This window comes from Pseudarthrobacter sp. J1738 (assembly GCF_050490315.1).
Classification (GTDB): domain Bacteria; phylum Actinomycetota; class Actinomycetes; order Actinomycetales; family Micrococcaceae; genus JBNPEO01.
In genome coordinates this window covers 401,016-441,706 of sequence record NZ_JBNPEO010000003.1, presented here as the reverse complement: position 1 = coordinate 441,706, position 40,691 = coordinate 401,016, and the positions used below count along the sequence as shown (strand labels likewise).

Here is a 40,691-nt window from a genome sequence, read left to right as displayed (position 1 = left end):
TAGGGCCCGGATCGTCGTGTTGACGGTCCGGGCCCTACGCCCACTGTGGAACTTAGTGGGAAGCTTGCTCCTGCTCGGAAGCGTTCTTGGTTGCCTTCTGGCCAGCTTCACGCAGAGCCTCGGCTACCTTAGCCAAAGACGGTACGTGGTGTGAGGACCATTCGTTACGGAAACGGTCAGCGTCCGGGCCCTTCCAGTCGGTGGAACCAAGGATCTTAGTCAACGTGGTCTTCTGCTCAGTGATCGCCGTCGAGCCAGCCTGCAGCTTCGTACCGAGAGTCTTGAGCTGAGCAATATCTGCACCCCAAATAGCCATAACATTTACTCCTTCATCATCTGCGGAACCGAACTTTTTCTGCCGGTATCCCCCACATACGGTTCCCGGCGATTTCCGGAAGAACCATTACCTAAAACCTACCCACAGCCCCACACACTGTCGATGGGAACCACTACCCATACACAACAACCCATCACCCAACTGACCCGAAATTGTGGTCCCACCCAGCTCTGGGAACAGCCAAAATTGCAAGTCAGTTGGATGAGTTAGCCGCGGTTTTCTGGTGGCAGCGCCACTTGGATCTTGCGTACCTTTCCGCGGCCAACAATGTAGCCTCGGCCCGGAATGAAGTCGGAGCTGACCTTCCCTAGGGACGTGTTGACCAGGCTGTCGCCTTCGATGTCGCCAGGGTTCAGCAGCAAACCACGTCGGCCGGACTTGAAGGGTTGAGCCAAGGACCATGCCTGCGACCAGGTTGAGGTCTCCGATTCACCCACCACCCATTGCTCGGATTTGAGCGAGGTGGAAATCAACCGCTCAAGGCCCGGCTCGGCCACAGAATCGGTGAACTCGGTGAGGCCCTCGATGAAGATCGCCAGCTTGCCCGGGTTTTCCGAGGAGTAATCGATGAGCTCCTCAATAGCCTCATCGAGCTGATCTGGCCCCACATAGACCTTGTTCCACACCTTGAGCCCGGCCACGGACGAGCGGCGAGATCCAATGTAAATGAGCTCGGTTGCCGGGTTGGACCGGTGCAGCGCATACGCCATGGTCACGAGGGCCACGGTACGTCCAGCAGCCGGTGGACCGGCCACTAGCAGCGGCCCCTTGGCCAAAATCTCGGCGGGCAGCAGCGTCTCGTTGTCCACACCAATAACTGGCTGGTCCAGCGCGCCTATGGGCAAAATGTCCAAGTCCACAGACTCAGGCAAGCGCTCAATACTCGGGGCATGATCTACGCCTTGACGCAGCATTGCCTCGCTAAGCTTGTGTACTTCGCGTGCCTGAAGCGCCAAGTTGGAGTTACCTCCCAGCACCGCAAGCTGCACTTCCATCCCGGCCAAAATTCCTCGCCCGGGCGGCGAAGCCGAGGACAGCACATCTTTGGCCACATCCATGGTCAGGTAGTCGTCCTCGGAGGACAGCCGCAACACCAGTCGGCGTTGGATAGATGCCAAGAGCGACGCCGGCACAGAGTTGGGCCGGTCACCGGAAACAATGAGGTGAATACCTAAGGGACGGCCATCCGTGGCGATCTGCAAGAACATGTCCCACAGCGTGGACAACCGGCTGTATTCATAGGTTTCGCGGAATGCTGACATACCGTCAACCAAGAGGAAGATGCGCTTTTCCTCGGGTCGCTGAGCCAGTTTGCGGTATTCAACAATGGTGGACGCGCGGACTTCAGAGAAACGATCGGAACGGTCGTCAACAATGTCCCGCAGCATTCGCAAGAGACGCCCCACTCGCTCTTCATCGTCACCATTCAAGATCTCACCAACGTGTGGGAGCTCTTCGAGCATTTTTAGACCCGAAGATCCATAGTCGATGCCATAGACCTGTGCCGGGCCACCACGCGGGGTAATCGCCGCGGCAATGGCGATCCCCCGCAAAGCGGCAGACTTTCCAGAGCCTCCAGTACCATAGATGGCCATATTGCCGTCCCGGTCAGGTTCATAAAATACAGTGGGCTGATCCTGATGGGCGGGGTCATCCGCAACACCTAAAAGAAGACGTTCATCAGTACGTGGGTTTGGCAACTTGGAGAAGTCGTAGGTGGTGGCAAGTTCATTAAGCCACGGCTTACGTGGCGGCTCAATGGCCAAAAAATCTGCCGCCTTAACGATGTTCTCAGTCATCCGAGCGATGTCGTTGGGGCCAGCAGGTTCTTCCTTGACTGGCGTTTCCGGTAGTTCCGCTTCCCACGTGGGTCCAGAACCAAAGGCCATCTCAACGATGTCAATGCGGGGCCGTTGTGGCTTCTCTGTAGTCCAGCCACCGGCGTAACCAGTCTGGAATCCTTGCACCCTGCCTGGCCCTGTCTTGGCCGCACCACGGCCTGGGATGGAGGGATCGAAGTATGCAGCGATCGGGGTTCCCAGAATGTCAGTGGCGTCGTCTTCGTCAGCCATACGCAAGGCCACTCGAAGGTTGGTGTTGGCGCGCAAGCTGTCCTTGATCACACCGTTGGGCCGCTGAGTAGCCAAGATCAGGTGTAGTCCCAATGAACGGCCACGTGCAGCAACGTCCACCACGCCATCCACAAATTCAGGGACTTCCGTGGCCAGGGCAGCGAACTCATCAACAATGATGATGAGGTACGGAGGAGCATCTGGGTCAGCTTCTCGCTGCATGGCCAGAAGATCTTTAGCCTTTTTACGGTTGAGCAAGTGCTCGCGGTAGTGCAATTCAGCGCGCAATGAAGTCAGTGCACGGCGAACTAGGTGCGGGGACAAATCGGTGACAAGGCCCACTGTGTGTGGCAAGTGAAGGCAGTCGGCGAAGGCAGCACCACCCTTGTAATCTACAAAGAGGAAGCTCACTCGGTCTGGGCTGTAAGCGGCAGCCATACCCATCACCCAAGACTGCAAGAACTCGGACTTACCCGCACCGGTGGTTCCACCTACCAAGGCGTGCGGGCCCTCATTTTTGAGGTCCAAGTACATCGGTTCCACACCTTTGGAACCAACCAATGCACGCAGGCTTCCGTTGTCCTTACGGTTGGGCCGGGCCGTGGCATGAACCGAGTTGTTTTCCGTCCAGCGTTCGGCAACCGCTTCAGGGTTGTCGAGGAAGTCCTTACCAATCAAGGTCGCGTAGGACACTGCCCGTGGTAGGTCCGAATCATCGGCCACAGGCTTTCCAACGTCTACTACTGGGGAGAGCATCCTGGCCAGTTGTCCAGCCAATTCCGTGTCCAAGGTTTCACAGCTCACCGGGTAGGTGTGCCGGCCCAGACGGACTTGCCCGGTGGTGGTGCCGTTATCGCCGTCGACCACCATAAAGTCACGGCAAGCGGCGGGAAGTTGTTGGACGTTGGAGGCGATCCAGAGGACGTGAACGCCTGAGTCCGCGCCCCGTTCTACAACGCGGGTGAGGCGACCACGGTCTACTGGGGCATCATCCTCAACGATCAGTAGCACGGTGGGCAAAACGGCAGGCGGTTGATCGCCGTTCTCGTTCGCTAGCTCCCCACGCATCAGCGGGCGAGGTTCTTTAGCACCGGCTTCGCGCTGGTCCAACAGGTCTTCAATCCGGGCGATCAAACTTGAGCCGGCGGCCGAACCGGCGGCCAAGTGATCACCGCTGAGAGGGCTGTGGCCCGAACCAACGTGAGGCAACCATTGGAGCCAGTTCCACCGTTCCCTGGATTGTGCGGAGGTCAAAGCCGTCACCACCACTTCGGCCGGCGAGTGTAGACCGACTGCTTGGAGCACAATGCCGCGGGCAACGCCGTCCACCAGTCCGCGAGCACCAGCAATGCCAATTGCACCGGCCGTGCGCAGCTGCGAAACCACCGGCACACCTTCGATCATGGAGAACTGTTTGATGCAGTCCTGCACTTCTTTCATGTAAATCGGTTCGGTCTCATTACCTTGAGCCTCGTCAAAAACCACACGCGAGGGAACAGTTCCCAATCCAAAGCGGAAACCAAGGAAACCGCGGTGTTCAGGACGGTGTGTCCACAAGAGCGGTCCAAGTTTGTAGATCGAGTCCACAGTGTCCGACACGGCTGGCGCCTCTTGCAAACGCACGGAACGCTCAATGTGTTGCTGCTCGGTGAGGTCTTCCCGGAATGCCGTCATGGCTTCCCGGAACGTTTTGAGCTGGTGCTTGTGCTCGCGTTTGGTTTGCATCTTGTGGTCAACGTAGTGGCCCACAATAAACAGCGGCATCATGGCCATAAACACCACGGTGAGCAGGTTTTGTGTCACGGAGAACAGCACGGCGCCCATAATGAGCGGCACCACCAACATGATAAAAGGAAAGGGTTGGTTCTCTTGGCGCTTGGGGCCCTGAGGCGGGACTCGTTTGCGGACCGGGAATCGAGGGACCACGCGCGGGGAACGGTTAAAATCCACGAGCGGTGAGTTCGGTGCCGCGGCGGGGTTGCTGCCGAGCGTGACCACGGAAATAGTCGAATCTCCAATGGTCACAGTGTCTGAGGAGTTGAGGGTGGCTCGTGTGACGGGCAAGCCGTCCATCAACAATCCGTTGGCGGAGTTGGTGTCCACAATTTCGACTGTGTCGCCCACGGTAATGCGCGCGTGCCGTTTGGAACTGAGTGGGTCAGTGAGTAGGACGTCTACGTCCCGGTCGCGGCCGATGTAACTGGTACCGCTGGGCAAGGAAAACTCCTTGCCGGCGTCTGGCCCGGTCAAAACTCGCAAGGTGGCGGCTGCGGGGCCGCGGTTGCGGCCGGGGAGGGCGAACTTGTCACTGACTTGGGTGAGTGACACCACCGAACCTGGCCGCAGCCCGGATTCAAGTAGGTTGACCTTCGGATCCAATACGAGTCCGCGCATTCCCCCGGCCACGAAGGCCTCGTCAATGGTGAGGGATAAGTTCGACGGCGCCGGGGTACCTCTGCGGCTTGGGTCAGCCGCCCATAGTTCTCTGGCGATGTCCGCGACAGTAGCCAGACCGTCAACCGTGACGGCCAGGTCCTTGGTTTCCTCGGCTCCGCGCCGAAGTGTCAACCGGATTTTCATTCGGCGTCGATTCCCCTCATTTTATCGATCAAGTAAAGGTCATCGCTGGTCACCAAGTGCGATGTCACTGAATGTTCCACGAGCCGTGCACGACGGTTGGTGGCCAGTTTTCCGCCACCACCACGCAGCCCCACCACACCAACCCGGTCAAGTTTGTCGCAGACATTGTCCAGTTTTCGGTTGAACCGTGTCAGGGCCCAGCCGAGGCGTTTGGCCGCCTCGGCCGAGGACGGAATGGCGCTAAACCCTGTGCCTTCACGGCGCAGCATTGGCTCGGCGAGGGCAACAATGAGTGCCTTTTGAGAATCGGTAAACACCACGGGACCAATGGTGGTGTCCCCCGCACTGTCGTCGTCTCGAGCTTCCTGCCGGAAGGACGGTGTTTTGACGTGAACCGCGAATTCATAGGTGGTGGGTCCAGCGGTGAAGATGACGTTGGTGTGGCTGAAAACGAGAGGAATGCGCGCACCCGGCGAGAGCCAGGCCTGCATTCCACCGGAGCCATCGGCTACGGTGGCGGAAATCATGCTGCCAACGTTGCTGAGCCACCAAATGCCGTCGTAGCGGGCGATCTGCAGAAAACGCCGGTGCAGGTATGGGTTGTCGTCAACCTCTAGATCGCCTTCACGGCCAATCTCAAAAACGTCCTCGTCAGATGGTTCGTACCACTCGCCGCAAAAATCTATTGCTAGATCCCCCATTTTTACTGCCTCCTCAAAAGCCGGTGCTGCGATTCGTCAATTGTTGTAGCGGCGGATTGTGCTGGCCCTACTGTGGGTAGCATTTTTTTGAGTCATCCCCCTCTGGCGAACCTTGGCCATCGGTGCGGACAATGATCACCTGGATGCAGGTTGGCGCGCCGGGATTGGCTTTAACGGTGATGGATGGCGTTTTGACGTTCGCGTATTCGCCAGCGCCGGTTGCCGTGAGTGTGCGCCATTTGAAGACGTCACCGTTTTTTGGGGCCGGGTTCTTCCAAGTGAACAGCACTTTTCCGCCGGCTGCTGGCGCACCCTTAAGCCCAGCAACGTCAGGAACTGTGGCATTGTCCAGCGGGTCCGCCGGTGGTTTGGACACGGTTTCATTTGGCTGAGCCTTTGGTGCTGGAGCCGTGGAACCGAGCACTATCCCTACCACCACAGCGATGACCAACACGGCTGCGCTAATGATCGCTAACCAACGGTTGCGCTTGCGGGTTCGTAAGAGCTGAGCTTCGTCAATTTCGGTGACTTCAGCTGGCTGAGTTGTGGGCGCTGGCCGGGCCATGGTGGCCTCGACCTCGGGTCCCAGGTCTTCGCGGCTGCCCGGTGGAGTCTGGTTGAAGGCCGAGCTACGGAAACTTGTTGCCGGTGCAGTCGCGTCGGGAGACGCCGCTTGCCCCGGCTGTCCTTGGAGCTCGTAGCTCGATTGCGATGGTGGAGTCTGAGCGCCCACGCTCCCCCGGAGCATGGTGCGCTGGGACCAGTCATCGCTTTCTTTGCCCGGCGCAGTGTTGGACTCGGTGGGCGCTTGCGGTCCTTGAATGCGGGCAGGAAAGGTCCGTGAACTGTTCCCAGCATCCGGATCGATCGAAGCGATAGAACGGACCCGAGTTTCCTCAAAGCCGTCGTCCGGGTGCTGCTCCTCTTGGGAAGCTTCTTCCAAAACCTCAAAAGGGGTCACGGAGAGATTCAGCTCGGCCTGAATGCGCTGCAACGCCAATGCAAAAGCGTGAGCCGAGCTGTACCGCGACGCCGGGTTTTTGGCCATGGCAGTGGCAAGCGCAAGCTCGAGGGACTCGGGAACGTCAGCTCGGCCCAAGCGTGGCACCGGCGCGGTGCTAATCCGGGAAATCAACTGCCCCTGGGAGTTATCGGCGCCAGGCAAAACGAACGGAGAACGCCCAGCCAAAAGTGTGTAAAGGGTGGCACCCAAAGCCCACACATCCACCTGAACGCCATCAACCGGGCCATCCACAAACTGTTCTGGAGGCGACCATGGAATGGACATGCCGGCGTCGTCATCCTGATCAGCACCGAGAGTTCCGGAAATTCCAAAGTCCGTCAGCGCTGGCCGGTTGTAATCGGTGACCAGAATGTTGGCTGGTTTGATGTCGCGGTGCGCAATGCCAGCACGGTGAGCAGTTTCCACCGCAGAGGACACCTGAATTCCGACTGCCAAAACCTCATCCACGCTAAAGCGCTGACGCCGGTAGCGGACATCCAGACTTGGCCGCGAGCAGTACTCCATCGCCAAATAGGAATGACCCTCATCAGTGACTTCAGCTTCGTAAATGGTCACGATGTAAGGGTGCGAGGACAATTGCGCCATCAGGTTCGCCTCAAACTCAAAACGGCGCCGAGCACCCTCAGTTTTGAGGTCTGAGAGCAGAACCTTGACGGCTACTTTTCTACGCGGGCGGTCCTGTTGGTAGAGGTACACATCGGAGAACCCGCCGGATCCCAGCACTGAAATGAACTGGTATCCGGCAATTGCTGGGGGTGGTGCTGCCGGACGTTTTAAACTCACAGAATTTCCTCGAAACGCAGTGAAACATTGTCGCCTAGTTCAGCAATATCGCCGTCAAGCACAATGGCCATTTCGCCTTGGCCCAACCTGCGCGGTGGCTGCCCTTCACGGATCAATACGGTGCCGTTGGTGGCTTTGAGGTCACACAGCATCACGTGCCAGCCTTCTAGGCGAACCTCTGCGTGTGAACGGGAGATATCACCGCTGGGGCTGGCCACCTGAATCAGCCGTGGCATGGTACCGCTCTGAACCCGGGAGACGGACGGTTGGCGGCCAATCACCAAGGACTGGTCCAATTCAATGAGTTCACCAGTGGACACCCGCACCTTGCCCAGGGACGGGCGGCTCACCTGTACAGCGTCAGCAGCCAAAGTTGCAGAGCAGATGGCGCAACGTGAGTTCGTGGGCGGGTTCGCATGCCCGTTGGTGCACACTCGTGCCAGAACCAAGGGGCCATTCGATGTTGCGGCTTGGCTAGGTGCTGGGTGGCTCGGCTGGGGCTCGGGAGCGTCTTTTTGGAGATCGCTTTTCATAATCGTCTGACCGTCATGGTCAGGGTCAGCAGAATCTTCCGGTGCAGGGCCGCCAAATGCCGGAAAGGATTCGTGAGACGGTGCAGGGTATGCCGGTAATTGAGGAGCCAGATTTTGAGGCGCCAGATTTTGAGGAGCCTGGGCCGGGTTCTGCGCGCTGGAGCGGAGCCATGGAACGGAATCTATCAACCCCGAGCTTGGCGCCGAAGCCACCGGAGGGGCCGCAGGCGGTGCAGGTACTGGGTGCGCTGACGCAGGCGGCACCTGAACCGCGGCTTCCTGCGGCGCTGCTTCCTGCGGCGCTGCTTCCTGGGCCGGTGCTTCCTGGTCCGGTGCTTGCCGGTCAGGCGAACCCGTCGGCTTTAGATTCTCTTCGGCCTGACCCTCAACACTTTCGGTGGCGATGGCTTCCTCGGCCTCGGGATCAAGCCGAACGGCGGCTTCTTCAACACTTCGAACCACAGTTTTTTCCCACAAGTGATCATAGGAACTGGTGAGTTCATAGCTCGGAGTGCTTGGGATCTGGGTTTCCCCCGTAGTTTCAGACTCCCCTGCGACATCGTCAATGCCCTGGTCCTGATCGTGAACCCCGACGGCTACTTCGGGTTCACCTTCCTCCCGTCCAGCCTCGTTAGGCCCGGCTTCCTCGAGCTCAGCGTCGTCCTCATCGAGACCTGTAGGGACAACTGTGAGGCCAAGCTTTGCAGACTCATCAGTTTCGGCAGTTTGGGAAGATGCCGTTGTGGCAGCATCATCAACGCGTACCGTGACGCTCAGCCCGGCAAGCCGAACTACACCTTCTATCAGTGGCAAGGTCAGTGGCAGGTAGCCAAGCTGAGACGCCGAACCGGGCACCTGAGAATCCGCTTGAGGCTTGAGCTCAAAGGAAATCGGCTGAGCTAGCCACCGTTCGCTCCACGTAGTAACTTCCCGCCCGGAGAGCTCAACACTGCCGGATTCGAGCCTGACACTGAGGTCAATCTCCCCGCGCAGAAAAACCCTCAAGGAGTCACGGAAATCAACTATCGCGAAGGACGGGATGCTGGTGAGTTCGCGGCCAAAACTACTCGTGACGCCATTAAGAATCTGATGAACCTCGGGGGCCGTGCCCAGCAGCTCCCAAATCTGGCCAATGATGTTCGGCTCAGTGTTCGGACCAAGCAGCACTACGTGGCCCTCGCGCACCATCGCAAACCACTGACCCGTGGTGTAGCTACTGCTGACCATTATTCTCATCCTTCGGCTCAGCTGCTGCTTCCGTCGTCGAGCTTTCGGTCATAGTTGGATCGTTTTCCAATGGACCGGTCTCGAACTCGCGGTCGCCGCCCATTAAGGCGTGTAGATCCACCACCTCGTTGCGCGGAAGTGTATCTTCGTCGTCATCATTGGGGCGGTGACGCGGGGCGGTGGTGCTGACGTTTGACTCGTTGAGCACATCCTTGGCGTCAACTACCACCACCGTCACGTTATCGCGTCCACCATTGCGCAGCGCCGCTTGAATCAGGGCATCCACAGCGTCTTGGGGGTGGCCAATAGTGCTCAGAATGCGGAACATGTGATCATCCGAAACCTCGCCATTAAGCCCGTCTGAACAGACCATAATCCGATCGCCCTCATCGATGGGCAGCAGCCAGAAATCAGCTTCAGTTTCGTCGCCTGTCCCCACCGCGCGGGTCACCACGTGCCGACGAGGGTGCACCGACGCTTGTTGCGCCGTAATGTCGCCGGCATCAACGAGTTCCTGAACCTCAGAGTGGTCAACACTGATTTGGGCGAATTCGCCTTGGCTCAACCGGTACGTCCGAGAATCACCGATGTTCATCACAAGCCAGTAAGGGATGCCCATTTGTTCTACTACCACCACACCGGTGAGGGTAGTTCCGGCTCGGGCCCCCGTGGCTTCGCGAATTTCGGCGTCGGCCTGCAGGATTACTTCCTGGAGCTCTGCGGCGGTGGCGTTTCGGTGGCCCGCCGTCAACATGTCGGAGCTAGCAAGAGCGCGCACACACATACCGCTAGCCACCTCGCCGGCCTCATGGCCACCCATTCCGTCGGCTACAGCGAAGAGTGGATCTGCGGCAACAAACGAATCCTCGTTGAGTTCCCGACGCAACCCTCGGTCCGTGCCATAACCACAGGTCAGACGGAGTTGTGGATGGCGCTGTTCCGTGGTGGGCGAGGGTGTTGCCGCGTCTGGCTGTGAAGTCATGATTGTCCTAGCTGAAAACTGCGGTCCCCGAACGTCACGGTCGAACCTGCAACAACAAAAAATGGTTGACCAGCCGTGAGCTCGATGTTGGAGCCGTCAGCCTGCTGGACGCCACTACCGTTGGTTGAGTTTCGGTCCGTCACCCATAGCCCGTTGGCTTCGACCCGCAAGTGCAGATGAGTTTTTGAAATAGAGCGCCCCGGATCCGGTACCGCCACAAGCTGGTCCACTGTCTCGCCGTCGTAGCTTGCCGGGTTTCGACCCATCAGGGCCGAACCGTTGAGGCTCAGCTCCCTACCGTCGTCGAGCCGAATATAAACGACGCCGCCTGCCACGGGTGCTGGCGCGCTCTTCATCCGGGTTCGGTCAAGGTCATCGTCCGGGTGGGCTGGTGCAATTGGGGCGAAGCCTGGCTGAGGTGAAGCCTGCTGCTGGAAACCTTGAGGAGCGAAATCCTGTTGGGCTGCTGGTTGTTGAGCAGTCTGCGGCGGGGCAGGCGGCATAAACGCCGGTGGTTGCCATTGGTTGGGGTTGTGGACACTTTGTTGTTGCGCGTCAATGACCCGTGCTGCGCTCTGGACTCCTGAATCTTGGGCGCCAGAGATCTGTACGCCGGAGTTATGCGCGCCCTGATTCTGGGCCATTGGTACCGGTGAGTTAACCTCGCGCACGGCAGGCAGGTCCAAGGGAGCAAAGCTGTAATGGCCTGCGATCCCACCACTGTTTACCGGGTTACGGCCGGCTTTAACATCAAAAACCAAGGATTTCGCGGCCTTGTCATGCCAGCCTTGGCGTTTTCCGTTGCTATCCCACGCGTTCGAGACTGCTGTCAGGATTCCCCACGCCGCTGCAATAACTGCAGTACCGATTACCACCCACAACACGATGGAGAACCATTGAAAAACTATGCTCAAGACCACTGCAATAACACCAAGAATCGCACCGGCACCCATAATGACGCCGCGCACAAACACCGGCCCGCCGCCCGGGGCATAGCCCTCAAATTCAGTGGTGCGCAAGCCCAAAATGGAATTGCCCACGGTCTTGCCAGTACCAGATTCCCAGATGCATTGGAACACGATGTATGCCAGCGTCAGGCCGATCCCGATGGACCCAAGTAGCACCAATAAGGAGGTGTCGTAGGTGATAAACCCACCAGCTGAGGTACTGGTGATCGAGTTGATACCAATGCCAAAGGCCAAGCCAAGCACTATTACGGGGCCAGCCCAATCCAAGGCTTTAGCACCAAGCCGCTTGGAGGCTGCGGCATTTGCCAGGTCCTGTTCAGCCATCGCGCCGGAAGCTCCCCCTTGTCCATGGTCATTGACTCCAGCAGCAGCCGAAGACATTACCGGGATACTACCGGGATTCTGTGTGCTCTGTGCAGAACCCCGGCCCATCAAGCCGCGCTGATCCGAGTCTACGTTCCGTTGAATCCTGGCGGATCGGTTAGCCAGAGCAGCACCGCAGGATAAACAAAATGACGCACCTGGCCGCAGCTCCTGCTGGCAGCTTTGGCATCGTTCCGTCATTGCGCTCATCGTCGGTCACGATCCCTTCTGAGTTCGCTTCGCACAATCGTTTCTTCGCTGACATCTTGTCCGGATAGATTTCCGGCGCTCTCGCCACCGGTAGAAGCGGGCGAGGCGTTGGAGTTGGCATGGCCGCTGGCACTTGTGTTCTCGCTGGCGTTCGTATTGCCGCTGCCGCTAGGAGCAGTCCTGGCGCGAGCCGAACCTGCGGCACCAGATCCGGCGTCACCTACAACAGCCGAACCTTTGGAACGCCCTGAGCGCGAGCCCATTGCTGCCCGAGCGTCGGCCAGCAGCGAGCGCGGCGAGAACTTGGCCCGCTGACGCTGCCAGAAACCCAACTCGCCAGTCATTTCTTTGATCGACTGATCCACATGTGACCAGTACCCGCTAACCTCCTGCTCATCCGGTTGCCCTGCCCCGAAAATTGCGGCATCTGCACGGTTGGCGAGCATCGTGGTGGTTCCTTGGCTCTTGGGGAATGACTCCCCCACCACCATGGCGGCTTCACGCCGAGTTGCGCGTGGATTCAATGTGGCACCAAGGTCAGTTGCGAGGCTGAGGATTTCGCTCCAGCCTCCACCCACACGCTGGGCAGGATCACCGGTGGCAAAGCGACGCTTACGCCGGCGCGATTTGAGCAGCGCGATCAGGATCAGTGGGATAGCCAGGATGGCGATCGGGATTGCTGCGATACCAATCGCTGACAACAAAGCTCCCCAGAACAACCATGGATCGTTCTTCTTCTGATCTGCGTCGAGCGCATCGGGTGAAGAGTCTGCTGGAAGTTCGGCCGGCTCCTGTGGCGGAGGTGGCGGTTGCAGCACTTGTGGCTTGGGCTTTGACTTGTTTTCGGGGTCCGGCGGGATCGGCACGTTGTCCTTGGGCGGTGTGGGATCAAAAGCCACCCATCCCACCTTGTCAAAGGCAACTTCAACCCATGAGTGGACGTCTTTCCCCTTGAGGGAGACCGTGTGTGCACCGTTTTCAGGTGTTTTGGGGTCCGGGTAGAAACCCATCACCACACGGGCCGGGATACCTAGCTGGCGGGCCATCAGGGCCATGGCCACTGCGTATTGTTCGTCATCACCCAGCATTTGTTTTCCGCTGAGCAAGCTCTTGATGCGGGCCGCGCCGTGGCCGGACAGGCTGGGTAGTTGCCCTTCAGAAACCAGCCCGTTGCTGAACGCTCCCTTGGTCCGGAAGTGGGCTTCGAGCTGGCGGACACGTTCAATTGCTGTTGGTGCATCTGCCGCGATGTCGTTGGCTAGCTGACCGACCACAGGAGGCACTTCAGCTATTTCAGGCATGGTGATGGACGCGAAACCGTATTGCGTCATCTGACCGTGTTCGAGCGCAACCGGCTGGGAGACCTGGACTTTATATTCGTCGCCTTTGGACAAGCCAGTTTTACTCAGCGTTGTGTCAGTCCCGGAGTTAAAGAACAAGCTCTCGCCGGCCCCGGATGCATCGCTGGGGAATTCGATTCCAGTGGTTTTGGTGCCACCGGGAACAAAGTACCCCTGGTAGTCCTGAACTTTTACATCCAGACTGTAGTCGGTTGTGGGGAGCGCCGAAGAGTCACCGGCCAGGGTGTTGATTGAACGCGAGTCCCCCACCTTGGCGAAGTTGCCCGAGCCGTTGGGGTCCATGTTGTAAACACTGCCGTTGAAAGCGTCCAAAGCTGCGAGGCGCAAACGGCCATCCTTGGGCAGGCCTGTGACTTCAAAAAGGGTGTCGTCTTTGTGGTCTTTAACGTAATTCCGGAATGAGGCGAGTGGGGTGATGTAGTCGCGCGGGTCAAAGGGTGGCACCACAGTGTCGCGCAGTACTTCGCGGTTGTCCGCTGCTGTAAGCACCGGTGCTGTCACAGTGGTGATCAGTACCGCCCCGGCGAGCACTGCTGCGCCCATCCCCATGCGGCGAAGCTTGCCGCGGCGCTGGGCTCCGGCGTCGGCCTCTGGCCGGTTGGCTGACACCGCACGGGTGTCATTACTTCGCAGTGTGTCCCGGCGGAACGTCGCCCACGTAATGCCCACCAAGGCAAGTCCCAGCCCACGTTCAACGTTCAGGAAACTGGCGCTGGTGCTAAACGCAATGCCTGTAACAAATAGCACCAATACCGGCAGCAAGAGCCAGAACGGGCTCCGTAACCGCCACGTCAATAGCCCCGCGGCCAGCGAACAAAGCATCGCCGAGAGGAACGGAACAACCAACATGCCACCAGCTGTCCCTACTGGAACACCAACGGTGAGCATGTCCTTCCATGAGAAGACCACACCGAGTAACAGGGTCCGCAAGGACTCAAACGAGGGTACGACGCCGGCAATCGCCGCATCCGGCACAGCCAGTGCGGTGCCAAAGAGCAAGTACGCACCCAAGGTGATGGCTGCCGTAATCAGCGCGCCGAGCCGGAAGTGGACACTAGCCAAGGCGATGCCTAGGCCGAGAACCACCCCGCCAAAACCGGCTACAAGGTAGCGAGGGTCGCCACCGAAGCTCAAGCTAAATCCGAGCAGGCCAATTCCCAGCAGGGCCACGAGTGCTGCAATGTCCACGCCGAGATGCCACGCCGGACGGCCGTCTTTAAAGGGTGATGGTGTCACAGCCAGGCTCATGCTGCTGCCTTTCTGAGAACAATGGCCAAGTCATCCAGGCTGCCCAATGTCACCACGGTTAGATCCGCAATGTTGGCTCGAGCGGGGGCCGCCCCGCTTTGAATACGGACGGCCAAAGCACGCACTCCCGGCGCCACCGATGCTGCGCAGGATCGCAATTGGGAAGGTGTGACGTGGCTGCCAACCACAAAAAACGTCACCGAGGCGTTGGGGACTGAATCGGCCATTGTTCGGGCCAAGTCAACGGCTGTCTTGCGTGAGGGGGCACCCATGATCTTGGTGGCATCATCAAGAAGGTTTCGGCCGGTCTCACAGCGCAGTGGTCCCTTTTGGGTCAAAACGTCCAACTCGCGTTGTTCAACGATGGCCTGGCGACCAATAGATGCCGCTGCGGAGATGGCGAGTTCAAATTCGGCCTCTGACTCGTATTCGTCAGTGTTGATAGACAAGGCAATGGCGAGGTGCGCGCGGCGAGTTTCCTCGAACTGGCGAACCATCAGTTTGTTGGTTCGTGCAGTTGTTTTCCAGTGAATATGGCGTCTGTCATCCCCGGGCACGTACTCGCGCAGCGCGTGGAAAGACACGTCCGCGCTAGAAAGATCCGTGGTGGGCATTCCTTCAAGGTCGCGAATGAAGCCAGCTGCTGAACTTCCCAGAGCCACCGTTTTGGGGTGAACAAAAAGGTCCTGAGGTTCGGTCCACAAGACTTGACGGCGCAAGAGGTTAAACGGGTCAGCTCGTACCGAACGCACGGGCCCCACCACAATCACAGCACGGCGTGCTGTGGGGATAGTAAAGAGGTCTTCGTGGATCTGGCCGGGGCGCATCCGCGGCAGATGGAAGATCGCGGTGGCGCGTCCCACTGGCAGTTCAAGCGCTGCCGGCAGGAGCGGACGTTGGGAGGTGTTGGAGACTTGAATGCTTCCAACTGCGTTGTCGCCAACGGCTACGCGAGTGCGAGCCAGATCCAACAACACTCCGTAGGAGGAACGGCCCACAATAAAAGCGATCGCAATGAGCAAAAGAACGACGGCGAGAACGGCTGCGGTTTTGGCTTCCTGCCAGCCAAAAATGCTGCCAAAAACGCCCAAGAGAACAGCTGCTCCTAAGACTAGCCAGCCCAGCGGGCTAATCACGCCGAACACCGGTGCTAGGTACCTCTTTGAGAAGTCAGTGGTAGCTTTGACAGCTGGTTCCATAGCCTCCCCGGCGGCGCCGCCAGCGACCTTCCACAGCGACTTTGGGTGAAGCTTTGTCCTGCGTCTGTCGCGGTGGAAGGGCTTTTTAATCCATTCCCCCGCCACGGCGAGCACATTATTCTTGCTGGGCATTTCAGAGACCTTTTCTAGGGCGCGAAGAATGGCGCCGCCGAACCGTGCGAGTTGTCTAGACGTTGCTGCGCTGTTGCGGTGCTGCAACGTCGTTTAGCACTCGGTTCAGGACTGCTTCTGGCGTGGCTCCGGAGAATTCTGCCTCCGGGTCCATCACAAAACGGTGGGTCCACACCACACCTGCAAGTTCCTTGATGTCATCCGGCAGAACAAAGTTTCGGCCTTGGGCAGCGGCCCACACTTTAGCTGCACGAACCATTGCCAAGGCGCCACGTACAGAAACGCCCAAGCGGGTTTCCGGTGCGCTGCGGGTTTCTTCGCACAAGCGTGAAATGTACTCAAGAACTGCGTTGTCCACGTGGTTGGTCGCGGCCAGATCAGCCATGTCCGCGATGGCGGCGGTGGTGATAACCGGCGAGAGTTCTTTGGAACGGTCCTTCACGGTGGCGCCGCCCAAGAGCTGAACGGTAGAAGCGTGGTCCGGGTAGCCGATGGAGGTTTTGATCAAAAAGCGGTCCAGTTGGGCTTCCGGAAGACGGTAGGTACCGGCCTGCTCAATGGGGTTCTGGGTAGCGAGCACAGTGAAAGGCCGCCCAGCCTCATAGGTGACACCATCCACCGTCACGCGAGACTCTTCCATCACTTCAAGCAGCGCCGACTGTGTCTTCGGCGATGCACGGTTAATCTCATCGGCCAGAACAATGTTGTTGAAGATCGGGCCCTTGTGGAACTCAAACTTCTGGGTCTTCTGATCGTAGATAGTGACACCAGTGACATCCGAGGGCAAGAGGTCCGGGGTGAACTGGATACGGTTATGCGAGCCCTGCACCGTGGCGGCCATGGCTCGAGCCAGCATGGTTTTACCTGTGCCAGGTGCGTCTTCAAAAAGCACGTGCCCTTCGGCAAGCATGGCCATAAAGGTGAGACGAACTACATGGGATTTGCCCAGCACGGCCTGACCAACGTTGCCAACCAGCTTGTCAAAAGTTCCGGCAAACCAGGTGGCCTGCTCAGTGGTCATTGTCATTTGGAATGCCCTTCATTGTTGGTGCGAGAGATCATATTCAATTCAGGTCAAAAACGTCAGGTCAACAGCGCACGTTGCCGCTTACCACGTGCACAGTGTCGGCACGTGCCCAACGACCGCCAAGACCCTTGCCGCTGTCAGCTGGTCCAGTGATGTGGTACCAAGGCCTTCCGTTAAACGATTGGCATCGGTCCACTGGTGCAGAGCCGTCACTGGTGCTGAACCACGGGTAGGGTGCTCCTGGTCCACCTGGGCTGGCGACACCATAGCAACGTTTTGGCGGTCCAGCGCTCCAGCCAGATGCAGTTCCATCCTTGGGCTCTGTACAGGTGTTGTAGGTGTCACCGTTGACAGCAATCTTGTTGCTCGGTGGCGGTGGTGGCGGCGTCGGATCGGAACCGGACGTCGACGTCGCGCTACCCGCTGGCCCGGTAACAACAGTTACGGCCCGAACCCTCAGCGTGTGCGACTTGGACCAACCGCCGCCAGAGTACGACTTGCTGTTGGCCGTACCCACGTTTGTCCAGTCTCCCGCGTCGAAGCTGACTTCATAGTGGTTGAGCGGACGGCCGTTCGTCGCCGGGTTGTTCCATGAGAAGTCAACTTGGTCAACGCCTTCCCGGGACGTAGAACCAGAGACGTTGGGTGCGTTCGGTGGTGCGTAAGGGTTGCCCGTACCGATGTTTTTCCCGTCTCCAGAGAGGCTGCTCCGGGAAGAAACCGCAATGATGTTCACTGCGACATCTGTACCGTTAGGCTGCCCGCCGATCGTACCGCCACCTACCGGAATAGGCCCTGAACCGTAGTTAGTGTTCCAGCGGTATGAAATCTCACCGGCCGTAGAGCCGTTGCGCTGCGCCGCAGTAAGCGGCGTGAAGGTGATTGCAAGTTGCCCGCTGGATCCTGTTGCTTTAACCGTGCCGCCGCTAACTTGGCCAGGCTTTCCTGCAGCACGCACCTGGTTGGAGGCACCACTGACTTCACTGGTGCCCGCCTTGTTGGTGGCGGACACGGTGAAGCTGTAGTCACTTTCCGAGTTAGAAACCCGCACGTTTTGGCTTGTTGCAGCGGTTTTGACGGTGTTAACAACTTTCCCGCCTTGGAGCGTATTCAGCGTGTAGCTAGATACTGCGTCACCGTTGTTGTTGGGCGCCTTCCAGCTCACGGTCAATTGGCTCTCGTTGCCCACCGGTCCGGCAGATTGCGCAGTCGGCGGTTCCGGGCGCATTGGAGGTCCGGCTGGAGTTTCGGCTGCAGAATATGAGCTCCATTCCGAAGGTTCCGGTGCCAGGTTTGATGCGCGGACCCGGAACTTGTAAGCAACCCCGTTTTTTAGCCCCTTCCATACAAAGCTGGTGCCAGTGAGTTTCGGCTGTGTTGAGATGCCGTTTGGCGCTGCCGGAGAGATTTCCAGCTCGTAACTCGATACAGGAGAGCCCTTAGAAACAGGGGCCGTCCATGCAACGGAAATCTGTTTGTCACCGTATTTTGCCGTGGGTGCCGCGGGCTGCTCAGGACGACGGTCTGGGCGAACTTCCGCAGAGGGTGCGGAAGGTTCAGAATCGCCCAAATCGTTGGTAGCGATCACCGTGAAGTGGTACTTGACGTTATTGGTGAGCCCTTTGAGGGTGCAGGAGTTAGCCGGGCAGGATTGTGAGTATCCGCCCTCACCCTTGACCGTGTAGTTTTTCACCGGTGATCCCCGGTCAGCAGATGCCTTCCAAGTCAACAATGCCGTCTGGTCACCGATATTGCTGGCCAGTGGCGTGCCCGGTGCGGTGGGCTTGTCCTTGACGGTAAGGCGAATCCGCGCCGTGGCTTGCCGCGACGGATCACGCTTTTCGTCCTGAATCGTGTAGGAAACAATCATGGTCCCGGTAAAACTTTGAGCCGGGGTCACCACCACACCATCGCCCTCAGCAACAGCCCCACCGCTACCGGTCTCGACTTTCGCGGAGATGATCTTCAAGCTCGGGTCCGGCAAGAAACTCTTGTCGTTGGCAAGGACCATCACTTTTACGGGTTTACCGGCGGCGGCGTTGGCTTCAACGTCGTCGTTAGCTACCGGAAGCGGCTTGGCGGAAACCTTCGCCGTCATTGCGTAACTAGCCGTAGCGGTTCCGCCCCGCCCATCGCTGACCTTCACCTGAACGGTGCCGGAAGTCCCATTTTCAACGTCGCCGTCAAGGCTCGCTTTTAGAGTTCGGCCATCCAAGCTGACCTTGAAGCCCTTTGCGTCGTTCGGCAGTAATTCGTACTTGAGTTTGTCGCCGTCGTCTTTGTCCGGGTCGGTGGCCAGTTTGGACAAGTCCACACTCGCTTCGCCGTCTTCAGGGACGTCAAGTGCACTCCCCAGCAAGCGGGGAGGATGGTTTACCTCCGGCGCCCCGATGACCTTGGTCATGATGGTGAGAGTTGACTTCAGCCCATTAGGATCATCCGGGCCGAAGCCATCGGTGACTTCGAAACTAATGGAACCTGGGCCGGCGTAGTCTTTCGCGGCCGTGTACTTGATGGCAGTGCCGTTACCCGCGATCGGATCGCCTCCAGCAGCTCCAATCAGCTTGACGCGATCGGCCTGAGTGATGCGCGGGCTCTTGCCGTCACGGACTTTGACCCACTCTTTGAGGTTAACAGTGACCGAATCGCCAGCTTTGAGCTCAATAACATCATTTTTGGCAAGAACCGGAAGCTGCTGGCCAACGCCTGGGACCCAAATAATGGCTGTGGCCTTTTGGCCATCAACGTCTTCTACCGTGTACGGGATCAACTGGGGTCCTTGTTCCAAAGTGACCACCATGTTGCCGTTCGAGCCGACTTTGGCGTTTTTGTTCTCGCTACCCAGTTTGAGGTTCTCCCCCACGCCGTCAGGGTCTTCGTCATTTTTCAGCACAGGAACGTCCACGGCTGTTTTGCCCAAAGTCTGTGCCTGGGTCACTCGGTCGTCACGGGCGATCGGTGCTTTAAGCGGGACGTTGTTTTTGACGTTGAGTCGAATAGCCGCGTCAGAGGTGGCGCCACGTGAATCGGCCACCGTGTATCTCAGTGAGACAGCTCCCTCTTTCGACGGTGCCGTAACAATGACGCGGCCGCTGACGTCACTAACTTTTGCTTGAAGCGCAGGATGAGCGTCCACACCATTCTTCGGGACACCGATCGGGTCCCCATCGGGGTCAGCATCGTTAGCTAAAGCATCAACGGCAATCTGGCGTCCCGGGCGGACGTCAACAGTATCGTCCGCTGCAGATGGTTTTTGGTTGTTGTCCGGTTGCGGTGCAATACCTACCGTGACAGTGCCTGTGTTGGTGGCTCCTTGACGATCCACCACTTTGTATTGGAAAACGTCAGTTCCGGCACCGTTGCCTGCAGCCACGAAGTCTATAAAGTTGCTTCCGAGTGTGGCTGTGCCCATGCTCGGAGCCGATTCAATGCCACTGAGCTGCACCGAGTCGCCGTCAGGATCGATGCCATCCAGGGGTACCGGAATCTTGATCTTTCCGCCTGCCATCACACGAGCCGTAAGGCTCTGCGGTTGAGGGCGCGTGTTTTCACGCCCTTCTAGCGGAAGGATGTGAATGGTCACTGGAGCAGCGCTCTTTTGCCCCTGGGTATCAACCGCGTTGTAAATGACGCGGACTGTTTTCGGTGTTGAGCCTGCAATGAACCTGACCGTGTCTTCAGAGACAAAAGCCTTGCCGTCTTCTTCGGGGACCGTCTGGGTGAGCGTTGGAGCCACCGTCAGCTTGTCACCCTGAGGGTGGGTGTCGTTGTTGAGGACAGGAATGGTAACCACGTCATTGACTCTGACGTTAACTTCGTCCGGACGAGGTTCAGGCGCTTCGAGCACACTCGGTGCGGGAACCGGAACAACTGAGACTGTTCCGTCCGCGGATTCATGTCCATTTGAAATCTTGTAACTAAAAGTGAAGGGCTGCGTGTCTCCTCGAATATCGGTGACACGCAAAACATCATGGTTGATCACGCTCACCGAAGCTCCGGCGGCTGGATCTACCGTAATGGATTGCACCACCAAAACACTGCCGGCAGGGTCATCATCATTCGCCAGCGGATCTACCAGCACGCTCCCGCCCGCCGGCAAGAGCGCAACATCATGAACGGCTACGGGTTTACCCGGGTCTTTACCTGATTCCACATCAATGCGGATCAGGCCCGCGTTGCTCTGCGGACCATTGCTGGCGATATACGTCAAATAGATCGGACCGGCATTACGCGCCTTAAAAGTGAATGTTCCACCGTCAGTGATGGGCCCAATTTCGGCTTGCGAGTTGGCTTCAACACTGGCCAAGCGCAAGGTTCCACCATTCGGATCAGTGTCATTCTTGAGCGGCGAGACCACTAACTCTTGCCCAGCCACGGCCGTCAAGTGGTCAGCATTGACCAGTGGGACTAGAGCGCCAGGAGGACGCACGTCCACCACCACACGAGCCGTTGTGGTTTCCCGCCCATCCCAAATCTGGACTGTTACGTTCTTTTTGCCTGCTGTAGCACCCGAGTCTTGGTAACTCAGCAAACCGTCCCTGCGGACTTTTACTTGATCTTGGGGGTTGTCCATCTTCGCGTCGAGCAGGACAAGGTCGTCGCCGTCGGGGTCTGTCCAGTCAGTCAAGATGTTTTGGCTGACTTGCTTACCTTGCTCCACCACAAGGGTGGTGGGACCGTCGCGCTTGAACTTTGGTGGTTTGTTTTCATTCGGGCCCACAATCGTCAGCGAAACGCGTCCCGTTGCTGATCCGTTCCGCCCGTCGGCGGCTGTGTAATCAAAAGTTTCGGTGCCGGGGCGAGCGTCGCTGGGGACGGCAATTTGAAACCCTGTTCCGCCATAAATGCTCTCCACCTTTCCTACCTTGGGGCCGTCACCAGCAACCGAGGCGGTGAGAATATCGCCGTCTGGATCAGTGTCATTATCCAAAATGGGCATCAATACCGTTTTGCCGGGGCGCACACCATAAGAGTCTGGCTTCGTCTGGGGCGGGCGGTTCGGTTTGGTGCGGTCGGGAAGGACATTTTTGGCGGTAGTATCCGCAGAGTCGTTGTCCTCTTCGTTGGACTGGTCCTTGGGCGGCAGAACTTCATCCCAGTTGTTGACCAAAAGCATGTTCTGGTTCACGAGCCATACGTTGCCTGAGTTCACGTCATTGAGGACTACAAGGCTGCGGTTAACTCGGAACTCATACTTGGGCGAGGCGCTGGCCTTTGGTACATCCACGGTGCGGTCATCGGCGTCGTTAGGGCAGTCTCGGACGTATTTGTTGGCGCCGGCCCAAGCGGAGTGGGTGCAACCGTCAACATGGACCGGTGCCGTGGGGATTCCCTGCCCGCCGAATTCGATCGTTTTGGAATCTCCCCCGCCCAAAGGAACTTCAATCAGGGCCTTGGGTGTGGCAACGGAAGCGTATTCGCCTGCAATGCTGCTCTGCTGCAGACGAGCGTCTTTGGCATCCGGAATCTGGACCTTTTTGCCGCCTGGAAGAATGAGGTTCCCACTGTTCGGGTCCAAAACCACAGGTTTGTCCCCCACTACGGCCAGCTGAATATCACCGGCACCCTTGAGCGCTTCTACCGAGGAAGTCTCTGTTTTGCTCGCCCGCCCGTCTGCGTCAACGGTGACGGCGGTGATCTCGCCCTTTCGTGGGTCAGCGGTGTAGATACGGTCGTCGCCACCCACGGCTGTCACAAGTCCTTCGGATCCAGTGAAGGCTGGTTCAGAAGACTCTTCGTCAAATCCATTGATTGAAGCGGGGCTAGCAGCCCAGACCTTCCCTTTGGCTTGGTCTGTAACAGCGAGTACTTGTTGGCCGAAGCTCACGGTGGATGAGCCGGGAAGTTTCCTGTCTCCGCCAAGGCGCACGTTGGCGGCACTAATTTGGTTGATCGTGGCGCCTGCAGCATCGTCAACAAAAACGTTTGAAGCGTTTTGAACTACATCGAACTCGGTGCTCGCCGGAGTAACCGCGCCGTCGAGAGCTTTCGAGGGGTAGTTCAGACGAGCCACGGCGTTTTTGCTTTTGCTCGTCACCCACACGCCACCATCGTTTAGATCGACTTCGGTGGTTTTAAATCCGGGGTAGATGATGGCACCGGCCACCAGTACCGCAGCAATGCCGGTGAAAGCGGTACCGGTGATGATTCGGTTCCGCCTAGTTTTAGCACCTTGTTTGCCGAACGCTTGTGTCACAGCAATTTCCCCTGTTTCGCGGCCACCTGCGCAACCTTATGTCATTGTCTAGCCGTTGATTCCTGTAACGTAGGGCCTTAGTCGAGGGCTTTCCTTGTGGAATTGGCTACACACGCCTCACTGACTATGCCACGAAGTTTGGGTCTCCATCAAGAAAATCCATTCAATGGTGGAAGCTTAAACTAAGCGTAAATCCGCTGTTTTTAGCCTATTTGAGGGCTCTCGAATGCGCCATGGGCCGAGCACCCCATACGGCGCTGATGGTGATCCTGCCGTTAGGCTTGAACGCGTTCCTCGGCTTACGGGTTCCTTCCTTTTGGAACGACGAAATTGCCGCAGCCTTGGTCAAAGCCGACGCCGGTACAACAGCGAGCGCCGAGGATGGCTGTAAAGGGCCCCGAGGTTTGTGAAGTTATGAGGAACGTACCGTCCCTCATTCCGCGTTGAACCAGATTCCACCCGACACCACTCAGCCCACAACGCCATACTTGGCCGTCGCTACCTTAGAACTATGTCGCGAGTAGGGGGGCGTGCAATAAAGCTCAAACGTCATAAATTCAAGCAAAGGGACTAATCCAGCACCAGCCCGTGCCCGGTGCCGCGCGAGAGCACCACGGGTTGGATTTCACCGAAGCCACGAACGTTCTGTGGTTCTTGAGGATCCAGCACAAATCGGTCATCTTGGCTCAGCGAGGCTGCCGTCATACTGTCCACCAGCACGGTGCCGCCGGGTTCTGCGAGCGCCGTCAGACGCGCAGCGAGGTTGACCGTAGGCCCGTAAACGTCACCGAGCCTAGACAAAATCCGCCCCCATACTAGGGAAACACGAGCCTGTGGCAGGATTTCGTCGGCACTGAAAGCTTCTGCGAGCGCTAAAGAAATTTCCGCTCCTGCCGATGGTGTCTCGGCGATGTACAGGACTTCATCACCAATGGTTTTGACCAAGCGTCCGCCGCCAATGGAGATGATCTCTGCGCACTTGTTTTCGAACCGTTGCACCAATTGCGCGAGAGTTCGTTCATTCATCCGCCGAGAGAGACTGGTGTACGAAACAAGGTCGGCGAAACCTACGGCTCGGGCAAGAGGCAACGGTGCGTCGTCTTCGTCTCCGTCCCGGCCCTCCTCACTCGACTCCAAACCGGACTGCGCACGAACCGCCAAGCGTTGCACCGCAGCGTTGAGCTGGCGCCGCCATGAGTAGACAAGCATTTCTTCCAGCGGATCGATCATGGCGGGGAGCTCAGCGACCAAACGCTTTCGGGCTGCGGCGTCGCTAATTCCTTGATTGACCACCATGTCTTCAACCAGGGCCTCTATTTGCCACACCACCATTCGGTCCGTCATTTGGCCAATGGCACGAGTCACCGAAATGGCGGCTTCCTCTTCCATCAGACCGTCACGGACCATTGCGACAACGCGAGTGAGAGCCTCTTGGTCGTTAACGGTGAAAGCTACATCCTCGTCCCCGAGGTTGGGAAAGCCCATGGCTCGCCACAATTTCCGTGCGGACATCAGCGAGACTCCGGCGCCGGAGGCTACGTCGCGTCGCTTAAGCACACGGTCTCCACCTAGGAGCCGTGCTTCTAAAGCTTTGGCCGCGCGGCGCTCTTCGCTCATTTCAGGTTTGCGCTCAGCTGCGACTTCATCTTGGTTTCCGGTGAGGGCGAATTCGGGTGCGTCCCGGGGCTCCGGCATCTTAGCCAGCACCTCTTCAACGTCCATCACTCTCACCTTCTCTCAGTTCCCAAGGCAAACTAGGGTCACTAAAATCTCTTAGTTCATCGTCTTGGCCAGGATTTCCACGGTACAACTCCGTTTTTGGAAGTTCCCTCATGGCCTCGAGCAGAAGATTTCTAAACTTTATTACTTCCGGTACGTCAACGAAGGCAGAAGAGCCAAAGTGCCCGGAATCCAAGGTTATATTCCCCGAATGCAATATCCGTTGCAGCAGCGTCTGTTGCACCGAAATATCACGTACGGTGCTCAACGAATACTGCCGATCTTTGCGCCCCAGCATGGAGCGCTTTTCCACTATGCGCAGACTCGTCAGGATGTAGCGAGTGGAATTCCACCGCAACACTCGTGGGAGCGAGTAGAACAAGATCACCCATACTGCCGCTGCACCGCACGCCAGCATCAACCATGGGTCCCAGAGAGGATCAGCCCACGCAAATGCTTGATGCAGGCGGCCACGGCTTAACCAAGCACTAGCAAACGCTGCAGTTGCGGGCACCACCACAAACACCAGGACTGGCCAAAACAGTGCCCTTGGTTGAGGTCTGGTGGAGACAATAACTTGCTCGTTCGGTAATAGCTCTTTACGCATAGCCGCCGTCGGCAGGGCGCAAGTGGATAACGTCCCCTGCGGTAATTAAGTGCTCTTGCCGCGCGGTATCCATAACTACCAGCGCACCGTACTCATCCAAGCCCTGCGCTAGGCCGGTGATCACTTTGTCTCCAGGTAGCTGGGCACGCACTCGTTGTCCCAAGGTCAGCATGGCGTCCACCAAGAGTTCGCGCAGCGAGCGGCCACCTTGAAGCGCGGCGTTCGGGTCGCCGTCGACCGCGCAAAAACTGCGGTAAAGCGCAGAGAAATGGGTCAAATAGGAGGCCAGAACGGCGGTGCGGTCAGCAGTGCTTGCACCCTCAGCAGCCAAAGATGTTGCTGTGGGTACTGGCATCTCATCAACCGTCATACTCACGTTGATCCCGGTGCCTAGCACCACCGCGGGCGGCGCGCCATCGGTGAGCGGCACCAATTGCGCCAAAATGCCGGAAACTTTTTTCCCGTTGATCAGTACGTCGTTGGGCCATTTAATGCCTGCGGCGAGCCCCGCCGTTTGGGTGATGGTATGACTAAGTGCCAAAGCGGCCAGTAGCGAGAACCACGAGTAACTTTGGGTTGGCAAGGGCCGCCCGCTGGCGTTTTGCGGGCGCAACACCACTGAGACCGAAACGGAGGACAAACGTGGAGACTCCCAGGCCCTGTCCAGCCTCCCTCGGGCTGCCGATTGGTGCTCCGCCGTCAAAACAGAAAAGTCCGGATAGCTGTCCGGATCCGCTGAAACAGCCGCTACAAGGTCCGTGTTGGTTGAACCCGTTTCCTCCACAATCCTCAGCTTCGCGATGGAGTGGGCTCGAAGGAATTCCTCACCAAAAACGCTCGGGTCAAGCGGTGCTTTACCCCCAAAGCGCGTAACAGGTTCCATAAAGCCATCCTATCTACTCCCCCGCGGGGCCCTGGGCGGGCGAAATACTGCGGGCGAAATTGTAGGGTTTCTACAGCGGAAAGGGCGCCGAGCCTTATTAGACTAGCCCTGAAGCTGCTGTTTTTGTACGGAAGCTACTGAAGTCAAGAGGCAACTATGCCGGAGCCGGAGAAGATTCATGAGCCACGACCTGAGCACAACTGCGGGAAAGATTGCCGACTTCCGCGAACGTCAGGCACGGGCGGAGCAACCCTCCGGTCCGGAAGCGATCGAAAAGCAGCACGCACGCGGTAAAAACACAGCTCGTGAACGCATCGACATGTTGCTCGACGAAGGCTCCTTTGTGGAGTTTGATGCACTGGCCGTGCACCGCTCCACTGCCTTTGGTATGGAGAAAAAGAAACCGCTCGGTGACGGACTGGTCTCCGGTTACGGCACTGTTGATGGCCGGCCGGTAGCTATTTACAGCCAGGACTTCAGCGTCTACGGCGGTTCCTTGAGCCAAGTAAACGGCGAGAAGATCGTTAAGGTTCAAGAGTTTGCGCTGCGCAACGGCTGCCCAGTAGTAGGCATTCTTGACGGTGGCGGCGCCCGCATTCAAGAGGGTGTTGCTTCCTTGGCGATGTTTGCGGATATCTTCCGCAACAACGTGCACGCCTCCGGTGTGGTGCCGCAGATCTCGATCATTATGGGCCCGTCCGCTGGTGGCGCGGCCTACTCCCCTGCTCTGACCGACTACGTGGTGATGGTGGACAAGACCTCCCATATGTTCATCACCGGCCCTGACGTGATCAAGACTGTGACCGGCGAAGACGTCGATATGGAAACTCTCGGTGGTGCACGTCAGCACAACGCCACCACTGGTACTTCTACCTACCTCGCCTCAGATGAGTCAGACGCCATCGACTTTGTTCGAGAGCTGCTGGACTTCTTGCCGTCCAACAACTTGGCCGAGGCCCCCGTCCTGGAACACGATCAGGAGCTGGAGCTCAACGACGCTGACTTGGCTCTGGATGAATTGATCCCGGACTCGGCTAACCAGCCCTATGACATGCGCAAGGTCATCGAACAGCTCGTCGATGACGCACACTTTTTGGAGATGCAGTCCCTCTATGCGCCCAACGTCCTCATCGGTTATGGCCGAATTGAAGGCCACACGGTAGGCATCGTAGCCAATCAGCCCATCCAGTTCGCCGGGACACTTGACATTGCCGCGTCGGAAAAAGCAGCCCGTTTTGTGCGCCACTGCGATGCCTTCAACGTACCGATCGTGACGCTCGTGGATGTGCCTGGCTTCTTGCCTGGTAAGGACCAAGAGTTCCAAGGCATCATCCGCCGCGGCGCCAAACTCCTGTACGCCTACGCTGAAGCCACTGTCCCCAAGCTCACCGTTATTACCCGCAAAGCTTACGGCGGAGCTTACATCGTGATGGGTTCCAAGAAGCTCGGTGCAGACTTAAACTTGGCTTGGCCCACAGCCCAGATTGGTGTGATGGGCGCACAGGGCGCCGTCAACATCTTGTACCGGCGCGACCTTGCCGCAGTGGCCGAGGCTGGTGGCGACGTTGAAGAACGCCGCGCTGAAGTGATCCGGCAATACGAAGAAGAACTGCTGAACCCCTACCAGGCTGCGGAATTGGGCTATGTTGACGCGGTGATTGCCCCCTCGCAGACGCGTGCGCAGATCATTCGTGGACTGCGGGCACTTCGCGACAAGCGCGCCAGCTTGCCGGCCAAAAAGCACGGAAACATGCCGCTGTGAGTAGGAACAAGGAAGCTAAAGACGGGCCCGACGGCGGGACCCCAGCTCCCCTTTTGCAGGTCACCAAGGGCGAACCGAACGCTGAAGAGCTGGCGGCTCTTACCGCCGTCGTTCTGGCCATTGGTGCCGATGAAACTAACGGCGACGCTGGCAGCAGCCAGGGCCAGGCCCGTTCGAGGAGCTGGATTCGACGGGCGGCGCTACGTTTGGATCCCCGACCAGGACCAGGTTCTTGGCGGCGCAGCCGGGGCTAAATTCCCCGCGCTTCGGAGGTGAAACTTCCGTGGGCGCCCTCGCATCACGGCCCGCGGATTTGTCCCAGCCGATGGCTAAGTTCCGTGCTGACGTCCTCGCGTGGATCAATCAGGACGATGATGCTGCCGGGGAACGCGTTCACCTAGCCGTTGCTGCTCAACTGGTCCGCACCGTGGTGTTTCTAGAGGGTTTGAGTGATCTTGCTGCCGTTGAAGTAATGGCGGCTGGTTCTGGATTGGACGTAGACCACGCGGGTGTTTGTTTTTTGGACATTGGTGGTGCCACAAACATTGGGGCGTTTATGCCTTACTTTGCCCCGGATGCGTTGAACCTCCGGTTGGCAGGTTTGGTGGACCACGGCGAATACGGTTTTTTTGCTCGCGCTTTGGAACGCGAGGAACTCGGTGCTGGCCACACCATCAAGGAGCTCTCGCGGCTTGGCTTTTTTGTGTGTGACGCGGATCTTGAAGATGAACTGATCCGGTCCCTTGGTGTCAACGCGGTAGAAAATGTGTTGGCCCAGTATCAGGACCTTGAACGTTTCCGAATGTTTCAAGCTCAACCAGCACAGCGCGGACGGCCCGCCACCGCGCAATTGCGCCGCTTTATGGGTACCACCAGCGGACGCAAGATTGACTACGGCGCCCACCTAGCCCAAGCACTTGAACCCCATAACTATCCGGCTCCACTCAAAGGGCTTCTTGAATTTCTTAGCTCCCCTACCTCGGCCGCAATAGCCCGGGAGACTTACTGATGCTCAGGGAATGAGACTGAGCGCTCACTTAGAGCCGATAGGTCCTGGTTCCGGAAGCTTCGGGGACGAATAGACATCTTGCACCGGGTTCAATGGAGTGCGTGCGTTCAATGGAGTGCGTACGTTCGCTTGAGTGCGCTGCAAGATAGGCTGCTGGCACCTCTGCGGTGAGCCGAGCTCCGCTGGTGACTTCAACGCCACTAACGGCAATCAGCGAGCCCTGGGGTTCGAGGTCTTCTATCAGCACCGAGTACCCTGCCGCATGGTTGCTGGTGCTGTTTTTTTCGGCACCGCTAGCTTGCGGATACACGGCCACTGAGGATGCCGGAAAAACCGTAGCCCAAGCTGCTCCATCGAGTTCAGATCTGATGAAGTTTAGCCCGGCCAATCGCGCTGTAAAGGGGTCAGCGGGAGTCTCAAAAAGTCGTTGGGTTAGTCCTTGTTCAACAATGTGACCCGCCCTCAGGATCACTGTGTAATCAGCGAGCATCAGTGCATCGAGCACCTCGTGGGTGACCACAATGGCGGTTTTGGCTGCCAGCACGGATCGCAATAATCGGCGAATCTGGGGTGTGGCTGCAACATCCAGTGCTGCCATGGGTTCATCGAGCAGCATCAGTTCAGGTTCGGCTGCCAGGGCCCGCGCAATGGCTACCCGTTGGGCCTGACCGCCGGACAACTCGTGAGGCCGCCGGGCCGCCAACGCTTCCACCCCGGCTGCGGTGAGCCATTGCCCAGCTTGCTTCCGCGCTTGCTCACGCCGCACCCCGCTGCTTCGGGGCGCGAATGCCACGTTGTCCAGCACACTGAGGTGCGGAAAGAGCCGAACATCCTGGGTCAGAAGAGCAGTGCGACGCCGATGCACCGGCACCGCTGTTCCAACGCCAACGAGGGGAGTTCCGTTAAGGCTCGCCTGGCCGCGGCTTGGCCGTAGGAGACCGGCGATAAGCGCCAAGAGGGTCGATTTGCCGGAGCCGTTTGCCCCAAGCACAGCCACCGTTTGACCCGGTTTAACTCGCAGTGCTACTTCGAACCCTCGTTCATCAAGCGCTGCATCAAATTCCAAGCCCTCCCCGGTCCGGGGAGCTTGAGCAGCTTGGGAAATCAACGTGCACCAACGTTCGCAAACGCTGATTTCCGTGGCACCCGGTGCACCAGCGCCACCACTATGACGGCGATGACCACTAGCAAGACCGACAGTGCCACTGCAGCGTCGGGATCAGTCTCACGTTGAAGGTAGATCTCCAAGGGCAGTGTGCGGGTAGTGCCTTCGAGACTTCCCGCGAACGTGAGTGTGGCACCAAACTCCCCCAGGCTCCTTGCGAACGAGAGCACGGCTCCAGCGAGCAATCCCGGAAACACCAAGGGCAACGTGATGCGCCAAAAAACGCTGCGCGGGCTAGCTCCCAAAGTGGCAGCTGTGGCTTCAAAGCCGCTCCCGGCAGTTGTGAGGGCTCCTTCAACGCTTAGCACCAGGTAGGGCAGTGCAACAAAGGTCTGGGCAATCACCACCGCTGTGGTGGAAAAGGCAATTTGAACGCCCAACACCTCGAGACTATGTCCTAAAAGACCTCGCCGCCCAAAGGTGTACAAAAGGGCCAATCCACCAACCACCGGCGGCAAAACGAGCGGCAAAAGAACAAGCGCCCGCAACACAGATTTGCCACGAAAATTGGTGCGCGCGAGCAACGCTGCCAGTGGGACACCTAGCACCAGGCATAACAATGTACTGGCCAAAGCCGTCCGGATACTCAACCACAGTGCGGTGACGGAGCTGGGCGATGACACCAAGGAAACGAAGTTTCCCCAGTCCACACGAGCTGCCATTGCCGCTGGCGGCAAGATCAACAGAACCACTGCTAGGCCGCCCAGCAGAAATACCCAGAGCGGCGGTTCAGCCAACCACTGTTGAGTGCCGCGCTGGCCGCTCAGTTTGCTGCCTGGGTCGCGGCTGTTCTCAGAACTACGCCGATTGCTTAGCTGGCTACCTTGCCGTTTGCCGTGCACATCATCCCGCCCGGCCTGAGAGATTCTGCTCCCCCGGTTGTTGCCGCTTGCCTCGACACTTTTTGGTGGTGTCCTCATGGTGCACCGAAACCTGAAGTCTTGAGGATTCGCTGACCTGACGCACCGCTGACGTAGTTAATAAATTCCTGGCTTGCTTCAGGATTTTTACCGCCCTGAACAGCCGCTATTGGATAGGTGTTGATTGCTTGCCCAGCCTCGCTGAAGTCGATGGCCGTTACTTTCCCGCGAGCTGCCAAAGCGTCAGTGACGTACACCAACCCAGCATCGGCGTCGCCCGCTAGGACCTTGCCCAACACATCGCTGACATTAGATTCTTCGCTGACCGGCTTGATCTTTACAGCAGCGGCCTTTTCCACACGTTTGGCCGCGGAACCACATGGAACTTGCGGAGCGCAGAGAACCACCTGAGTTCCAGGTTTTGCCAAGTTCGCGAGTGAATCGACGTGTGCAGGATTGTCCAGCGGAACCACTATCTGCAGCTTGTTGGTGGCGAAAGGAACGGCCGAAGATACCAATGACTGATCAGCGAGTTTGGTCATATTTGTTTGGTCTGCCGAGGCAAAAACATCCGCCGGCGCGCCCTGAGCAATTTGGGTCACAAGACTCGACGAACCGGCAAAGTTTAGGGAGACGTGGACCCCTGGGTGGGCTTGTTCAAACGCGGCAGCAATCTGCGTAAAAGACTCTTTCAGAGACGCCGCAGCAAAAACCTTCAACTCACCAGAAGTAGCGTTTTGGGTAGCCGGTTCGCCGCACGAGGACAGGATCGCTACCGAAACGATGGACGCTGTAAGTACGGCAGCTGAACCCACTCGCGTGTGCGTCTTGGACCCAGCGGAGTTCGATTGAATCGCGCTTGAGTCAAAAGCCCTTAATTTAGCGCCCTTGTTGCGCACGGGGAGCTTCCAGAATGACGTTGGTTGCTTTGATCACAGCCACAGCGACCGATCCTGGCTTGAGGCCCAACTCGCGCACTGCCTCGGTGCTGATCAGCGAAACGACTTGGTGCGGTCCGCACTGAATTTGCACTTGAGACATCACCTTGTCCGAGATCACTTCTGTCACAAGTCCCACAAACCTGTTCCGTGCCGATTGGCTCATCGCCGAGGGGTCATCTGGCAAGACCGCATTGGCCTTCGCCAGTTCAGCCAGCGACACAGCGTCAACCTCAGCTGGCCCGCGATGAGCTTCGTTCCCGGCACTGCCAGGTTTGCCTGGATCTCCGGGCTCGGCTGCATCACGGGACTTGTCTGGAACATGGGATCTAAGCGACCCGTTCTCCACCCAACGGCGAATAGTGTCGTCACTGACTCCAAGGAACACCGCTGCGTCCTTGATTTTGATTCCGGCCATAGCGTTCAGACTACCGCCAGCGCACCGCCCTTGGAACGCATCTGCGGATATATATCTAAAAAGAACCCGCAAACACGGGTCGAACTGAAAGTCCTTTCGGTGAGACAGCGCTCCGGCTAGGCTCTTGCGAGTGACTACAGATTCCGCCTCGCACACTCGCCCAGCAACAGCCATCGACGACGCAGCCGAGGCGTACACCGCCCAGCTGATCGAGCTCACCCCCACTCTCGCCACCATGCTTGGCCTACCCGGTCACGAGCAGGAATACCCGGATTACTCACCGGCAGGTGGCGAACAACTGGCACAACTGGCTCAGGACACCCTGGCCACGCTGGATACCCTCACCCCCGTTGACGATGTAGACCACGTTACGGTCGCGGCAATGCGGGAGCGCATGGGCTTGGAGGTAGACCTCCACCGGTCTGGCTGGGCTGATGCCAACCTGAACAATATTGCGAGCCCTGCCCAAGACATCCGTGCCATCATCGACTTGATGCCACAAAAATCGGCTACAGACTTTGGTCACATTGCCGGACGACTGGCAAACATCCCAGCCGCCCTGGCCGGCTACAAAGAGTCACTGCTCGCGGCCCGCGAGCGCGGCCAAGTAGCCGCCGCACGTCAGGTGCGTACCGTCGTCGAACAGTCCACTGCATACGCTGGCAACGAGGGATTTTTTGCCACCTTGGCCAGCGGCGCCCGTGCGAATGGTGACGAACTTGAGCAGACCCTGCAGGCAAAGCTCGACGCCGGTGCTACCGCCGCCCGCGCTGCATACCAAGACTTAGCCCGGTTCCTGGAAGCCGAACTCCTCCCGCACGCACCCGAAAAGGATCCTGTAGGGCGCGAACGCTACTCCCTGGGCTCCCGCACCTTCCTTGGCGCGGAGGTGGACTTGGACGAGACCTATGCGTGGGGTGTTCACGAGCTTGCTCGGATTATTGCTGCCCAAGAAGAAGTGGCAAACACCATCAAGCCCGGCGCCAGCATCGCAGAGGCCAAGGAGATCCTGAACAACGATCCGCAACGTCAGCTCCACGGCACAGAAGCACTGCAAGAGTGGATGCAGAAACTCTCCGACAAAGCCGTTTCGGAGTTGGTAGACGTCCACTTTGACATCCCGGAGCCCATGAAGCGGCTTGAATGCCGGATTGCACCGACTCAAGACGGCGGAATTTACTACACCGGCCCCTCCGACGATTTTGAACGTCCGGGCCGGATGTGGTGGTCAGTCCCGCCAGGCGAGGACCAATTCACCACGTGGTCAGAAACCACCACCGTTTTCCACGAGGGTGTCCCCGGCCACCACCTGCAGGTTGCCACTGCAACTTTCCTTCGCAGCAGCCTAAATGCATGGCGCAGAAACATTTGCTGGGTCTCCGGTCACGGTGAAGGTTGGGCACTCTATGCCGAAAAGCTCATGGATGAGCTGGGTTATTTGTCCGATCCTGGCGATCGGATGGGAATGCTCGATGCTCAGCGTATGCGGGCGGCCCGTGTGGTTTTCGATATTGGTGTGCACTTGGAACTAGAAGTTCCCAGCGAGTGGGGCGAAGGAACCTGGACAGCAGACAAGGGCTTGGAGTTCTTGCGCAGCAACCTAGATATCAGCCCTGGTCAATTGAACTTTGAGTTCACCCGCTACCTCGGCTGGCCCGGCCAGGCCCCGTCCTACAAGGTGGGCCAACGGTTGTGGGAAGAAATTCGTGCAGAACTTGCCGAACGTGAAGGGGCAGACTTTGATCTGAAGTCCTTTCACTCACGCGCACTTGGCCTCGGCTCGCTAGGGCTGGACGTACTCAAGACAGCTCTCCTCGGATAGGCTCTGAAATATGTTGATAGTTACGTCAAACGAAATCCCCGGACACCGTATTGATGCAGTCTTTGGCGAAGTTATGGGACTGACCGTGCGTTCACGCGACATCGGTTCCCAAATGCTCGCCGGCTTCCGTTCCTTGGGTGGCGGTGAACTTCCTGAAATGACTCGCGCGCTCTACGAGAGCCGCCAAGAAGTGATGGCCAGAATGGTTGCCGAGGCACAACAGCGCGGCGCCAACGCCATTGTGGCAATGCGTTTTGATACCTCTGAAATGGGTACTAACTGGACTGAAGTGTGCGCTTACGGCACCGCAGTTTTTGCCATTCCGTTGCGCGAGGGCGAGCCCGGAGCCACCGGCCAGTCGGCCTACTTGAGTAGCCAAGGTGCCCAGCAATCTGGGCAGTCGAGCTCGGTCCAGCAGTCCCAGGCGCCTCAACATACCGAAGAACAGCAGCAGCTTCACCAGCAACAGCCAGGTCAGCTCTAGTGGCAGCAGGCACCTCGCCCGCCACTCCGGTACGCCTGATTCTCGCTTCAAAGTCTCCGGCCCGCGCGAAGCTTTTGACCGAAGCCGGGATCTACCACGAGATTTTGGTCTCCGAGGTGGATGAGGACGCGGCAGTTGCCGCGCACGGACCGGCTGATTCGGCGCAGACCGCCCTGTTGCTAGCGCGAGTGAAAGCACTTGCCGTGGCAGCACGGCCCGAGGCTCAAGGCGCCCTAGTGCTGGGCTGCGACTCCGTCTTTGAATTTGAAGGCGAAGCCCACGGCAAGCCGTACACTGCCGAAGTGGCCATCGAACGAATCTCCCGGATGAGTGGGAAAAGCGGTGTTTTGCACACAGGCCATTGGTTAGTGGACTGCCGCGATTCAGTGCAAGAGCCTGCACAGGGCAAATCAGTACCGGAGGATACAGTCCCCGCCGGGGCCGGCGCGCTCAGTTCTGCCACGGTGAATTTTGTCACCATGCTCGATTCGGAGATCCAAGCGTATGTAGCCACCGGAGAACCTTTGCATTGCGCAGGGTCGTTTACTATCGACGGCCTGGGTGGAGCTTTTATCGCTGGAGTAGAAGGTGATCCTCACGCCGTCGTAGGTTTATCCGTTTCAACGCTGCGTGAGCTCCTCACAACTACTGGCGTTTCCCTCCCGGAATTGTGGCGGTACACGGCCTAGTTGTAGCTTCCCTACAAAGAATTGGTTATGTGCACGCGGAAGTCGCTCACAATATGGGCGTAACCACCAAAGCCGTAATAGGCTCCTTGCAGTATTGAAATATAAGGAGAGCCCGCCCATGAGCCAGCTGAGCAAGGTGCTGATCGCCAACCGTGGCGAAATCGCAGTCCGCGTGATTCGCGCCGCCCGGGACGAAGGCCTTGCCTCCGTCGCTGTGTACGCAGATCCGGACCGTGACGCCCTGCACGTCCGCCTTGCTGACGAGGCATACGCCCTCGGTGGCAACACCGCCGCAGAGTCCTATTTAATGATGGACAAGCTACTCGACGTGGCCCGCCAATCGGGAGCAGACGCTGTCCACCCGGGCTACGGTTTTTTGGCTGAAAACGCCGAATTCGCGGCCAAGGTCATCGCCGCTGGACTGACCTGGATTGGTCCCTCCCCCGAAGCGATCTCGGCCCTTGGCGACAAAGTTCAGGCCCGCCACATTGCGGAGAAGGTTGGCGCACCCTTGGTGCCTGGCACGTCAGACCCGGTGGAGAGCGCAGATGAAGTGGTTGCTTTCGCCAAGGAGTTCGGTCTCCCGGTAGCTATCAAGGCAGCCTTTGGTGGTGGTGGCCGCGGTATTAAGGTGGCACGCAACCTCGAAGAAATTCCTGAGCTCTACGAATCCGCAGTCCGTGAAGCCACTGCCGCATTCGGTCGCGGCGAATGCTTTATTGAGCGTTTCCTCGACGCTCCGCGCCACGTAGAAACGCAATGCCTTGCAGACGCGCACGGCAACGTTGTAGTGGTCTCTACTCGTGACTGCTCGCTCCAGCGCCGCAACCAAAAACTGGTTGAAGAAGCACCCGCTCCGTACTTGAGCGAAGACCAAGAGCGCCGCTTGTACGAATCATCCAAGGCAATCCTCAAAGAGGCCAAATACTTGGGCGCCGGAACCTGCGAATTCCTCGTTGGCCAAGACGGAACCATCTCCTTCCTCGAGGTCAACACTCGTCTGCAAGTCGAGCACTGCGTCTCCGAAGAAGTGACCGGTCTAGACCTAGTCCGCGAACAATTCCGCTTGGCTCGTGGCGAGGAATTGGGCTACGGAGACCCCGAGGTTCGTGGCCACTCCTTCGAATTCCGCATCAACGGTGAAGACCCGGGCCGGAACTTTATGCCAGCCCCTGGCACCGTGGAAACCATCACTTTCCCTACTGGCCCGGGCATCCGTGTGGACTCCGGTGTTGAAGCTGGCGAAGTGATCAGTGGGAACTTCGACTCAATGCTCGCAAAGCTGATCGTTTCAGGATCCACCCGCCAGCAAGCCCTTGAACGCTCGCGCCGCGCCTTGGCCGAACTTAAAATCACCGGTATGCCTACCGTGGTCCCGTTCCACGCGGCAGTGGTTGAAGATCCCGCGTTCGCCCCCAGCGAGGGCCCGTTTACCGTGCACACTCGCTGGATAGAAACAGGCTTCAACAACACCATTCCGGCTTGGACACCTAGCGGAACCGGCACCACCGATTCCGAAGGCACCGAACGCCAGACGGTGGTTGTTGAAGTTGGCGGCAAGCGACTAGAAGTGAGCCTGCCAGCGAGCCTTGGTTCGATTTCCAAGGCGCCAGCCAAATCGGCGAAGGCCAAAAAGCGCAGCAGCCGTTCCGGTGGTGCTTCGGCGGCCACGAGTGGCGACGCGCTGACCTCCCCCATGCAGGGCACCATCGTTAAGGTGGCCGTGGCAGATGGTGACGTGGTTGCTGAAGGCGATCTCGTGGTTGTACTTGAAGCAATGAAAATGGAACAACCGCTCACTGCTCATAAGGCCGGAACCATTAGTGGCTTGAGTGCCAAGCCAGGCGAAACAGTGACCGCTGGCGCCGTCCTAGCAAGCATCACTGACTAACCGTTCTAAAGACGGCAAACACAAAACCTCTGAAGTTGCGGCTCAGCCCCGTTGCAGGTGCTGGCGGTTTAACTCGGCGAGTTCCTCATCAGAGAGCTCATCCATACGTCGAGCGTCGGCACGATCGGAGCGCTGGACGCGGATCATCATCAATATGATGAGCGGAAGGTCCGGCACCGATCGCATCACGGTTCAATAGTCAAAAGCCCGGCCCACCGCTTGGGTGTGCCGGGCTTTTGACTGACTATTAACCGACTGCTTTTTGCAGCTTTAGGCCACGTTGTTCTCGAAGTCGACGTTGCTCGTCTCACGAGTGAGCAAGAGTGCCACAATCGTCAATACTGCAGCGATCGCCAAGTAGATACCAACCCACATGGTGCTGCCGCCGCCAACCTGCCACAGGGCGATGGCCACAAACGAAGCCGGGGCTGCACCGATAACACTCGACAAGTTGTACGCGATGGCCGAGCCCGTGTACCGCACGTTGGCTGGGAACAGCTCGGGCAGGATCGCCGCCATCGGACCGAAGGTCAGGCCCATGAGGGTGAATCCAACGATCAAACCGACCATGGCAGCACCCGTGCCCGGACCGAACATCAGGGTCCAGGCCAGACCGAAGACTAGGATTCCGCCGGAAACCCAAAGCAAGAACTTGCGGCGGCCGAACTTCTCAGCCAGCGGTCCGGAGACCACGGTGAAGATGCCAAAGAAGACAACGCCCAGAATCAACATCCACTGGAACTGAGTACGGGCGATGCCCAGACCAGGAACAAACGACGCAGCGTCAAAGGCCTTGTGCGCCTTAGCAGCCGCCGCGGCTGCAGCCTCAGCGGTAGCAGGTGCGGTGCCGTAGGTCAGCGTAAACGACGTCATGAGGTAGAAGAGCACGTAGGTGGCCAGCATGATGAAGGTTCCGGCCAGAACAGGACGCCAGTGGTACTTGAAAGTCACAGCCAAAGGCAGCTTGGCGACCTTCTCTTCTTTAACCACGTTCTGGAAGGAGATGGACTCTACAAGCTTCAGACGGATGTAGAGACCCACGGCCACCAGCACGGCCGAGATGATAAACGGCACACGCCAGCCCCAGGCTTGGAACTGCTCTGGGGTCAGGCCCAACTGCAGACCCACAAAGATCAGGTTGGAAATAATAAAGCCGATCGGTGCGCCCAGCTGCGGGAAGGTGCCCCAAATGGCACGCTTTCCTTCCGGAGCGTTCTCAGTGGCCAACAATGCAGCACCGGACCACTCACCGCCGAGGGCCAAGCCCTGACAGAAGCGCAAGATCACGAGCATCAGCGGAGCCAGGACCACAAATCCGCCGGTAGCTGCCGGGAGGAATCCGATGAGGAAGGTAGCAATACCCATGGTTAGCAGCGAGGCAACCAAAGTACCCTTGCGGCCGAACTTGTCGCCGAAGTGGCCAAACAAAATGGAGCCGAGAGGGCGTGCAAAGAAAGCCACACCAAAGATCGCGAAGGAGCTCAGGATTGCGTTGATGTTTGTGGCGTTGGGGAAAAACAGGGTGGGAAATACGAGTACCGACGCCGTGGCGTAGGCATAGAAGTCGTAAAACTCAATGGTGGTGCCGATCAAGCTGGCGAAAATTACGCGACCCTTGGTATTCGCTTTAGGTGCTTTCGCTACCGGCGTCGGTGATGGCGTGGGAGTCATGATGGGCTTTCGTTCCAGCCCGCCAGCTTCAACGATGAGGCTGCCGGGGCGTTGAATTGATGGTTCAACTTTAGTTCCCACCGTCCACCAAGTGGACAATCTGTCCATTATCTGGACACTTGTTTGTTTTTTGTCTCTGTCTCTTCACACCCCGCCCAGAAGTGCGTTAGTGGCCGAACAGGTTTCAAAGCTCTAACAGCACTAAATTACCCGGGATAGGGAAAAGTCACACGCCGTTTACACGCGGCGGCATCCCCGGAAACGCGGACTTCCTAGCGTTGGAGTACACCCAGCAAGGAGGACCCGTGACGGTACAACAGGGCGATCAAGCCCAACAACAGCACACAACGGCCCATGCCGATCTCACCACCACACTGCAAAACCGGCCAGGCCGGTGGATCACCAACTGGGACGCTGAGAACACCACACAGTGGGAAACCGAAGGCCGCGCCGTAGCGAGGCGCAACCTCAACTGGTCCATCTTTGCCGAGTTCTTGGGCTTTGTGGTGTGGCAATTGTGGTCCATTGTGGTGGTTCAGCTGCCGGCCGCCGGCTTCAAGCTGGATTCCAACCAAATGTTCTGGCTCATCTCCACCCCAAGCCTCGTGGGCGCCACATTGCGCATCCCCTACACCTTTATGGTCCCCAAATTTGGTGGCCGCAACTGGACAGTTGTCTCAGCCCTTTTGCTTTTGATCCCCTCGATCGGGCTGGCATTATGCGTTTCCAACCCACAAACACCCTTTGGCGTTTTGGTATTGGTAGCCGCGTTGGCTGGTTTTGGTGGCGGCAACTTTGCCAGCTCCATGGCTAACATCACCTTCTTTTTCCCGGCTCGGGAAAAAGGTTGGGCGCTCGGACTGAATGCCGCAGGCGGAAACCTCGGTGCCGCCGTCGCGCAGTTGATTGTTCCGGTAGCCATCACCGTCCTCGCCGCTGGCACTGTGAACCTGCCGATGGCTGGACTCATCTGGGTTCCGCTGATTCTGGTGGCCGCCTTCGGTGCCTACAAGTGCATGAATAACCTGACCAGTGCCAAAGGTGATGTAGCCGGCACGCTCGCGGCCCTCCGTGAACCGCACCTGTGGGTCATGTCTTTCCTCTACATCGGAACTTTCGGCTCGTTTATTGGTTTTTCAGGCGTGTTCCCCAAGCTCATCAAGGACTACTTCCCCGAATTTTCCTCCATCCATGTTGGCGCAGTCGGCTTGTCCTTGGCGTTCCTTGGCCCACTGGTTGGCTCACTCGCTCGTCCCTACGGCGGCCGTATGGCAGACCGCCGTGGCGGCGCACGGATGACAGTGACGGCCCTCGCGGCCATGGCAGCGATCACCCTGGCCATGGTGTGGACTCTGCCTTTGAAGAACTTCTCCCTATTCCTTGTGCTGTTCTTAATGTTGTTCACGGCCAGTGGCTTCGGAAACGGCGCCACGTACCGCATGATCCCAGTCATCTTCGCGACGAGCAGCAAGGCGGCCCGCCGTGGTGCCGCACCAGAACAGACCGCCCGTCTTGCTTCCTCATCTCTGGGGCTCATCTCCGCCATCGGTGCCTACGGAGGCTTTGTGATTCCCCAGGTGCTCAACGCTTCAAACACCGTGAGCGGCTCCTACACTCCGGCTTTTTACGGTTTTGTCGGCGCCTACGTGGTCATGTTGATCGTTTGCTGGGTTTGCTACTTGAATCCCGCCCGGCGCGTTCACATGGGTCACGTCTAATGCCAGCTGCTACCAACACCCATTGCCCATACTGTGCCCTGCAATGCGCAATGACACTAACAGCCACCGCTGTAGATCCCACCGGCACTTCGGCAAAGAGCACTGCTGGCAC

General features: G+C 58.2%; 30 protein-coding genes (1 of these 30 only partly in view). 10 read left to right on the top strand and 20 right to left on the bottom strand.

Annotated elements, in window-relative coordinates:
• Positions 1 to 52: 52 nt before the first annotated feature.
• From ACQR35_RS07770 to ACQR35_RS07720, 11 genes are all read right to left on the bottom strand, one after another.
• Complete coding sequence (locus ACQR35_RS07770; RefSeq protein ID WP_430267017.1) at positions 53 to 316, bottom strand: hypothetical protein; 264 nt, start codon at positions 314 to 316, stop codon at positions 53 to 55.
• Between the two features lie 227 nt (positions 317 to 543).
• Positions 544 to 4,989, bottom strand: a complete 4,446-nt coding sequence (locus ACQR35_RS07765; RefSeq protein WP_430269700.1) for an FtsK/SpoIIIE domain-containing protein — start codon at positions 4,987 to 4,989, stop codon at positions 544 to 546.
• Positions 4,986 to 5,690, bottom strand: a complete 705-nt coding sequence (locus ACQR35_RS07760) for a hypothetical protein (protein WP_430267015.1) — start codon at positions 5,688 to 5,690, stop codon at positions 4,986 to 4,988. The genes ACQR35_RS07765 and ACQR35_RS07760 overlap by 4 nt, the downstream gene beginning before the upstream one ends.
• A 67-nt stretch (positions 5,691 to 5,757) precedes the next feature.
• The gene (locus tag ACQR35_RS07755; protein ID WP_430269699.1) at positions 5,758 to 7,497 is read right to left on the bottom strand and encodes a protein kinase domain-containing protein; all 1,740 of its coding nucleotides are present in this window, start codon (positions 7,495 to 7,497) and stop codon (positions 5,758 to 5,760) included.
• Positions 7,494 to 9,257, bottom strand: a complete 1,764-nt coding sequence (locus tag ACQR35_RS07750; protein WP_430269698.1) for an FHA domain-containing protein — start codon at positions 9,255 to 9,257, stop codon at positions 7,494 to 7,496. The genes ACQR35_RS07755 and ACQR35_RS07750 overlap by 4 nt, the downstream gene beginning before the upstream one ends.
• Entirely contained in the window at positions 9,244 to 10,239 is a 996-nt protein-coding gene (locus tag ACQR35_RS07745; protein WP_430269697.1) for a PP2C family protein-serine/threonine phosphatase, read from the bottom strand. The genes ACQR35_RS07750 and ACQR35_RS07745 overlap by 14 nt, the downstream gene beginning before the upstream one ends.
• Positions 10,236 to 11,588 carry an RDD family protein gene (locus ACQR35_RS07740; protein WP_430269696.1) on the bottom strand — a complete coding sequence of 451 codons (1,353 nt, stop codon included), beginning with the start codon at positions 11,586 to 11,588 and terminating at the stop codon, positions 10,236 to 10,238. The genes ACQR35_RS07745 and ACQR35_RS07740 overlap by 4 nt, the downstream gene beginning before the upstream one ends.
• A 188-nt stretch (positions 11,589 to 11,776) precedes the next feature.
• Complete coding sequence (locus ACQR35_RS07735; protein ID WP_430269695.1) at positions 11,777 to 14,389, bottom strand: transglutaminaseTgpA domain-containing protein; 2,613 nt, start codon at positions 14,387 to 14,389, stop codon at positions 11,777 to 11,779.
• Entirely contained in the window at positions 14,386 to 15,588 is a 1,203-nt protein-coding gene (locus ACQR35_RS07730) for a DUF58 domain-containing protein (RefSeq protein WP_430267041.1), read from the bottom strand. The genes ACQR35_RS07735 and ACQR35_RS07730 overlap by 4 nt, the downstream gene beginning before the upstream one ends.
• A 187-nt stretch (positions 15,589 to 15,775) precedes the next feature.
• Complete coding sequence (locus tag ACQR35_RS07725; protein WP_430267009.1) at positions 15,776 to 16,747, bottom strand: AAA family ATPase; 972 nt, start codon at positions 16,745 to 16,747, stop codon at positions 15,776 to 15,778.
• Positions 16,748 to 16,808: 61 nt separating this feature from the next.
• Positions 16,809 to 22,943, bottom strand: coding sequence for an Ig-like domain-containing protein (locus ACQR35_RS07720; protein ID WP_430269694.1), 6,135 nt, complete (start codon positions 22,941 to 22,943; stop codon positions 16,809 to 16,811).
• Positions 22,944 to 23,176: 233 nt separating this feature from the next.
• On the opposite strand from ACQR35_RS07720, the gene ACQR35_RS07715 reads away from it, so the two are divergent.
• Complete coding sequence (locus ACQR35_RS07715; protein ID WP_430267007.1) at positions 23,177 to 23,353, top strand: hypothetical protein; 177 nt, start codon at positions 23,177 to 23,179, stop codon at positions 23,351 to 23,353.
• A 160-nt stretch (positions 23,354 to 23,513) separates the two neighbouring features.
• Here ACQR35_RS07715 and ACQR35_RS07710 read toward each other — a convergent pair whose 3' ends face one another.
• The 3 genes from ACQR35_RS07710 to ACQR35_RS07700 are packed head-to-tail and all read right to left on the bottom strand — an operon-like array spanning position 23,514 to position 26,152.
• Positions 23,514 to 24,665 carry an adenylate/guanylate cyclase domain-containing protein gene (locus ACQR35_RS07710; protein WP_430269693.1) on the bottom strand — a complete coding sequence of 384 codons (1,152 nt, stop codon included), beginning with the start codon at positions 24,663 to 24,665 and terminating at the stop codon, positions 23,514 to 23,516.
• Positions 24,655 to 25,269, bottom strand: coding sequence for a PH domain-containing protein (locus ACQR35_RS07705; protein WP_430269692.1), 615 nt, complete (start codon positions 25,267 to 25,269; stop codon positions 24,655 to 24,657). Before ACQR35_RS07705 ends, ACQR35_RS07710 begins: the two co-directional genes overlap by 11 nt.
• Positions 25,262 to 26,152, bottom strand: a complete 891-nt coding sequence (locus ACQR35_RS07700; protein ID WP_430267004.1) for a biotin--[acetyl-CoA-carboxylase] ligase — start codon at positions 26,150 to 26,152, stop codon at positions 25,262 to 25,264. The genes ACQR35_RS07705 and ACQR35_RS07700 overlap by 8 nt, the downstream gene beginning before the upstream one ends.
• A gap of 178 nt (positions 26,153 to 26,330) precedes the next feature.
• On the opposite strand from ACQR35_RS07700, the gene ACQR35_RS07695 reads away from it, so the two are divergent.
• The 3 genes from ACQR35_RS07695 to ACQR35_RS07685 are packed head-to-tail and all read left to right on the top strand — an operon-like array spanning position 26,331 to position 28,923.
• Positions 26,331 to 27,914 carry an acyl-CoA carboxylase subunit beta gene (locus ACQR35_RS07695; protein ID WP_430267003.1) on the top strand — a complete coding sequence of 528 codons (1,584 nt, stop codon included), beginning with the start codon at positions 26,331 to 26,333 and terminating at the stop codon, positions 27,912 to 27,914.
• Positions 27,911 to 28,168: an acyl-CoA carboxylase subunit epsilon gene (locus ACQR35_RS07690; RefSeq protein WP_430267002.1), complete on the top strand. Its 258-nt coding sequence runs from the start codon at positions 27,911 to 27,913 to the stop codon at positions 28,166 to 28,168. Before ACQR35_RS07695 ends, ACQR35_RS07690 begins: the two co-directional genes overlap by 4 nt.
• A 29-nt stretch (positions 28,169 to 28,197) precedes the next feature.
• Entirely contained in the window at positions 28,198 to 28,923 is a 726-nt protein-coding gene (locus ACQR35_RS07685) for a TOPRIM nucleotidyl transferase/hydrolase domain-containing protein (RefSeq protein WP_430267001.1), read from the top strand.
• 28 nt (positions 28,924 to 28,951) lie between these two features.
• Here ACQR35_RS07685 and ACQR35_RS07680 read toward each other — a convergent pair whose 3' ends face one another.
• The 4 genes from ACQR35_RS07680 to ACQR35_RS07665 form a co-directional block, all read right to left on the bottom strand.
• Positions 28,952 to 30,031: a sulfate/molybdate ABC transporter ATP-binding protein gene (locus ACQR35_RS07680; RefSeq protein ID WP_430267000.1), complete on the bottom strand. Its 1,080-nt coding sequence runs from the start codon at positions 30,029 to 30,031 to the stop codon at positions 28,952 to 28,954.
• On the bottom strand, positions 30,028 to 31,008 hold the full coding sequence (locus ACQR35_RS07675) for an ABC transporter permease (protein WP_430266999.1): 981 nt from the start codon (positions 31,006 to 31,008) through the stop codon (positions 30,028 to 30,030). The genes ACQR35_RS07680 and ACQR35_RS07675 overlap by 4 nt, the downstream gene beginning before the upstream one ends.
• Positions 31,005 to 31,763, bottom strand: a complete 759-nt coding sequence (modA, locus tag ACQR35_RS07670; RefSeq protein WP_430269691.1) for a molybdate ABC transporter substrate-binding protein — start codon at positions 31,761 to 31,763, stop codon at positions 31,005 to 31,007. Before modA ends, ACQR35_RS07675 begins: the two co-directional genes overlap by 4 nt.
• Before the next feature lie 64 nt (positions 31,764 to 31,827).
• The gene (locus tag ACQR35_RS07665) at positions 31,828 to 32,304 is read right to left on the bottom strand and encodes a TOBE domain-containing protein (RefSeq protein ID WP_430266997.1); all 477 of its coding nucleotides are present in this window, start codon (positions 32,302 to 32,304) and stop codon (positions 31,828 to 31,830) included.
• 130 nt (positions 32,305 to 32,434) lie between these two features.
• On the opposite strand from ACQR35_RS07665, the gene ACQR35_RS07660 reads away from it, so the two are divergent.
• The 4 genes from ACQR35_RS07660 to ACQR35_RS07645 all read left to right on the top strand — a co-directional run bounded on the left by ACQR35_RS07660 (position 32,435) and on the right by ACQR35_RS07645 (position 37,190).
• Positions 32,435 to 34,126 carry a DUF885 domain-containing protein gene (locus ACQR35_RS07660; RefSeq protein WP_430269690.1) on the top strand — a complete coding sequence of 564 codons (1,692 nt, stop codon included), beginning with the start codon at positions 32,435 to 32,437 and terminating at the stop codon, positions 34,124 to 34,126.
• Between the two features lie 10 nt (positions 34,127 to 34,136).
• Positions 34,137 to 34,610 (top strand): YbjQ family protein, encoded by a 474-nt coding sequence (locus ACQR35_RS07655; RefSeq protein ID WP_430269689.1) that lies wholly within the window; start codon positions 34,137 to 34,139, stop codon positions 34,608 to 34,610.
• A complete protein-coding gene (locus ACQR35_RS07650) occupies positions 34,610 to 35,299 on the top strand; it encodes a Maf family protein (RefSeq protein ID WP_430269688.1) in 690 nt (229 codons plus the stop codon). Before ACQR35_RS07655 ends, ACQR35_RS07650 begins: the two co-directional genes overlap by 1 nt.
• Before the next feature lie 118 nt (positions 35,300 to 35,417).
• Positions 35,418 to 37,190, top strand: a complete 1,773-nt coding sequence (locus ACQR35_RS07645; RefSeq protein ID WP_430266993.1) for an acetyl/propionyl/methylcrotonyl-CoA carboxylase subunit alpha — start codon at positions 35,418 to 35,420, stop codon at positions 37,188 to 37,190.
• Positions 37,191 to 37,232: 42 nt separating this feature from the next.
• Here the strand turns inward: ACQR35_RS07645 and ACQR35_RS07640 are convergent, their stop codons facing one another.
• Complete coding sequence (locus tag ACQR35_RS07640; RefSeq protein WP_430266992.1) at positions 37,233 to 37,379, bottom strand: hypothetical protein; 147 nt, start codon at positions 37,377 to 37,379, stop codon at positions 37,233 to 37,235.
• Between the two features lie 81 nt (positions 37,380 to 37,460).
• Positions 37,461 to 38,861, bottom strand: coding sequence for an MFS transporter (locus ACQR35_RS07635; protein WP_430269711.1), 1,401 nt, complete (start codon positions 38,859 to 38,861; stop codon positions 37,461 to 37,463).
• Between the two features lie 374 nt (positions 38,862 to 39,235).
• Here ACQR35_RS07635 and ACQR35_RS07630 point away from each other — a divergent pair, with 374 nt between their 5' ends.
• Complete coding sequence (locus ACQR35_RS07630) at positions 39,236 to 40,579, top strand: MFS transporter (RefSeq protein ID WP_430267039.1); 1,344 nt, start codon at positions 39,236 to 39,238, stop codon at positions 40,577 to 40,579.
• A protein-coding gene (locus tag ACQR35_RS07625; RefSeq protein ID WP_430269687.1) for a molybdopterin oxidoreductase family protein crosses the window boundary here: on the top strand, positions 40,579 to 40,691 show its beginning. It continues 2,125 nt past the right edge of the window; the window shows 113 of its 2,238 coding nt (coding positions 1-113); its start codon is at positions 40,579 to 40,581; the stop codon falls past the right edge of the window. The genes ACQR35_RS07630 and ACQR35_RS07625 overlap by 1 nt, the downstream gene beginning before the upstream one ends.

Excerpts from the sequence above, each read along its gene's own strand:
- ACQR35_RS07770 (WP_430267017.1), bottom strand. The coding sequence starts at position 316 with ATGGCTATTTGGGGTGCAGATATTGCTCAGCTCAAGACTCTCGGTACG.
- ACQR35_RS07765 (WP_430269700.1), bottom strand. The coding sequence starts at position 4,989 with ATGAAAATCCGGTTGACACTTCGGCGCGGAGCCGAGGAAACCAAGGAC.
- ACQR35_RS07760 (WP_430267015.1), bottom strand. The coding sequence starts at position 5,690 with ATGGGGGATCTAGCAATAGATTTTTGCGGCGAGTGGTACGAACCATCT.
- ACQR35_RS07750 (WP_430269698.1), bottom strand. The coding sequence starts at position 9,257 with ATGGTCAGCAGTAGCTACACCACGGGTCAGTGGTTTGCGATGGTGCGC.
- ACQR35_RS07745 (WP_430269697.1), bottom strand. The coding sequence starts at position 10,239 with ATGACTTCACAGCCAGACGCGGCAACACCCTCGCCCACCACGGAACAG.
- ACQR35_RS07740 (WP_430269696.1), bottom strand. The coding sequence starts at position 11,588 with ATGTCTTCGGCTGCTGCTGGAGTCAATGACCATGGACAAGGGGGAGCT.
- ACQR35_RS07735 (WP_430269695.1), bottom strand. The coding sequence starts at position 14,389 with ATGAGCCTGGCTGTGACACCATCACCCTTTAAAGACGGCCGTCCGGCG.
- ACQR35_RS07730 (WP_430267041.1), bottom strand. The coding sequence starts at position 15,588 with ATGGAACCAGCTGTCAAAGCTACCACTGACTTCTCAAAGAGGTACCTA.
- ACQR35_RS07725 (WP_430267009.1), bottom strand. The coding sequence starts at position 16,747 with ATGACAATGACCACTGAGCAGGCCACCTGGTTTGCCGGAACTTTTGAC.
- ACQR35_RS07715 (WP_430267007.1), top strand. The coding sequence starts at position 23,177 with ATGGGCCGAGCACCCCATACGGCGCTGATGGTGATCCTGCCGTTAGGC.
- ACQR35_RS07710 (WP_430269693.1), bottom strand. The coding sequence starts at position 24,665 with ATGGACGTTGAAGAGGTGCTGGCTAAGATGCCGGAGCCCCGGGACGCA.
- ACQR35_RS07705 (WP_430269692.1), bottom strand. The coding sequence starts at position 25,269 with ATGCGTAAAGAGCTATTACCGAACGAGCAAGTTATTGTCTCCACCAGA.
- ACQR35_RS07700 (WP_430267004.1), bottom strand. The coding sequence starts at position 26,152 with ATGGAACCTGTTACGCGCTTTGGGGGTAAAGCACCGCTTGACCCGAGC.
- ACQR35_RS07695 (WP_430267003.1), top strand. The coding sequence starts at position 26,331 with ATGAGCCACGACCTGAGCACAACTGCGGGAAAGATTGCCGACTTCCGC.
- ACQR35_RS07675 (WP_430266999.1), bottom strand. The coding sequence starts at position 31,008 with ATGAGGACACCACCAAAAAGTGTCGAGGCAAGCGGCAACAACCGGGGG.
- ACQR35_RS07665 (WP_430266997.1), bottom strand. The coding sequence starts at position 32,304 with ATGGCCGGAATCAAAATCAAGGACGCAGCGGTGTTCCTTGGAGTCAGT.
- ACQR35_RS07655 (WP_430269689.1), top strand. The coding sequence starts at position 34,137 with ATGTTGATAGTTACGTCAAACGAAATCCCCGGACACCGTATTGATGCA.
- ACQR35_RS07645 (WP_430266993.1), top strand. The coding sequence starts at position 35,418 with ATGAGCCAGCTGAGCAAGGTGCTGATCGCCAACCGTGGCGAAATCGCA.
- ACQR35_RS07635 (WP_430269711.1), bottom strand. The coding sequence starts at position 38,861 with ATGACTCCCACGCCATCACCGACGCCGGTAGCGAAAGCACCTAAAGCG.